The 57671-nt window shown below is 60.3% G+C and carries 53 protein-coding genes and 2 pseudogenes (1 of these 55 running past the window's edge); 38 read left to right on the top strand and 17 right to left on the bottom strand.

Annotation, left to right across the window (positions count from 1 at the left end):
• The 3 genes from gcvP to MM194_RS13135 form a co-directional block, all read left to right on the top strand.
• Positions 1-672: the 3' portion of an aminomethyl-transferring glycine dehydrogenase gene (gene gcvP, locus MM194_RS13145; protein WP_241343783.1), read on the top strand. It extends 2205 nt beyond the left edge of the window; the window shows 672 of its 2877 coding nt (coding positions 2206-2877); its start codon lies beyond the left edge, outside the window; it ends in the stop codon at positions 670-672.
• A gap of 362 nt (positions 673-1034) precedes the next feature.
• Entirely contained in the window at positions 1035-2729 is a 1695-nt protein-coding gene (locus MM194_RS13140) for a DUF3466 family protein (RefSeq protein WP_241343782.1), read from the top strand.
• Between the two features lie 36 nt (positions 2730-2765).
• The gene (locus MM194_RS13135; protein WP_238566366.1) at positions 2766-3308 is read left to right on the top strand and encodes an EF-hand domain-containing protein; all 543 of its coding nucleotides are present in this window, start codon (positions 2766-2768) and stop codon (positions 3306-3308) included.
• 166 nt (positions 3309-3474) lie between these two features.
• Here MM194_RS13135 and MM194_RS13130 read toward each other — a convergent pair whose 3' ends face one another.
• Positions 3475-3756, bottom strand: coding sequence for a VOC family protein (locus MM194_RS13130; protein ID WP_241343781.1), 282 nt, complete (start codon positions 3754-3756; stop codon positions 3475-3477).
• 84 nt (positions 3757-3840) lie between these two features.
• Positions 3841-4089: pseudogene (locus MM194_RS13125) on the bottom strand (3-methyl-2-oxobutanoate hydroxymethyltransferase).
• A gap of 65 nt (positions 4090-4154) precedes the next feature.
• Here MM194_RS13125 and MM194_RS13120 point away from each other — a divergent pair.
• On the top strand, positions 4155-4430 hold the full coding sequence (locus tag MM194_RS13120) for an Lrp/AsnC ligand binding domain-containing protein (protein WP_241343780.1): 276 nt from the start codon (positions 4155-4157) through the stop codon (positions 4428-4430).
• Between the two features lie 213 nt (positions 4431-4643).
• On the opposite strand, the gene MM194_RS13115 is transcribed toward MM194_RS13120, so the two are convergent.
• The 5 genes from MM194_RS13115 to MM194_RS13095 all read right to left on the bottom strand — a co-directional run bounded on the left by MM194_RS13115 (position 4644) and on the right by MM194_RS13095 (position 11944).
• Complete coding sequence (locus MM194_RS13115; RefSeq protein WP_241343779.1) at positions 4644-5129, bottom strand: VOC family protein; 486 nt, start codon at positions 5127-5129, stop codon at positions 4644-4646.
• Positions 5130-5192: 63 nt separating this feature from the next.
• Positions 5193-5861, bottom strand: coding sequence for a dihydrofolate reductase family protein (locus tag MM194_RS13110; protein ID WP_241343778.1), 669 nt, complete (start codon positions 5859-5861; stop codon positions 5193-5195).
• Positions 5862-5953: 92 nt separating this feature from the next.
• A complete protein-coding gene (locus tag MM194_RS13105) occupies positions 5954-6160 on the bottom strand; it encodes a hypothetical protein (protein ID WP_241343777.1) in 207 nt (68 codons plus the stop codon).
• Between the two features lie 338 nt (positions 6161-6498).
• A complete protein-coding gene (locus MM194_RS13100) occupies positions 6499-7707 on the bottom strand; it encodes an EAL domain-containing response regulator (RefSeq protein ID WP_241343776.1) in 1209 nt (402 codons plus the stop codon).
• Positions 7688-11944 (bottom strand): transporter substrate-binding domain-containing protein, encoded by a 4257-nt coding sequence (locus MM194_RS13095; RefSeq protein WP_241343775.1) that lies wholly within the window; start codon positions 11942-11944, stop codon positions 7688-7690. Before MM194_RS13095 ends, MM194_RS13100 begins: the two co-directional genes overlap by 20 nt.
• Positions 11945-12090: 146 nt before the next feature.
• Between MM194_RS13095 and MM194_RS13090 the strand changes: the two genes are divergently transcribed.
• Positions 12091-12837, top strand: coding sequence for a class I SAM-dependent methyltransferase (locus MM194_RS13090; RefSeq protein WP_241343774.1), 747 nt, complete (start codon positions 12091-12093; stop codon positions 12835-12837).
• A 100-nt stretch (positions 12838-12937) separates the two neighbouring features.
• Here the strand turns inward: MM194_RS13090 and MM194_RS13085 are convergent, their stop codons facing one another.
• From MM194_RS13085 to MM194_RS13070, 4 genes are all read right to left on the bottom strand, one after another.
• A complete protein-coding gene (locus tag MM194_RS13085) occupies positions 12938-13183 on the bottom strand; it encodes a hypothetical protein (protein ID WP_241343773.1) in 246 nt (81 codons plus the stop codon).
• A 128-nt stretch (positions 13184-13311) separates the two neighbouring features.
• Positions 13312-14898 (bottom strand): alkyl hydroperoxide reductase subunit F, encoded by a 1587-nt coding sequence (gene ahpF, locus MM194_RS13080; protein ID WP_241343772.1) that lies wholly within the window; start codon positions 14896-14898, stop codon positions 13312-13314.
• Between the two features lie 126 nt (positions 14899-15024).
• Complete coding sequence (ahpC, locus tag MM194_RS13075; protein WP_033129082.1) at positions 15025-15591, bottom strand: alkyl hydroperoxide reductase subunit C; 567 nt, start codon at positions 15589-15591, stop codon at positions 15025-15027.
• 642 nt (positions 15592-16233) lie between these two features.
• The gene (locus tag MM194_RS13070) at positions 16234-16680 is read right to left on the bottom strand and encodes a CBS domain-containing protein (protein WP_241343771.1); all 447 of its coding nucleotides are present in this window, start codon (positions 16678-16680) and stop codon (positions 16234-16236) included.
• A gap of 211 nt (positions 16681-16891) precedes the next feature.
• On the opposite strand from MM194_RS13070, the gene queA reads away from it, so the two are divergent.
• The 9 genes and pseudogenes from queA to MM194_RS13025 all read left to right on the top strand — a co-directional run bounded on the left by queA (position 16892) and on the right by MM194_RS13025 (position 26390).
• Positions 16892-17959, top strand: coding sequence for a tRNA preQ1(34) S-adenosylmethionine ribosyltransferase-isomerase QueA (gene queA / locus MM194_RS13065; RefSeq protein ID WP_241343770.1), 1068 nt, complete (start codon positions 16892-16894; stop codon positions 17957-17959).
• 117 nt (positions 17960-18076) lie between these two features.
• Positions 18077-19213 (top strand): tRNA guanosine(34) transglycosylase Tgt, encoded by a 1137-nt coding sequence (tgt, locus tag MM194_RS13060; protein ID WP_033129085.1) that lies wholly within the window; start codon positions 18077-18079, stop codon positions 19211-19213.
• Positions 19214-19269: 56 nt separating this feature from the next.
• Positions 19270-19605, top strand: a complete 336-nt coding sequence (gene yajC / locus MM194_RS13055; RefSeq protein ID WP_033129086.1) for a preprotein translocase subunit YajC — start codon at positions 19270-19272, stop codon at positions 19603-19605.
• An 18-nt stretch (positions 19606-19623) separates the two neighbouring features.
• Complete coding sequence (secD, locus tag MM194_RS13050; protein WP_033129087.1) at positions 19624-21477, top strand: protein translocase subunit SecD; 1854 nt, start codon at positions 19624-19626, stop codon at positions 21475-21477.
• Positions 21478-21486: 9 nt separating this feature from the next.
• Positions 21487-22434 (top strand): protein translocase subunit SecF, encoded by a 948-nt coding sequence (gene secF / locus MM194_RS13045; RefSeq protein ID WP_241343769.1) that lies wholly within the window; start codon positions 21487-21489, stop codon positions 22432-22434.
• A 97-nt stretch (positions 22435-22531) separates the two neighbouring features.
• The gene (locus MM194_RS13040) at positions 22532-22900 is read left to right on the top strand and encodes a rhodanese-like domain-containing protein (protein WP_241343768.1); all 369 of its coding nucleotides are present in this window, start codon (positions 22532-22534) and stop codon (positions 22898-22900) included.
• A gap of 90 nt (positions 22901-22990) precedes the next feature.
• A complete protein-coding gene (gene nlpI / locus MM194_RS13035) occupies positions 22991-23926 on the top strand; it encodes a lipoprotein NlpI (protein ID WP_310597479.1) in 936 nt (311 codons plus the stop codon).
• Between the two features lie 444 nt (positions 23927-24370).
• Positions 24371-25117: pseudogene (locus tag MM194_RS13030) on the top strand (IS3 family transposase); the annotation flags it as partial.
• Between the two features lie 184 nt (positions 25118-25301).
• Positions 25302-26390 (top strand): Wzz/FepE/Etk N-terminal domain-containing protein, encoded by a 1089-nt coding sequence (locus MM194_RS13025; RefSeq protein WP_241343767.1) that lies wholly within the window; start codon positions 25302-25304, stop codon positions 26388-26390.
• A gap of 309 nt (positions 26391-26699) precedes the next feature.
• Here the strand turns inward: MM194_RS13025 and MM194_RS13020 are convergent, their stop codons facing one another.
• Positions 26700-27497, bottom strand: coding sequence for an NPP1 family protein (locus MM194_RS13020; RefSeq protein ID WP_152598987.1), 798 nt, complete (start codon positions 27495-27497; stop codon positions 26700-26702).
• Positions 27498-28157: 660 nt separating this feature from the next.
• Here MM194_RS13020 and MM194_RS13015 point away from each other — a divergent pair.
• Together MM194_RS13015 and MM194_RS13010 are read left to right on the top strand one after the other, a co-directional pair.
• Positions 28158-28307 carry a hypothetical protein gene (locus tag MM194_RS13015; RefSeq protein WP_241343766.1) on the top strand — a complete coding sequence of 50 codons (150 nt, stop codon included), beginning with the start codon at positions 28158-28160 and terminating at the stop codon, positions 28305-28307.
• 156 nt (positions 28308-28463) lie between these two features.
• Positions 28464-28754, top strand: coding sequence for a tyrosine-type recombinase/integrase (locus MM194_RS13010; protein ID WP_238566369.1), 291 nt, complete (start codon positions 28464-28466; stop codon positions 28752-28754).
• Between the two features lie 334 nt (positions 28755-29088).
• Here MM194_RS13010 and MM194_RS13005 read toward each other — a convergent pair whose 3' ends face one another.
• Together MM194_RS13005 and MM194_RS13000 are read right to left on the bottom strand one after the other, a co-directional pair.
• Positions 29089-29961: a U32 family peptidase gene (locus MM194_RS13005; protein WP_241343765.1), complete on the bottom strand. Its 873-nt coding sequence runs from the start codon at positions 29959-29961 to the stop codon at positions 29089-29091.
• Positions 29962-30040: 79 nt separating this feature from the next.
• A complete protein-coding gene (locus tag MM194_RS13000) occupies positions 30041-31036 on the bottom strand; it encodes a peptidase U32 family protein (RefSeq protein WP_241343764.1) in 996 nt (331 codons plus the stop codon).
• 189 nt (positions 31037-31225) lie between these two features.
• Between MM194_RS13000 and MM194_RS12995 the strand changes: the two genes are divergently transcribed.
• On the top strand, positions 31226-31741 hold the full coding sequence (locus tag MM194_RS12995; protein WP_241343763.1) for an SCP2 sterol-binding domain-containing protein: 516 nt from the start codon (positions 31226-31228) through the stop codon (positions 31739-31741).
• Here the strand turns inward: MM194_RS12995 and MM194_RS12990 are convergent.
• Positions 31706-32122, bottom strand: coding sequence for a hypothetical protein (locus tag MM194_RS12990; RefSeq protein ID WP_033129175.1), 417 nt, complete (start codon positions 32120-32122; stop codon positions 31706-31708). The genes MM194_RS12995 and MM194_RS12990 overlap by 36 nt on opposite strands.
• Positions 32123-32308: 186 nt before the next feature.
• On the opposite strand from MM194_RS12990, the gene trmJ reads away from it, so the two are divergent.
• The 20 genes from trmJ to MM194_RS12890 all read left to right on the top strand — a co-directional run bounded on the left by trmJ (position 32309) and on the right by MM194_RS12890 (position 51359).
• Positions 32309-33034 carry a tRNA (cytosine(32)/uridine(32)-2'-O)-methyltransferase TrmJ gene (trmJ, locus tag MM194_RS12985; RefSeq protein ID WP_033129103.1) on the top strand — a complete coding sequence of 242 codons (726 nt, stop codon included), beginning with the start codon at positions 32309-32311 and terminating at the stop codon, positions 33032-33034.
• 92 nt (positions 33035-33126) lie between these two features.
• Positions 33127-33630 carry a Fe-S cluster assembly transcriptional regulator IscR gene (gene iscR, locus MM194_RS12980; protein WP_033129104.1) on the top strand — a complete coding sequence of 168 codons (504 nt, stop codon included), beginning with the start codon at positions 33127-33129 and terminating at the stop codon, positions 33628-33630.
• Between the two features lie 55 nt (positions 33631-33685).
• Positions 33686-34900 carry an IscS subfamily cysteine desulfurase gene (locus tag MM194_RS12975; protein ID WP_033129105.1) on the top strand — a complete coding sequence of 405 codons (1215 nt, stop codon included), beginning with the start codon at positions 33686-33688 and terminating at the stop codon, positions 34898-34900.
• Positions 34901-34953: 53 nt separating this feature from the next.
• On the top strand, positions 34954-35337 hold the full coding sequence (iscU, locus tag MM194_RS12970; protein ID WP_005299770.1) for a Fe-S cluster assembly scaffold IscU: 384 nt from the start codon (positions 34954-34956) through the stop codon (positions 35335-35337).
• A gap of 15 nt (positions 35338-35352) precedes the next feature.
• Positions 35353-35676 (top strand): iron-sulfur cluster assembly protein IscA, encoded by a 324-nt coding sequence (gene iscA / locus MM194_RS12965; RefSeq protein WP_005324290.1) that lies wholly within the window; start codon positions 35353-35355, stop codon positions 35674-35676.
• Between the two features lie 87 nt (positions 35677-35763).
• Positions 35764-36282: a co-chaperone HscB gene (hscB, locus tag MM194_RS12960; RefSeq protein ID WP_241343762.1), complete on the top strand. Its 519-nt coding sequence runs from the start codon at positions 35764-35766 to the stop codon at positions 36280-36282.
• Positions 36283-36310: 28 nt separating this feature from the next.
• Positions 36311-38158 carry a Fe-S protein assembly chaperone HscA gene (gene hscA, locus MM194_RS12955; RefSeq protein ID WP_241343761.1) on the top strand — a complete coding sequence of 616 codons (1848 nt, stop codon included), beginning with the start codon at positions 36311-36313 and terminating at the stop codon, positions 38156-38158.
• Position 38159: 1 nt separating this feature from the next.
• Positions 38160-38498, top strand: coding sequence for an ISC system 2Fe-2S type ferredoxin (fdx, locus tag MM194_RS12950; RefSeq protein ID WP_241343760.1), 339 nt, complete (start codon positions 38160-38162; stop codon positions 38496-38498).
• A 156-nt stretch (positions 38499-38654) separates the two neighbouring features.
• On the top strand, positions 38655-39959 hold the full coding sequence (pepB, locus tag MM194_RS12945) for an aminopeptidase PepB (RefSeq protein WP_241343759.1): 1305 nt from the start codon (positions 38655-38657) through the stop codon (positions 39957-39959).
• A 103-nt stretch (positions 39960-40062) separates the two neighbouring features.
• On the top strand, positions 40063-41346 hold the full coding sequence (gene pepB / locus MM194_RS12940; protein ID WP_033129110.1) for an aminopeptidase PepB: 1284 nt from the start codon (positions 40063-40065) through the stop codon (positions 41344-41346).
• A gap of 279 nt (positions 41347-41625) precedes the next feature.
• Complete coding sequence (gene ndk, locus MM194_RS12935; RefSeq protein WP_033129111.1) at positions 41626-42054, top strand: nucleoside-diphosphate kinase; 429 nt, start codon at positions 41626-41628, stop codon at positions 42052-42054.
• 169 nt (positions 42055-42223) lie between these two features.
• Positions 42224-43327 (top strand): bifunctional tRNA (adenosine(37)-C2)-methyltransferase TrmG/ribosomal RNA large subunit methyltransferase RlmN, encoded by a 1104-nt coding sequence (locus tag MM194_RS12930; RefSeq protein WP_033129112.1) that lies wholly within the window; start codon positions 42224-42226, stop codon positions 43325-43327.
• 12 nt (positions 43328-43339) lie between these two features.
• Positions 43340-44131, top strand: coding sequence for a PilW family type IVa pilus biogenesis/stability lipoprotein TapF (tapF, locus tag MM194_RS12925; RefSeq protein ID WP_152598988.1), 792 nt, complete (start codon positions 43340-43342; stop codon positions 44129-44131).
• Positions 44121-45053, top strand: a complete 933-nt coding sequence (locus tag MM194_RS12920; protein WP_033129114.1) for a RodZ domain-containing protein — start codon at positions 44121-44123, stop codon at positions 45051-45053. The genes tapF and MM194_RS12920 overlap by 11 nt, the downstream gene beginning before the upstream one ends.
• 10 nt (positions 45054-45063) lie before the next feature.
• Positions 45064-46179: a flavodoxin-dependent (E)-4-hydroxy-3-methylbut-2-enyl-diphosphate synthase gene (gene ispG, locus MM194_RS12915; protein ID WP_241343758.1), complete on the top strand. Its 1116-nt coding sequence runs from the start codon at positions 45064-45066 to the stop codon at positions 46177-46179.
• A gap of 154 nt (positions 46180-46333) precedes the next feature.
• Positions 46334-47611, top strand: coding sequence for a histidine--tRNA ligase (hisS, locus tag MM194_RS12910; protein WP_241343757.1), 1278 nt, complete (start codon positions 46334-46336; stop codon positions 47609-47611).
• Between the two features lie 3 nt (positions 47612-47614).
• On the top strand, positions 47615-48265 hold the full coding sequence (locus MM194_RS12905; RefSeq protein WP_033129117.1) for a tetratricopeptide repeat protein: 651 nt from the start codon (positions 47615-47617) through the stop codon (positions 48263-48265).
• On the top strand, positions 48258-49442 hold the full coding sequence (bamB, locus tag MM194_RS12900) for an outer membrane protein assembly factor BamB (protein WP_033129118.1): 1185 nt from the start codon (positions 48258-48260) through the stop codon (positions 49440-49442). The genes MM194_RS12905 and bamB overlap by 8 nt, the downstream gene beginning before the upstream one ends.
• Positions 49443-49516: 74 nt before the next feature.
• Positions 49517-51028 (top strand): ribosome biogenesis GTPase Der, encoded by a 1512-nt coding sequence (gene der / locus MM194_RS12895; RefSeq protein WP_033129119.1) that lies wholly within the window; start codon positions 49517-49519, stop codon positions 51026-51028.
• A 97-nt stretch (positions 51029-51125) separates the two neighbouring features.
• Positions 51126-51359: a zinc ribbon domain-containing protein gene (locus MM194_RS12890; RefSeq protein ID WP_033129120.1), complete on the top strand. Its 234-nt coding sequence runs from the start codon at positions 51126-51128 to the stop codon at positions 51357-51359.
• Positions 51360-51391: 32 nt separating this feature from the next.
• Here MM194_RS12890 and MM194_RS12885 read toward each other — a convergent pair whose 3' ends face one another.
• Positions 51392-51538 carry a hypothetical protein gene (locus MM194_RS12885; protein WP_161785787.1) on the bottom strand — a complete coding sequence of 49 codons (147 nt, stop codon included), beginning with the start codon at positions 51536-51538 and terminating at the stop codon, positions 51392-51394.
• Positions 51539-51862: 324 nt separating this feature from the next.
• Positions 51863-53353, bottom strand: a complete 1491-nt coding sequence (gene mltF / locus MM194_RS12880) for a membrane-bound lytic murein transglycosylase MltF (protein ID WP_033129121.1) — start codon at positions 53351-53353, stop codon at positions 51863-51865.
• 149 nt (positions 53354-53502) lie between these two features.
• Between mltF and purL the strand changes: the two genes are divergently transcribed.
• Positions 53503-57396 carry a phosphoribosylformylglycinamidine synthase gene (gene purL, locus MM194_RS12875; protein WP_241343756.1) on the top strand — a complete coding sequence of 1298 codons (3894 nt, stop codon included), beginning with the start codon at positions 53503-53505 and terminating at the stop codon, positions 57394-57396.
• Positions 57397-57671 lie beyond the last annotated feature (275 nt).

The following is a 57671-nucleotide window of genomic DNA, read 5'->3' as shown; positions in this document are numbered from 1 at the left end:
GTGGTGAAGACCGACAAGGAGAGCCGCAACAACGGCGCCGTCTCTGCGGCACCGTTCGGTTCGGCCAGCATACTGCCCATCAGCTGGATGTACATCGCCATGCTGGGTGACGAGGGGCTGAAAAAATCCACCCAGGTGGCCATCCTCAACGCCAACTACCTGGCCAAGAAGCTGGGGGAATCCTTCCCCGTGCTCTACACCGGTCGCAACAACCGCGTGGCCCACGAGTGCATCCTGGACATCCGTCCGCTCAAGGAAGCCTCCGGCATCAGCGAGATGGACGTGGCCAAGCGGCTGATGGACTACGGCTTCCACGCGCCGACCATGAGCTTCCCGGTGGCGGGTACCCTGATGGTAGAGCCGACCGAATCCGAATCCAAGCGCGAGCTGGATCGCTTCGTCGAGGCCATGACCCGCATCCGCGCCGAGATTGGCAAGGTGCAGGACGGCCACTGGAGTCTGACCGACAACCCGTTGGTCAACGCACCCCACACCCAGGATGATGTGATGGACGAGCAGTGGGCACGCGGTTACAGCCGTGCCGAAGCCGTCTTCCCCTCCGACGCCGTGCGGGCCAGCAAGCTGTGGCCCTCGGTCAACCGCATCGACGATGTGTACGGGGATCGCAACCTGTTCTGCTCCTGCATCCCGACCGAGGATTACGCCAAGTAATAGCGGTGGTGATTAGGGAAAAGTAAGTTGGAAACAAGAAGGCCTTGCATCAGCAAGGCCTTTTTTGTCTGCCATGGGACGATACTGTGAGAGGTGGGGCACCCCTGGGGTGTTCGCGGCGAGGGTAGCCGACGAACTCTTGCACCAAGTCGGGTCTAGGCTCAAAAAACGGTTATGTGCTGCATATTTGACGGATATTGATAGATGAGTAATTATGCCCGCTTGGTGGTAGTGCATACGAGGCAATCCACCCCGTAGCGCACCCAAGCGACGCCGGTCAGAGCGGCCGGATAGACTGACAGATGCTGTACCCAGCAAGGAGGATTGGGAACGCATTGAACAAACAGGACGTTAGGAAGTCGATGAAAAAGCCATTATCCATGCTCGCCATCCTGGTGGCTGTCAGCCCCCTCGCGCAGGCGTCACAGTCTCCTTTCTTCACCATCGTCGATGATGAGATCCAGGGTTATGCCACCGGGATCAGCGAGGATGGCAGCCAGCTCGTCGGGATCAACACCAAAAACAATCAGGCCGACTACTTCTCCACGGTGCCCTTTGCCGACTTCCTGGTCGACCGGTTCCGGTTTGATGACAAGTGCATGCTCTCCGACAACGCCTGTGACGCCTTCTGGGGGGAGACTGAGCCCGGCTTTGCACATCAATGGCGCACCGACTTTCTGGATGACATCGATCAACGCAGCAACGTGGGAGGCGAGGGCGGTAGCGAGTCCGATGGCCTGATCACCGCACTGGGCGAAACCGCATCCACGCGGGTGGGCTACCAGATCCAAGAAAAGACCTCAGGCAAGGTGACTGGCATGAAACTGCGCACCGCCTTTGCCGTCATCGACAATGGTGCCCCCGTTTTCCTCTTCGATGAGGCCAGCGATGAGAACCATGAACCGCATAGTCTGAGCGTGGCGACCGGCATCAAGCGGCTGGATGACGATGAGCTCCTGGTGTTTGGCACCTCGGCCACGGGCCGAAACAAATCGCACTCGGTGGATGACGAGCCCTATGAATTTTGTTTCGCCGGACTCGATGACAAGGAGGAGGACGAAAACGCATTCAGGGAACTCAGCGAATACCGCTATTGCCCGGGGGTCGATACCCAGGCCAGCTTCTGGTGGCTGAAAAATGACGGCAGCCTCAAGGAGCTGCTGCTGCCCGAGCAGTATGCCTCCGGCGACAACCAGAGCGAGGCGCTGCAGACGGCTTCCGTCCTGGACGTCGCCGAGGTATTCGATGGTAGAGACTGGTTTGGTGTGGGTTACAGCACAGTCGTTACAGGAAATGAGGAGCAGGTAGCCCTGCGGGGGCGTAACCTCGCGACCTACTGGCAACTGGATCTGGAGGGGACTGGCAAGGTGCACGAGACCACCGTCATTCCGTTGCCCGCCGGGGAGCCGGGGGGCGATCTGCGCCACACCTGGGCGGTCGGCATCAATGAGAATGGTTATGTGATAGGTAACCAGCGCCAGGCAACCGCGAAGGGGGAAAATCGCCCGGTGGAGATGTTTGTCTTCAACCTGGCCACCCCCGAGGTGGCAGCCGTCGTTCCCCTGCAAGACGACCCCATCGTCGGTGCCGGCTCCGAGGCGGCGGCGATCAACGACCACGACATGGTGGTGGGTTGGCGGGATGCCCGTGGCCAGGATGACAACGTCGTCGATGGCGCTGCCAATCGCCTGCAGGAGGCCTTCCTGCTCGATGCCCCGACCGGCAATAACTGGTACATCAACGACCTTATCTGCGGATTGGACGACGATGGCGAGAAGCTGTGCCAGCAGAACGGTTTCTACTATCACATCGCCAATGCCGTCGACATCAGCAGCGATGGCACCGTCGCCGCCACGGCCTATCGCTACAGCAGCGAGAGCGATCTCAACGAACGCATCAACGAGACGGTCGTCAGCGTCAGGCTGGTGCCGGTCGAGAAAGATTACGAGGGTGACACACCCGAAGATTATGAGGTCAGCGAGGACGGTGGCGGCAGCGCGTTCTGGCTGATGTTGTTGATGCTGCCCTTCGTCTGGTGGCGCCGTTACCAGCGGTAACAGTGAACCTGACAGAGGGTGGTGTGCAGTGCTGCCATGAGTGACATCGCCCCTCATTTCTGTGCCATCGTTAGGGTCGACGGCTCAACCTTCACCCGCCGTGGGTATCAATCCGGCATCGACCGGTGTTTCTACATAAAGGGAGACTTTTCCATGTTCAAGCCTTATCTACTTCCACTCTTGCTGCTCGGTGGCATGGCTGCTGCGGCGACCCCTCCGGCGTCCGACGAGCCTATGATCAAGGGCGACATCACCAAGGCCCAGTTTATGGACAGGGCAGAGAAGCGTTTCGTCAGGCGGGACACGAATGGTGATGGCATTCTGCAGGTGGCCGAGAAGGAGGCGGCCATGGCGAAGATGCATGAGATGATGAAACAGGCGGGCAAGATCCCCTCCGACAAGATGGCCAAGATGAAACCCATGAATGACACGACCAAGGCACAATTCATGGTGCGGCAGGAGAAGATATTCAGCCATCTCGACAAGAATGGTGACGGCGTCATCAGCGAAGCAGAAAGAAGTGCGATGAAGGAAAAGATGCAGCAGCACCGGCAGGATATGGACGATCCAGCCATGTGATGGCGAGGGAGCCAAGTCTTGCTTGAGTACTGCACAGCAAGCAGGCCATGGCTTCCAACATTGGGGTCGCCAAGTCAGCGACTGGCATTATCCGCCAGCCCAACAGGCTGGTTTGTTCACCGACAATCGAGTGGGAAATCGGAGGCCCTGCATCAGCAGGGCTTTTTTATTGCGATGAACGCTTCAGCCTCGCCGCCTCTATGGCCGCGATGTCGATCTTGCTCATCTTGCTCATCTTGCTCATCTGCATCATCGCCTGAATGGGTGCCTGGCGCCTGGCTGCGGCGAGATCGGGGTCGGCAATCGCTTGGGTCAGGGCGATCGGGGTGACCTGCCATGACAAGCCCCATTTGTCACTGCACCAGCCACACTCGTTCACCTGGTCGCCGTTGTCGATGATGGCGTGCCAGTCGCGACTCGTCTCGGCCTGGGAGGGTGAATAAGCCATAAGCCCTGTGTAAAAGCCTCCGTTTTTTAGAGCTCGGTTTGTATCGGGTCTCGGTGACAAGTGGTTTCCAGCCGGTTTGTTGCGTCAGAAGCTGTGTTCGGGGTCAGGGAAGGATCCCGCCTCGACATCGGTAGCGTAGTTGCACGCCGCCTGGTGCAGCAGGGGGCGCATGTCGGCGTACTGCTTGACGAATCGTGGCAGACGCCCGGTTCGCAATTCCGCCATATCTTGCCAGACCAGCACCTAGGCATCGCAGTGGACTCCGGCGCCTATGCCTACGGTGGGGATGGCGACCGCCGCCGTGATCTTCTCGGCCACCTCGACCGGTACCATCTCTATGAGCAGGGCAAAGGCACCGGCGGCTTCGAAGGCGAGGGCGCGCCCTCGAAGAGACGGGAGTGATCAGGGGCTATCGCGCGCAGCTCGATCCCGGCAACCTCGGCCTTAACTTCTCCGCCATCGTGTTTGTCACCCTGAGGGAGGGGGATCGCCAGGCCGTCACCACTTTCGAAGAAGCCCTAGTGGCGATCCCTCAGGTCATCCAGGCGCAGCGGTTGTTTGGCGATCCCGATTACTTGCTAAACGTCATTACCCGGGATCTTCCCGCCTTCCAGCGTTTGTATGATGCGCAGTTGTCGGCCCTGCCCAGTGTCTCACCTCTACTCTCGTCATGAAGTGCGTCGTGCAAGACAGGCCTCTGCCGTTATGAAGGGGAGAGGAAACGTTCCGTGATGATGCCAGTCATCTGCCGATATGCAGGTTCATGGGCGGGCAGCTGCCAGTTGTTTAGCTTCACGCCAGTAAAAAGCCCCCGTCAATGGACGGGGGCTTTGCATTTTCGCAGAGTGCGTGGTCAGTGCATGGGGCATACAACGACGATGGAGGCCTCAGCCACGCCGCGCTGCCTCTATGGTGGCGATATCGATCTTGCTCATCTGCATCATGGCCTCGAACGCGCGCTTGGCGGCGGCGAGATCGGGGTCGGCAATCGCCTGGGTCAGGGCGAGGGGCGTGATCTGCCATGACAGGCCCCATTTGTCCTGGCACCAGCCGCACTCGCTCGCCTGGCCGCCGTTGTCGATGATGGCGTGCCAGTAGCGATCCGTCTCGGCCTGGGTCTCGGTGGCTATCTGAAACGAGAACGCCCAGCTGTGCTTGACTCCTGGTCCGCCATTGAGGCCGAGGCAGGGTATGCCCATCAGGGTGAATTCGACCGTCAGCAGATCCCCCCGTTTGCCCGACGGATAGTCTGCCGGGGCGCGACACAGTGCGCCGACGGACGAGTCGGGAAAGGTGTCGGCATAAAACCGCGCCGCCTCTTCGGCATCATGGTCGTACCAGAGGCAAATTCTGTTCTTCGCTGATTGCATCATCTCAATTTCTCCGTTGATAAACCGCCTTTCGCCGCCGTCAAGGAGCGAACACTGCGCTGCAGATCACCATCTCTCATCGGCCATCTGCTGGCGCCTTGCCAGCTCCCTCTCGCTCGGCTCGTTACCCGGGAAGGTGCCGGGCTGGATGTGGCCGTCCAGCACATAGGTGCTCATCACCACGCCGGTGTTTGATACCAAAGAGCGGACGAGCTGCAGCGCCGAGGGGCTGGCGCGCTCGCCGAACAGGCGCTTGCCTCGCCCAAGCACCAGGGGGAAGGTCCACAGGTTGTATTCGTCGATCAGGGACGCGGCCTGGAGCGTCTGGATCAGCTGGCTGCTGCCAATCGTCTGAAGATCGGGGCCGGGCTGGGACTTGAGCGCGGCGATGGCCGAGACGACATCCCCCTGCAGCAGGCTCGAATTGTGCCAATGAAGGTGCGTCAGGGTACGCGAGGCGACGTGTTTCCTGGCCGCATTGAGGGTCCTGGCGATCGGGTGTTCCGCCGACTGATAAGGCCAGTAGGCCTCGAAGATCTGATAAGTCCGGCGGCCGAGCACCAGCTCGCGATCCTTGCCGTCAAAGCCCGCGGCCGAGATGTCCATGCCGGGATCTGCATAGCCGACCATCCAGCCGCCGAGACCAAAGCCACCGGTGGGATCTTCTGCTGGTCCGCCGGGGGCCTGCATGATGCCGTCGAGGGAGACGAAGGCAGAGACGATGAGTCTTCTCATCAGGATGCTCCTGTGGTGCGAGTGGGCCTGGTGCCGGGCTCAAACCGACGGCGGCTGAGCCTGTAGTACATGAGCAAGTGCCATGCTGCCCGTTACTGGGGGGGGGTCGCCGAGGCTGCCGTCTCGGTACTGTGCATGGCGGCGCTCAGCTCCAGCTTGAATTGATCCAGCTGCGCCTTGGCCTGTTGGGCCTGCTCTGCCTGGAGCTTCCCCGTGGTGGCCGCGGTGCCGGCCAGCTCGGGGCCGCAGCCGCCGAGCAGCAGGGCGATGAGGGGCAACAGGTATCTGGATATCGACATGGGTTCTCCCGTCTGTCTCGTGGTGCCATCATCTGCGCCCTGCTCTTGTGGGGTCGCCCAAGGTTTGAGTGTAGCGGCAGCCTGACGCAGGCCACCGGTTCGGCGAGGTGTTGGTAGCGATACGCCAGGCGGATCCGAAGTGCAGGGTCTTCTTTGCCGTTCTTTGAGGCAACTTATCCAAGTCGGGGAGGGGAATTGCCCCGTCCAGGTGCCGGGGCCTGATCTGACCGAGCGTCTGTTGAAGGGGTTGTCAGCGGGTTGTTCCTGTGACCAAACCCGGATGCCCGGCAATAAAAACGCCGATCACAGGATCGGCGTCTTGTTGGTCGGCGCTGGCGCTATGCCCGCGGGACAGGGCCGGTGGCCCGCCAGCGGCTGTGCCACAGGGCCAGCTGATCGCGCGGCATGGGGTGCCCCACGTAATAGCCCTGGCACTCGTCGCACCCAAGGCGAGCCAGCTGATCCCAGGTTCCCTCGTCCTCCACCCCCTCGGCGACTGACTTGAGGCCTATCTTGTGCGCCAGGATCAGGGTCGACTCTATGATGGCGAGCCGCACCGGATCCTCATGGCAGCGATCGACGAAGCTGCGATCCAGCTTGAGCTCGGTGAAGGGCAGCTGGTTGAGCTGCTGCATCGAGGAGTAGCCGGTGCCAAAGTCATCGATGGAGAGGCCAAAGCCGTGCATCCGCAGCCGGCTTAGTCGCTCGAGGGATTGGCCGAGATCCTTGACGAAGGCGCTCTCTGTTACCTCCAGGGTGATGAGCTCGGGAGCGATCCCCCTCGATTCGCACAACGCGAGCAAGCGATCGCACAGATCCCCCTCGACCAGGCTGACGCTGGAGAGATTCATCGACAGCCTGATGGTCGAGCTGGCCGCCAGCCAGCCCTCCAGATCCCTCAGGCCTTGCTCGATGAGGTGCTCGGTCAAGGGGTCGATGAGGCCACTCCCCTCGGCCAAGGGGATGAAACGAGCAGGCGCTATGATGCCAAGGGTCGGGTGCTGCCAGCGGGCCAGCGCCTCCACCCCCAGCCACTCGCCGGTGGCGAGGCTCACTTTGGGCTGATACCAGGGCACTATTTCCCCCAGCGCCAGCGCCCTGGCGAGATCGGCTGCCTCGATGAGCGGACCTGTACCCGCCTGCTGCCGGCTGTCATCCGGCGCCCAGCTGGCGAGCAGCTCGGCGAGTCGCCCCAGGCTGGCGGGTTTATCCAGCCGGCCGAGCACCCGCAGGCCGTAGGCGTCGCTCATCCGTCGCACCGCCTCGACCACGTCCTCCTCGAGGGCGCTCACCAGTATGATGCCACCGCGAAACCCGTTCAGGGAGAGGCGGCGCAGCAGTGCCATGCCATCCATACCGGGCATGCGCAGATCGCAGAGGAGGATATCTACCTGCTGCTGTTGGCACAGGGCCAGCGCTGCCTCGCCATCCGCGGCCTCCAGCGGTACCCGGTAACCCAGGGCCTGGATCTGGTGCATCAGTACCTTGCGCTGAAAGGCGTTGTCTTCCACCACCAGAAGGGAAATGTCAGAGGGGAGGTTGTTCATTGAGCCATGCTCCTATCTCGCTGCCGATCGCCTGCATCCTGCCTTGCAGTCGACGCACCAGCTCGGCCAATGGCGCCGCTTGTTGCTGCTTGCAGCAGTGCTCCACGGCCTGTGCCAGCTCGGCCAGCTCGCTCTCGCCTGTCATCTGGGCCGCCCCCATGATGCTATGGGCCGCATTGAACAAGCGGTCCCACTCCAGCTCGGGTAGCGAGCCCTGCAGGCGCGCCAGATCGATACCGTTGCTGTTCACATATTCTGCCGCCAGGGTTCGGGCCACGGTTTCGCCGCCAAACAGGGCTATCCAGCGCTCCCTCATGGCGCTGCCTGCCGGCACTCCCGGGGCAAGCTCGGGCGCCGGCATCAGATACTCTCCCAGTATCCGACCGAGATCCTCCAGAGTGTAGGGCTTGTAGAGCATCTGGGTCATGCCAGCCCGGTCGCTCTGGCGACTCACCTCCCTGGAGGCATCCGCGGTCACGCCTATGATGGGTGCCGTCACCCCCAGATCACGCAGGGCCGCCGTCAGGCGGTAGCCATCGAGGGCGGGCATGTGGCAGTCGGTGAGCAGCAGATCGAAGTGGCCCTTCTGCCAGGCATCCAGCGCCAGCCTCCCGTTTTCACACAACTCGAACTCCACGCCAAGCAGGCTGAGCTGGCGTTGCAGCAGGGCACGGTTGATGGGGTGATCTTCGGCAACCAGCACCCGGCCTCTCAACCGCTGGATGGAGGGGGTTACCAGAGACTCGCTGCCGTGTGGTGCTGTCAGTTCGAGGCAACTCTCCAGCAGCAGATCGGGGTAGAGAGGTTGGCTGCCAAGACGCAAACAGTGGCGTTGATGCAGGCTGGTGCGCAGGCTCTCCTGCTCGGACAGGAAGATGATGCGATGGCCCTGCAGCTCGGGCGTATCGAACGCCCCCTCCCTGTTCAGACTTTGTGGCGGGCAGAGCCGGTACAGATCGGCCTCGTCGAGCAGCAGCAACCCGGGGGCGAGGGATCCGCCTTGCTCGCAAAGCCGCACCTCGGCCCCGAAGCTGCGCAGCAGGGCTGCGCCATCGTACAGGGACGCCGACACCTGCCAGCGGCTGCCCGCCAGCGGCTTCTCCTCCCAGCGTGGCTCGGGCAGTGGCAGCGACAGTATGGCCCGGGTGCCCTGGCCGGGATCACTCTCGAGGCTGAGCTGGCCCCCCATCCGCTCGGCCAGATTGCGGCTGATGGCCAGCCCCAGCCCGGATCCCCCGAAGCGGCGACTGATGCTGGTCTCGCCCTGCTCGAAGGGATTGAAGAGGCGGGCCAACCGCTCGGGGGGGATGCCGATGCCGGTGTCTTCCACCCGCAACCACAGTCGCTGGTCCTGATAGGCCAGGGTGAGGGTGATGCCACCGCGTTCAGTGAACTTGATGGCATTGTGTAGCAGGTTGGAGAAGATCTGCTCCAGCCGGTTGGGATCGAGCTCGGCCCGATCCGGCAGGGCCGGATCCCACAGCAGCTGGACCTGCAACCCCTTCTGGCGGGCGGTGGCCACGTTGCTGCGCACCACGGCGCACAGCACCTCGGCCAGGCGCACCGACCTTGGGTCCAGATGCAGCTGACCAGCCTCCATCTTGGAGTAGTCGAGGATGTCGTTGACCAGATAGAGCAGGTTGTTGGCGGAGCTGACCACGTTGCGCACCAGGTAGTGCTGATCCTCGCTGAGCTGACCTAATCGCAGCAACTCCAGCATGCCGTGCATGCCGGCGATGGGGGTACGCAGCTCGTGACTCATGGTGGCGAGGAACCGATCCCGGGCCTGGGTCGCCGCCTCGGCCTTCTGGCGCGCCTCCTCGAGCGCCCGCTGCTGAGCATTCATCGCCGTGATGTCCTGCACCATGCCATACAGCACAGCATGGCCATCGAGTTGGCGCGTGACGTTGCCACGCACCTGCAGGGTACGTGCCTGGCCGTTCACCAGACGGGACGGGAAGCTGAGATCGACCCGGTTCTCTTCATTGAGCTGGCGTTCCAGCTCGGTGAGCAGCAGCGAGCGCAATTGCTCGTCAAGATGGGGGAACAGATCGTGGTACTGGTTGGTGAGCAGTTCCTCACGGGTGCGCAGATCCATCTCCTGATAGCCGGCGCTGACGTACTGGAAGTGCCCCTGACCCTCGCCCAGATACTGGAACTGGAACACGAAACCGGGAATGCTGTTGGTGAGCCGCGCCAGGCGAGCCTCGGCCTCCTTGGCGCGGGACTGGGCATGCAATTGTTCGGTCGTGTCGGTGAGGACGGTGAGTATCCCCGCCTTTTCCCCATCCGGGCCCCGAAACAGCCGCTTGTGGTAGGTGATGAGTCGTTCGCTGCCATCGGACTGCCAGGCTTCCTGAGAGTGGAGATCCTCCCCGCTTTCCCACACCCGTGCATCTTCTCCCTGGATCCGCAGTATGACCTCAAAGGGCAGTATGTCGGTGAGCAGCGCCGCATAATCTCCGTGGGTGTCTGCGCCACCGAGGTAGAACTGGCGATATGCTCGGTTGGTGATGGTGATTTCCAGGTGTTCGTTGGTGAGCACCACCATGCTGGGCAGAGTGTCGAGCAGGGTCTCCATCAGCTGCAACTGGTGCGAGAGCTGCGCCTCGGCCCGCTGGCGCTGGCGTACCTCGCGGCTCAAGGAGCGGTTCCACAGGTAGCCCAGCAACGCCACTAGCAGTATGCCGACGATCATCCCGAGCACGATCCGCAGCAACTGGGTGCGGTTGATGCCGGTCTCAATCTTCAGGTTGAACCACTTGTCCTGCAGCAGTTGCATCTCCTGCGGGCTGACAGAACCCAGGGCCTTGTTGAGGATGCTGGCCAGCATGGGGTTGTCCTTGGCCACCGCCATCGCCATGGGCACGTCCAGCTCGTTGCCGCTGTAGGCGATGTGAAGTTTCAGGTCTGACCCACGGCGCAAGAGCTGCTCGTTGATGCCCTCACTGGCGAGGATGTAGTCCACCTTGCCCGTGGCGAGGGCGGTCAGCTGTTCATCGAAGGAGAAAAAGGGCACGGGTTCGGCCTGCCAGGCGCTGATGATGGTGATGTCTGCCGAGGCGCTGCTCGCCGCCACCCTGGCACCCTTCAGCTCCTTGAGGGAACTGAGCTCCTCTCGCGTATTGTTGGAGATGAGCAGTCGTTTCAGGGTCAGATAATCGGAGGTGAAGAGCAGGTGCTGGCGCCGCGCTGGCAGGTTGACCACAGTGGGGGCCAGCGCCAGCTTGCCCTCTTCCACCATCACCAGGGAGTTTTGCCCCTGGGTGGGGTGCAGCGTGAAGCGCAGCCCGCTGCGCCGCTCGATCAGGGTCAGCAGGTCCGCCACCAGGCCGCTGAAGCGGCCGTTCTTGTCTATCTGGCCGAGACCGACCCAGGGGCCAGGGGCGAAACTCACCTCGGGGTGAGCGGCGATCCAGGCCGATTCCTCAGGGGTGAACAGGCTGGACTTTCGCGCCTTTTTCTTCGGCTTGTTATAGGCATCGGCCAGCCGGAGGAGGGCGTGTTTATCCTGGGGGGTGAGGCTGTCCACCGCCAGGCTCAGCAACTCCCCAAGACGCACATTGTTACCCGCCGTGGTCAGGGCCAGTTGGACGGGGTCTATCCAGGGGACCTCGACCAGAGAGCGGGCCTTGACGCCCTGATTGGGGAGGCTGCTCTCCAGGTAGGGGCGATCGGAGAGGTAGGCATCCGCCAGCCCGTATTTGACCATGAACAGGGCCTCGGTATTGACGTCCACCCGCGTGATCTTCTTGAAGCCGAGGTGCTCGAGCAGATCACAGCTGTCGTAGCCACGCTCGCAGACCCACTGCATCTGCGTGGCCTGTGCCAGGCTGGGGGATTTTCCGGGCTTGCCGAGCAGCACGGCGCGGGGGATCTCGATGAGCGGCGCGGTGAAATGCATCCAGGTCTGGCGTTGGGGGGTGATGGCCACCCCCGCCAGGGCATCCACCTCACCACTGCGCAAGGCGAGCTGGGCATCGTTGAAGGTGGGATAGGCGCGGTAGTGGAGACGGAGTCCGAGCCGCTGGCTGACGGTCTGCAGGTCGTCGTGCAGCAGCCCCTGATAGTGATCCTTGCCCGAGTAGTAACTGTAAGGTGCCCAGTTGGAAGCGGGCATGCCGACCACCAGGGTCTGCTTCTCGCGCAGCCACTCTTGTTGGCCGGGGTCGAGGCGCAGGGCATAGGGGGCGGGCACCTCGGCCTGAGCGCACCTAAGGGCCAGTAAAGTCAGCAAAATCAGTAGTCTTACAATCCCACGCAAGATGGATTCCCGGGTAATGTGATGGCGGTCACAGTGTAAGGGGCTGCTCCTCGCACTGTCTATTGATAAGGTTGGTATAGACAGCTCGAATTCAGCTCAAGTTCCAAAAGGAGTGAGGCATGGACAGTACCCAGCGATTCTCGGTCCGGGTTGAGGCCTATGTGAAATACCGACCCGGATACCCGACCGCCATGCTGGACTTTCTGGTCAGGGAACTCGGCATGAGGCCCCATGCCGTGGTCGCCGATATAGGGGCGGGCACCGGCATCCTGACCGCCTTGCTCGCCCCTCGGGTGAGCAAGCTGTGGGCGGTGGAGCCCAATGCCGAGATGCGCGGCGCCGCCGTGCGGTTGCTGGCGGGCGCCGACCATATCCACTGGCTGAGCGGCAGTGCGGAGCAGACCGGGGTGCCGACGGGGGCGCTGGATCTCGTCACCGTCGCCCAGGCCTTTCACTGGTTCGATCGGACTGCCTTCAAGGCGGAATGCCGGCGCCTGTTAAAACCGGGCGGACGGGTCGCCCTTATCTGGAACGACAGGTTGACCGATACCGAATTCCTCCAGGCTTATGAGGCGGGTCTGCGTGCCTATTCGGGGGACTATGAGGAGGTCAATCATCGCAATCTCGGTGAGGCCGACTTTGACGCCTTCTTCGAGGAATATCGGCTCGATCGCTTCGATAATTGCCAGCTGTTCGACCTCGACGGCGTGCTGGGACGGCTCAACTCCTCATCCTATGCGCCCGTCATCGGCACGCCGGCCTATGAACGGCTGACGGCGCTGATCCGTCGCGAGTTCGAGCGTTGTGCGGTCAACGGCCAGATAGCCTTCAATTATCAGACCCTGGTGTACAGCGGTCGGGTCTAGGTGCTGTCTCCAAAGTGAGCGCCATGGTGTCATGGCAGCAAAAAGCCCCCGCCAACTGGTGGGGGCTTTGCGTCTCAACCCGGTCACTCTCGACGGGGCGTCAGCCCTTGTCGATGCCAAGCAAGGTCATGGCCTTGGCCAGGGTGTCGACGGATTCCTGATGCTTGCCCGCCTTGTGCAGGGTTTCCCCTTCGGCCCGCAGCTGTTTCACCTCGGCCAGCTTCTCGGCGCTCAGGGCGGGGCCGGCGGCCAGGGCATCATCGATCTTCTTCATGTCCATGGGGCAGTGGAAGGCCAGTGCGCTGCCGGCGAAGAGCAGGCCGGCCAGCAAGAGTGTCGCTTTCATGTTCAGCTCCCTGTGTGGTGGATGCTTCTCAAGGATAGCGCTCGGGCAGGTGAGTGCGGCAAGCAGGGGGCAGCGCATATGAAAAAGCCGACTCCAGGGAGTCGGCTTTTTGCGGGGTCATGAGGCTATCAGGCGGTCACGGCATCGGCCTTGACGGCGACGGCTTCCGGCGCCGCATTGCGGATGAGGTAATCGAACGCCCCCAGCGCGGCGGTGGCGCCGGCACCCATGGAGATGATGATCTGCTTGAACGGCACCGTAGTGGCGTCGCCCGCGGCATAGACGCCGGGCAGGGAAGTTGCGCCCTTGGCGTCGATCTCGATCTCGCCGAAGCGGGTCAGTGCTACTTCGCTCCCCTTGAGGAACTCGGTGTTCGGCACCAGGCCGATCTGCACGAAGATACCGGCCACCGCCAGGTGCTTGATCTCACCCGTGGTGCGATCCTCGTAATCCATCCCCACCACCTTGCTGCCATCCCCGATCACTTCCGTGGTGCGGGCGCTCATGATGATGTCGATGTTGCCCATGGAGCGAGCCTTCTTCTGCAGCACGTCGTCGGCGCGCAGGGTATCGGCGAACTCCACCACAGTCACATGCTCGACGATGCCAGCCAGATCGATGGCCGCTTCGATGCCGGAGTTACCGCCACCTATCACCGCAACCCGCTTGCCCTTGAAGAAGGGACCGTCGCAGTGCGGGCAGTAGGCCACGCCCTTGGTGCGGTATTCAACTTCGCCCGGCACGTTCAGATCGCGCCAGCGGGCACCGGTGGCCAGGATCACGGCGCGGCTCTTCAAGGTGGCACCGGAGGCCAGCGCCACGTTCACGTAGCCGTCCTTGCTGATGGCGGCGGCGCGCTGCTCGGTGATCACTTCCACGCCGTACTGCTTGACGTGTTGCTCAAGGCTCGCGGCCAGCTTGGGGCCTTCGGTGTAGGGCACGGAGATGAAGTTTTCGATGCCGACGGTGTCCATCACCTGACCACCGAAGCGCTCGGCGACGATGGCGGTGCGGATCCCTTTGCGGGCGGCGTAGATGGCCGCGGCCGCGCCAGCCGGGCCACCACCGACGACCAATACGTCGTAGGGGGCTTTCTCGCTGAGCTCGGCGGCCTTGCGATCGCTTGCGCCGGTATCGAGCTTGGCCACTATCTCTTCGAGCGAGGTGCGACCCTGGCTGAACGGTTGACCGTTCATATAAACGTTTGGTACCGCCATGATCTGGCGCTCGTTCACCTCATCCTGGAACAGGGCACCGTCGATCATGGTGTGGGTGATGCCGGGGTTCAGGGTCGCCATCAGATTCAGGGCCTGCACCACATCCGGGCAGTTGTGGCAGGAGAGGGAGATATAGGTCTCGAAGTGGAACTCACCCTTCAGGTTCTTGACCTGCTCCAGCACGGCCGGATCGGCCTTGGAGGGGTGGCCGCCGCTTTGCAGCAGGGCGAGCACCAGGGAGGTGAATTCATGACCCATGGGGATGCCGGCAAAATGCACGCGCGGGGCCTGATCCTTTGGCGCGATGCTCATGGAAGGCTTGCGAGCGTTACGGCCATCGGTCATGGAAATTTTGGGGGACATCTCGCTGATTTCTGTGGCCAGGGCCAGCAGCTCCGCGGATTTGTCGCTGTCATTGCCGGACACGCTGATCTCGATGGGATTGACGATGTACTGCAGGTAACCGTTGAGTTGTTGTTTGAGGTTGGTATCTAACATGGTCGAATTCCTTCTTAATGAATGCGGGTCGGCACTTTGTAGTCAGCCTGAGAGTCGCAGGCTTGGATATCACGGGCCGGAAAGCAGACCGGCCCTGAAACGGGCCGGTCTTGGAGAGCAGGAGGCTTAGATCTTGCCTACCAGATCCAGGGACGGGGCCAGGGTGGCATCGCCTTCTTGCCACTTGGCCGGGCACACTTCACCCGGGTGAGCGGCAACGTACTGGGCAGCTTTGACCTTGCGCAGCAGTTCCAGAGCGTCACGGCCGATGCCGCCGGCGTTGATTTCAACGATCTGGATGACGCCTTGCGGGTCGATCACGAAGGTACCGCGGTCAGCCAGACCAGCTTCTTCGATCATCACGCCGAAGTTGCGGGTGATGGCACCGGTCGGGTCGCCGATCATCGGGTACTGGATCTTCTTGATGGTGTCAGAAGTGTCGTGCCAGGCCTTGTGAGTGAAGTGGGTGTCGGTAGAGACGGCGTAGATCTCGACGCCCAGCTTCTTGAAGGAGGCATAGTTGTCTGCCAGGTCGCCCAGTTCGGTCGGGCATACGAAGGTGAAGTCAGCCGGGTAGAAGAACACCACGGACCACTTGCCTTTCAGGTCAGCGTCAGACACCTGAACGAATTTGCCATTGTGGTAGGCGGTAGCGTTGAACGGCTTGATTTCAGTGTTGATATAGGTAGACATGTATTTGCTCCTTGGTGATGTACATATGCCCGTCCGGTAGTGAAGAGTCTTGCCAGACGAGGCGCTTAACTTTCGATGGGGTCATCATAGGGCCTTTCGCTAATCGGTTAAAGCCACAATTTTGAATCACTTAAATCTACTTATTAGATAGCCCATCGCAACTGTACCTAACATGAATATCTCAGGCCTTCAGAGATAACTCATTGTCGAAGTTCAATTTCTGTCCTGCAGGTCACATTTTCAAGGCCCGGATGGGATCTTGTTTTATACGGCGAGGCAGGAAGAGGGTGGCAAAGCGCCCGGGGAGGAGAGAAGAGGGCAGGGAAGCGGATAAAAAAATCCCGGCGCCATCGCACAGACAGGGCCGGGTCATCAAACAAGGAATGGCGATATAAAAATGCTTTACAGCAAAGACTCACTACGGGGTGTGCAAACTTGCAGACATATGAAGAGAAGACATCGGGTGCACAATCCCTCATCTCCCCTTCGGCAAACATTGCATGGTGGGCATCATAGTGTGACGACGATCACAAATCAAGTGTGTGGTGTAATTTTTCAATCAAAATGAAAGACTTTCAGATTAATGGCCGATTTTTTCGGCTGAAAACGCTTTTATTGTAATTTAATTACAGTTTTTGGCGATCAGAATTCTGAGGGGGGCTCCTGCTCTTCCATCAATTCCAGCAGATTGATGGCCACCGCGATGAAATCCGACTCCGTGACTATGCCCACCAGTTTGTGGCCCCGGATGACCGGCAGGCAGCCGTATTTGTGGCGCTGCAGGTAGAGGGCGGCCTCCTTGATGCCCGCATGGGGATCCACGCTCGCCACCTGGCGGGTCATGATCTCGTCGAGCTGGACGCTGTCGGTGAACTCCGCTTCCCGCTCCGGGTTGATGAGCAGCAGCTTGGACTCGCGGGTGGCCAGGATGTCGGTGAGGGTGACCAGACCCAGCAGGTGATGGTGGTCGTCGACGATGGGAATGTGGCGGATCCGCTCCTGCTGCATCAGGTCCATCGCCTGCTTGACGCTGTTCTGCGGACCCAAAGTGAAGGGATGTTCGGTCATGATTTCAGACAGGATCATCATGGTGGGCCTCCTTGTGTCTCTCTCTTCACCCTAGCCCAGCCTCAGGTGCCAGAACATGATCAGGGTCAATACAGACCGTTAAAGAATCATTAACCGGATGAGTGTCTCAATATTGCTCGCTATCCCTTGCCTGCCTTGGGTTTTTGGTCTTTTGGGTTGCCTTGCAAGGAGGGGATAACTAGACTAGCCGCCGATTCCCCCGAGGTGAAAGATGCAAGTATCCGATTTTCATTTTGATCTGCCAGACGAGCTGATTGCCCGCTATCCCATGACGGAACGTACCGCCAGTCGTCTGTTGCAGCTCGATGGTCAAAGCGGCGCCCTGCGCCACGGTCAATTTGTGGATGTGCTGGACCAGCTCAATCCCGGCGATCTGCTGGTGTTCAACAACACTCGCGTCATTCCGGCGCGCATGTTTGGCCAGAAGGCCAGCGGTGGCAAGCTGGAGGTGCTGGTGGAGCGCATCCTGGACGAGCACAGCGTGCTGGCCCATGTGCGCTCTTCCAAGTCGCCCAAGCCGGGCACCCGTCTCATTCTGGATGGTGGGCCCGACGGTGAGAAAGTCGAAGCCGAGATGCGCGCGCGCCACGACGCCCTGTTCGAGATCCACTTCCTCGACCCCCGTCCCGTGCTGGAGATCCTGGAGGCCATCGGCCACATGCCGCTGCCCCCCTATATCGACCGCCCCGACGAGGATGCCGACAAGGAGCGCTATCAGACCGTCTACAACCAGAAGCCGGGCGCGGTGGCGGCACCGACCGCCGGCCTGCACTTCGATGAGCCGCTGCTCGAGCGGATCAAGGCCAAGGGCGTGGAGCTGGCCTTCGTTACCCTGCATGTGGGGGCGGGGACCTTCCAGCCGGTGCGGGTGGACAAGATTGAAGATCACCACATGCACTCGGAGTATGCCGAGGTGCCGCAGGAGGTGGTGGATGCCATCGCCGCGACCCGCGCCCGGGGTGGCCGCGTTATCGCCGTGGGTACTACCTCGGTGCGTTCCCTCGAGAGCGCCGCCAAGGTGACCCTGGCCCAGGGCAAACCGCTGGCGCCCTTTTTCAGCGACACCGACATCTTCATCTTCCCGGGCTACGAGTTCCAGGTCGTCGATGCCATGGTCACCAACTTTCACCTGCCGGAATCGACCCTGATCATGCTGATCAGCGCCTTCGCCGGTTACGATAACGTGATGGCGGCCTATCAGGCGGCGGTGGCCGAGCAGTACCGTTTCTTCAGCTACGGGGATGCCATGTTCATCACCCGTCGCCGGGCAGAGGCTTGAGGCCTCGCTCTTCAGAACTTGTTCACGATCGTCGAGTAAGATCGCGCGCAGCTTCTTATATGGGCCCTCGCGGGCCCGCTGTTGTCAGACTGTTTCTCTGACTGAATCGAGGTAGCAATGAAATTTGAACTGAAAACCACCGACGGCCGCGCCCGTCGCGGTCAGCTGGTATTCGAACGCGGCGTGGTGCAGACCCCGGCCTTCATGCCGGTCGGCACCTACGGTACCGTCAAGGGGATGACTCCGGAAGAGGTGCGCGAGACCGGCGCCCAGATCCTGCTCGGCAACACCTTCCACCTCTGGCTGCGGCCGGGGCAGGCGGTGATGCGCGCCCACGGCGATCTGCACGACTTCATGAACTGGCAGGGCCCGATCCTGACCGACTCAGGTGGTTTCCAGGTGTTCAGCCTGGGTCACATTCGCAAGATCACCGAGGCGGGTGTGCATTTCCGTCACCCCATCAACGGCGAGAAGATCTTCCTCGACCCCGAGAAATCCATGGAGATCCAGTACGATCTGGGCTCCGACATAGTCATGATCTTCGATGAGTGCACCCCGTACCCCGCCACTTATGAAGAGGCGCGCAAGTCCATGGAGATGTCCCTGCGCTGGGGCAAGCGTTCCCGCGACAAGTTCGATGCGCTGGGCAACAAGAATGCCCTGTTCGGCATCATCCAGGGATCCGTGTATGAAGAGTTGCGGGATGTGTCGCTGAACGGCCTGCTGGACATCGGCTTCGACGGCTATGCGGTCGGTGGCCTCGCCGTGGGTGAGCCCAAGGAAGACATGCATCGGATCCTCGAGCACGTCTGCCCGAAGATCCCGGCCGACAAGCCCCGCTACCTGATGGGCGTGGGTAAGCCGGAGGATCTGGTGGAAGGGGTGCGCCGCGGCGTCGACATGTTCGACTGCGTGATGCCGACCCGCAACGCCCGCAACGGCCATCTGTTCACCACCGATGGGGTGGTCAAGATCCGCAATGCCAAGTATCGCGAAGACACCAGCACCCTGGATGCGGACTGCGATTGCTACACCTGCAAGAACTACACCCGCAGTTATCTGTACCATCTGGACAAGTGCAACGAGATCCTCGGCGCCCGTCTGAATACCATTCATAACCTGCGTTATTACCAGCGTGTCATGCAGGGTTTGCGGGACGCGATCGAGCAGGGTAAATTAGACGACTTTGTAACTGAGTTTTACCGTCGGCAAGGGAAGCCTGTGCCTCCATTAGCTGAAAACGACGCGCAATAACCGCCGCGTATCAGCTCGTTATCTTTGTGAATCTACATCAATCAAGAGGTTGTTAAATGAGCATTATCTCCAAGGCATATGCAGAAGGCGCGGTTCCGGGTGCACAGGGTGGTGGTATGGAAATGATCATCATGCTGGCCGTGTTCGGCCTTATCTTCTATTTCATGATCTATCGTCCCCAGGCCAAGCGTGCCAAGACTCACCGTGACCTGATGAGCTCTCTGGCCAAGGGTGACGAAGTGCTCACCTCCGGCGGTCTGGTCGGCAAGATCGCCAAGGTTTCCGCCGATAGCGAATACCTGGTGCTGGCCCTGAACGATCAGACTCAAGTCACCATCAAACGTGATTTCGTCTCTGCCGTTCTGCCCAAGGGTTCTATCCAGTCCCTTTAATCTCCCGAGGAGCACAGCGTGTTAAATCGCTATCCGCTGTGGAAATACCTGATGGTGGTCTTCGTGATCGCCATCGGTTTTCTATATGCAGCCCCCAATCTTTACGGCGAAGACCCGGCCCTGCAGGTATCTGCCAGCCGCGGCGCCGAAGTCAAACTAGAGACGCTGGATCTGGTGAAGGAGACGCTCGAGGCGGCTCAGATCCCGGTCAAGCATGCGGCGTTCGAACACGGCTTCATCCTGGTCCGTTTTAACAACACCGAAGATCAGCTCAAGGCGCGCGATGTCGTCGCCGGCAAGCTGGGCGACAACTTTATCACGGCCCTGAACCTGGCTCCGTCCACGCCTGCCTGGCTCGAAGCCATAGGTGCGGCGCCGCTCAAGCTGGGTCTGGACCTGCGCGGTGGCGTGCACTTCCTGATGGAAGTGGACATGGCCGAGGCGCTGACCAAGCAGCAAGAGCAGATGGTGCAGGATTTCCGCACCGAGCTGCGTACCCAGAAGATCCGTTACTCCGGCGTGCGCCGGGTGGGCGATCAGGTGCAGGTGGTGTTCCGCGAGGAAGAAGATCAGGTCAAGGCCGCCTCTTTCCTGCGCCGCCAGAATCCGGATCTCACCTTCACCACCGAGCAGAAGGGTGACGACTTCATCCTGCTGGCCGGCTTGAGTGACGCCAAGATCAAGGAAGTGAAGAAGTACGCCCTCGAGCAGAACATCACCATCATCCGTAACCGGGTGAATGAGCTGGGTGTGGCCGAGCCGCTGGTGCAGCAACAGGGTGCCGAGCGCATCGTGGTTGAGCTGCCCGGTATTCAGGACACCGCCCGTGCCAAGGAGATCCTGGGCGCAACCGCGACCCTGGAATTCCACATGGTCGATGAGAGCGCCGACATCCAGGCTGCCGCCGATGGTCGTGTACCGCCGAGCTCCAAGGTCTACAACGATCGCAACGGCCGTCCCGTGGTGCTGCAAAAGCGCATCATCCTGACCGGTGACCACATAGTGGGTGCCCAGTCCGGTTTCGACGAATACAGCCGTCCCCAGGTCAACATCAAGCTCGATGGCCAGGGTGGCAACAAGATGGCCAACTTTACCAAGGACAACGTTGGTAAGGGCATGGCGACCGTGTTCATCGAGTACAAGCCGGTGGGTCAGCCTGGTCCGGATGGCAAGCGCAAGTTCCGCAAGCAGGAAGAGGTGATCAACGTCGCGACCATACAGTCACGACTGGGTAGCCAGTTCCGCATCACCGGGATCGACAACGCCAACGAAGCCCACAACCTGGCGCTGCTGCTGCGTGCCGGTGCCCTGATCGCGCCCATCCAGATCGTGGAAGAGCGTACTATAGGCCCGAGCCTGGGTCAGCAGAACATCGACAGCGGGATGGAAGCCATCGGCTGGGCCATGCTGGTGATCGTGCTGTTCATGGGGATCTACTACCGTGCCTTCGGTTGGGTCGCCAACCTGGCGCTGACCATGAACCTGGTGCTGATCGTCGGTATCATGTCGATGATCCCGGGGGCCACCATGACCCTGCCGGGCATCGCCGGTATCGTCCTGACGCTGGGCATGGCGGTGGATGCGAACGTGCTGATCTACGAGCGTATTCGTGAAGAGATCCGCAACGGGCGCGGGGTGCAGCAAGCCATTCACATGGGCTTCGACCGTGCCTTCTCGACCATCGCCGACTCCAACGTTACCTCGCTCATCACCTGTGTGATCCTGTTCGGTATCGGCACCGGCGCCATCAAGGGCTTCGCCCTGACGCTGGGCATAGGTCTGACCGCCTCCATGTTTACGGCCATCACGGTATCCCGCGCCATTATCAATCTGGCCTGGGGTGGACGGCGCATCGACAAGCTGCCGATCTAAGGAAGAGACATGTTTCAGATTCTACATTTTGAAAAGCCGATCCCCTTCATGCGCTTCGCCAAGTCGGGAATGGTGTTCTCTGCCTTGCTGACGATGTTCGCCCTGTTCTGCCTGTTCGATCGCGGTCTGAACTGGGGGCTGGACTTCACCGGCGGCACCACCATAGAGGTGGGGTTCCAGCAGTCGGTGAGCCTGGACAAGATGCACGAGGCGCTGGATGAGCAGAAGATTGAAGGGGCGACCCTGCAATTCTTCGGCTCCAGCCGCGACGTGCTGGTGCGCATGACCCCGAAAGAGGGGGTCAAGGTGGAACAGCAGGGCAACGAGGTACTGGCGGCCGCCAAGCTGATCGATGAAGGTGCCGTGCTCAAACGCGTCGAGTTCGTCGGTCCTTCGGTGGGGGACGAGCTGGCGACAGACGGTGCCCTGGCCATGCTGGCCTCCATCCTCTGTATCCTGGCCTACGTGGCGGTGCGGTTCGAATGGCGTCTGGCCATGGGGGGCATCCTCTCCCTGGCGCACGACGTCATCATCACCCTCGGCATCTTCGCCTACTTCCAGTACGAGTTCGACTTGACCGTGCTGGCGGCGCTGATGACGCTGGTGGGCTACTCCCTGAACGACACCATAGTGGTGTTCGACCGCCTGCGGGAGAACTTCCGCAAGGTGCGCAAGGGGGATACCAGCGAAATCATGGATCTCTCCATGACCGAGACCCTGAGCCGGACCATCATCACCTCGGGGTTGACCTTCGTGGTGGTGGTGGCGCTGCTGCTCAAGGGCGGTCCGCTGATCCACGGTTTTGCCATCGCCATGGTGATCGGGGTGGCCTTCGGGACCTACTCCTCCATCTATGTGGCGAGCGCCTCTGCCATGTTCTTCGGGGTCAAGCGGGAGCACATGCTGCCGACCCAGGTGGAAAAAGAGGGCGCGGATCAGCAAGAGATCCTGCCGTAATCGACAAGGGCGCCACAAGGCGCCCTTTCTCTTATGGTCCAGCTGAGTCATTATGCTCATCATGGTGGGCAACATGCGCGAGAACAAGGAGCAAGTCATGCAACACAATCCCCGTTTTCTGGCCCTGGTAGAGGCCGTTCGCCCCCAGGTGCAGGAGACAGACGTACACCAGATAAAGCACTGGCAGGATGAGGGCCGCGCCTTTCATCTCATCGACGTGCGCGAAGAAAGCGAGTGGGCCAGGGGCCATCTGCCCGGGGCCGAATACCTGGGCCGTGGCGTGATAGAGCGGGACATCGAGACCCGTTACTCGGACCCAGCCACCGAGCTCTACCTCTATTGTGGTGGGGGCTTTCGCTCCATCCTGGTGGCGGCCAACCTGCAGAAGATGGGTTATAGCCGGGTTGTCAGCGTCGATGGAGGCTTTCGGGGTTGGCGTGACGCCGGATACCCTGTCGAATCCTGATTTATTTGAGGGATAGGGGTTGCGCCACATGACAAACTCTCGGTTGACCTTTACCATATGCCGGGTCAAGCGTAAGCGTCGGAGTGTTCATTGAACGTCAGGATAGGGATTGGGTACCTCACGGGTATCCTGTTGTTGCTCCCCATGTGGGGATGCAGCAGTAGCAGTCAGGTTGAAGCGCCTCAAGTTCCCAAGCCACAACCCGCTTCACTGGTATTGGCGACCCCTCTGCAGGTCTCTTACCAGAGCGAGTTGGCGCTGGCGCGACTCGGGCAGATGCTCAGTGAAATGGAATTGACGACGGAACAACGGGCCGAGCTGTTTTATGAGCGTGCCGTGGTATTTGACCGGGTCGGGTTGCGTTCCCTTGCCAGATTGGATTTCAACCGCGCCCTGCGGGAGAAACCCGATTTTGCCGAGGCCTACAACTTCATCGGCGTCTATCTGGTTCAGCAACAGAACTATGACGAAGCCTATGAGGCATTCGACTCCGCCCTCGAACTCGCCCCGGATTACGACTACGCCTACCTCAACCGTGGCATAGCGCTCTATTACGGCAACCGTCCAGAACTGGCGGTGGCCGACATGAAGCGCTTCTACGAGGCGCAGCCGGAAGATCCCTACCGGGTGCTCTGGCTCTATCTGGCCGAGCAGAAGCTCAATGCCCCTGCCGCCATGAGCCGGATGCGCGAGCGGTTAAACAAGTACGACGACGACGCCTGGAACTGGGATCTGGTTCGCCTCTACACCGGCGAGATCAACGCCACCCAGCTGATGGGCAACGTGGTGAAAGGGGTAAAGGATAACCGGGAGCTGGCCGAGCGCCTGTGTGAAACCTACTTCTACCTCGGCAAGTTTGAGCTGGCCAAGGGCAACCGCAAGGAAGCCATCAGCTACTTCAAACTGGCGCTCGCCAACAACGTCTATGACTTCATCGAGCACCGCTATGCCCTGCTCGAGCTGGAGCTGATGGCGCGTAAACCCCTGCCACCGGGTGCACAGGGCAAGAGTAGCAAAGCCTCCTGACAGACTTGTGCTGCCGGATGTAAAAAAGGCCTCCTGATGAAGCCTGCGTATGTCATGTAAGATAATGAAATAAAAGAATTTATTTTAGTCAATGTCCATATGTTGACCACATCGAGAAAAAACCAAAGCCCCGCGTCGTCGGGGCTTTGTCTTAATTGCAGTTGAGCCTGTAGTGTGATCGGACCCATTTTATAAAAAGCCAATCTTCTCTCAAATGTGCAGGCCAATACATATCGGCGGCAGCGGTATTTGTGGGACGGAAATCCAGTCTTATCCTAAGCGCCGCCTATTAACATAATCACATTATGTGCGGTCAGGGTTTATAGGGGTAAGAGTAAGGAGCCGGAGGCCCCTTGATGCTCATACAGGACTCTTGAGGCCTTGCAGCTCCGCTCCTATGCCTTTACGCTCTGTATCTCTACCAACATTTCGTCACAGCTCGTCATCTTGCGCAGCGAGGTGCGTCGGGCTCATGGACTCAGGCGTGACTCCTCAGAGGCCCGGACGATAGCTGACATAGTGACCCAGTACGGTATTACTGAGCCGTTATCGCGCAGGTAAACTGATGAAAACGCTGGTGTTCGTCAGTAGCCAGCTCCCCGTGCACAAGTACCAACGCGCGCAGCAGGAGCATGTCAGCATCCCCAACCGGTTAGCGCGCCAGTTTGCGGTGACCAGACCGGATCAGGTGTGGTGTGGCGATATGATCTACATCTGGAGCGGCCAGCGTTGGGGCTATCTGGCGGTGGTGATGGAGTTTGCCAGAAAACCGGCGGGTTGGGCTTTTAGTCTGTCGCCGGACAGCGAACTGACAGCCAAGGTCTGACCATGGCCTTCGAGGCGCGTGGGCGGCCGACGGGAGTCATGTTTCACTCGGATCAAGGTAGCCATTACAGCAGTCGTCGGTACCGCCAGCAGCTGTGGTGATATCGGATAGAGCAGAGCATGAGTCGGCGGGGAAATTGTTGGGACAATGCGCCGATGGAGCGGCTGTTTCGCCGTTTGAAAAGTGAATGGGTACCAGCGACGGGATACAGGAATATGGCGGATGCCCAACAGTCGATAACCGAGTAGTTGATGGAGTATTACAGCGATATCAGACCCCATCAATACAAGGGGGGGGGGTTAACCCCCAACGAATCTGAGCGCCTTTACAGGAATGCTGATAAAACCGTAGCCAGTTTTGCTTGACTACTACAGATGCAGGGCTGCTTGATGGCGTCATGTATGCGGCGCCCTTCCCTGGCAATGCCAAGTGATCCTGCCCCCTATCTATCAGCCGCCGACTCAGATACCAAACAGCGCCTCCAACTCTCTGCACAAGCAATGAAAACAGGATTACAGTCTTATCTGAATTCAAGGAGAGTACTTGCCAATGCTGAAAGAGGAATCGAATGTGCAGAACAATCAAATTCAGCCCCCTGGCTGGTACCCCGGTTCGTACAGTGATGAGATCGACCTGAGCGAATTGATCATCGTGTTATGGCGCAAGAAGTTATTGATCTTGTTGATCACAGGTTTGTTTACTGCTGCAGGTATTGCTTATGCGTTGTTGGCACCACAAGTCTGGTCGGCCAAGGCCGTGATCAAGGCTCCTCTGCAGCAAGATCTGCTGCCTATGACGCGGATTGCCAACCAGGCCATGTTGTTGGGGCTCACCGGATTTCCTAGCAGCAAGGTGATTCATGATGATTTCATCCGTGAATTCAACTCCTATGATAATCAACGGGAGTATTTGCAAGAGAGCGAGCTCTTCAAGCGCCATATTGCAACAGCTAAGCCAGATGAACAGGGGAAAAGACGCTGGCTCCGTGACTGGTCCAAGTTTATCTCTGCCGAACCGGTCGATGAAAAAGGAAATAAGCCGGGTGTGAGGCTGACGACCAGTGCCGATACCTCCGAGCATGCCTTGAAGATGTTGGAGGACTACATCGACTTCATTATCGTCAAACAAAACCAGAGCCTGGTAAATGAGCTGACTGATCAGAAATCACTCAGGCTGGATACGCTGACAATGAGTTTGAAACTCACAAGTGAAGATGCTAGGCAAGCGCTGAAGCGTGACATCATTAATACCGAGTTGGCGGTTAAGGTGGCAAAAGCGGCTGGCGTGACTCAGCCCCTAGAGAACTACAACAGCAGTGAGCGCTTCCCCATTAACCTGGGTACCCAAGGGTTGGAAGAAAAGCTGAAGCTATTGAAAATAATCGACTTAAACATCTACCAGCCCAAACTAGCCGAGTTGCAAATACAGATCGAACGTTTGAAACAGGTCCGTGTTGAAGCGATTCGTTTCAAACCTTTTTCCTATCTTGATGCTCCTGAAGTGCAGCTGAGTCGCGATAAACCCAAGCGTCCCCTGATCGTGGTGCTTGCCACCCTGCTAGGTGGCATGTTGAGTGCCAGCATTGTGCTGATTCGTCGCGCTTTCATAAGTAAAAAACAGCATCATGATGACCAATAACGGACTGTCACCGGTAGAGTTTGAAAAGCAGCTCAATATTCAGCAGCAGAGTGTCTAGAAAACTCGGGGCGATTCAGAGTATAGCCGCCTTGTTATTTCGTCATAGCTTAAGCTTTTCTTCTCGAATGGCCTGCCAAGTGATATTGAATCTGGTTACCATAGATGAAAAATGGTATAGCAAGACTGATAGCGTAATAGCGTAATAGCGTAATAGCGCAATTGATATGCTCGAATGATGAAGTAATTTAATTTTTTCACAGTAACAGCCCCAGGAAAGTTCATCACCTGAGGCTGTTTTTTAGCAACTAATTATGGATTGGGATTTGACGCTTCGACACTACTTTGAGTGAATGTCGGATAGCCAGACGGTTTCCATGAATTTATGGAACTTAAGAAAGAACTATCTTTCACCTTAATCGACGCATCTCCATAGTCAAAGCTGTTAAGTCTGTTCCGCATATCTTGATTACTTATTCCATCCCCTCTTAGTTCATACCAAGTAGTGACAGCTGGTGTGACCCAGTACTGATAATGATTTTCAGGTGGTTCAGTGCTTGATGCGAATCTAAACGCATGTGTTGATGAACCACTTTTATGGTACACGATCTTTGCATGGTTTCCTTCTTTAGCAATTTCACCAAATGGTTTAACATCCATTTTCCCATGAGCACTAGCGCCTACATGAGTAATAGCGCCGTTCAATGTCCATACTGTTACCGTTTCCCAGTCATGTCTATGGCCCAATCCTACAGGGCCATTCTGAGCCTGATCTTTTTCGAAATACATGTCATAGACCTGAGCGCAATAAGTGCCACCGGAGCCTGGGATGCATGCGTATCTATGTAATGTGTTTGATATTTCTAGGAAGCCGGCGTCACGGCAACTACCGTTCAGGGCTCCCGATGTCTTCAGCCCTGGGTTTTTCACTCCGCTTCGACTGATGCCTGCGGCCGGATAACAGCCATCGGTATCGAAGTCAAAAACAGGTTCGAAACCACGAATATTAATATTGCTGGGATACGCCTCATCAAGCTTGGGGAATTCTTCTGCTATGGAGGATGTGGACGCAAGCACCAGCGTCATAAAAATATATTTTTTGTTTTTCATGATTTATCCCTGTTTTTTAAAAATAAGATCCATGGGATTTTTTATATTTATAAATCCTATGTCTATTGCTTTCAGTTCACCTCCTTATGGCTTGAGCAATTTATTAAACATAAGGGAAGTGGTTGATTAAATAAAGGGGTCAGAATCACGAAAACAGGACTCATTAGGGTTATTTAAAGTGTGTTCAGCTCCAGTGCAGGTTTCTGGGCTTTATGAACTAAATGAAACTTAAACTATTTATTTTTATTGTTGTAAAAATCGAACAATATTTTTTGATGTAATGAACTGTTGTACTAATGCGTGATGGATTCTGAATTACGCCTTAGAAAATTTGATATGAGACTATTTGGTAATCTCAATCCCCCGGCCCGCTCATAAATTGCCTCTCGGTTCTGTAACCATGATGCATTGTTTCATCGTCCATAAGCTGCAAGGGCTGGCCGCACACTGGCAGAACTCATCGAGATCTGGTGGGCTCACAAAGGGCAGTATCAAAAATGGGGTGTGCATTTCCATCGCACCTTGAAGCGGGCCTATCGTTATTGGGGGGGCAGGGTTAGCCAGCTCGATAACCATGCGCTGACCCTGTTATGTTCGTGCATGTTGACCGCAGGCATCCTCCCCAATTGCGTCAACCGCTTGGTGGTGGAGTGAGGGGGCATGTTTAACGTCCTCATAGAGGGTGGCTTTTTCAGGGATGAGAACCCGATTCGGGAGCTGAAGGCATTGAAGGTTGCCCCCAGAGAGATGAGCTATCTCTCTCCACTTGAGGTCGAGCAATTCTGGGCTGGCTGGGTTGGCAGGGGATGATCGAGGTATCGCTGTGTTGTGCCTGAGCACGGTGGCACGGTGAAGTGAGGCCGCCAATCTAATGGCCGAGCATGTGGTGAACCGTCGGGTTACCTTCGTGACCACCAAGAACGGCAAGAAACGCACGGTGCCGATCAGTTAGGAGGTCGAGCACGAGTGGGTGGCGAACCGGCGCGGGCTGTTGTTCCTGTCGCAAACTATCCGCAAGTGCGGGAGATGCTCAAAGCGGTGAAGCCAGATTTGCCAAAGGGGCAAGCGGTGCATGTGCTGCGACACACTTTCGCCACCCACTTTATGGCCAATGGCGGCAATATCCTGGTGCTACAGCGAATCCTGGGCCATGCAACCATCCAGCAGACAATGCCCTATGCCCACTTTGCTCCAGATTTTTTACAGGATGCTGTGTGCTTCAACCCACTCAAAGGTGCAGCGGGGCAGTGTGAATAATTCGCCTGTCAGGTAGAGGGCTGCTGCCTTGGATTGTCCACATCGTTGACCATACCAATGCAGGAAAGGGGGTGACTGACAGCTCACCAGAGTAGGCCACTCTCCAGCCGCGAATGTTGAGGCAAGTCAAATGCAGTGAGGATTTGCGGTAATGACCTGATATTTAAGAGGAGAGTTGGAAAAGAGTCATTAAATGAAAAAGGGCCTCTTGATGAGGCCTTTTTGCTGTCTGTGATCCGGCAATGTTGGTTTTTTCCCCACTCGTCGCATGCCGGAGAATCGTGGGCATCGGCAGCCGTGGCAGCCGCTTTGCCGAGTCCCCTTCGCGGCTGGGTTATTCCACCAGGCTCATGCCGGGGATCTGCCGCCAGTAGCCGTTGCAGTCCCGCTCCTGCTGCAGGGGCAGGGGAGCCTGACCCTGCGCATTGGCTCTGAAGCGGGCGAGCATCTCCAGCGTCTCCATCCCTTCGGGGGAGAGGCGCACCACGTCCACCAGATCCGCCATGCTGGCCAGCTCGTTGCCGAGGTTGTAGCAGTAGCCTGATTGGGTCTGGATACCGTTGAGATTGAACACCTTCTGCCCCTCCCGGCTGCTGGCGAGGCGCCCTGTGGGGTAGTGGATGCAGGCGAGCTCGCAGCTGTCTTTGGGCTTGTTGAGGGAGCGGGCGGTGAAGCAGCGCGCCGAGTAGGCGAGCGGCAGGTGACCGTAGGCGAACACCTCCACCTCGAACTGGCGGCGGGCCGGGCCCAGATCCTGCTCGAGCTGTACCAGCCAGTCGCGGGAGAGCTCCACCGGCATCACCCAGCGTTGCATCCCCTGTTTGAGCAGCATGCGCAGCACGTCGGCGTTGTAGGCATTGATGGCCGGGCCGCACACGAACGGCAGACCGGCTTCCCAGGCGAGCTGGGCTGTGCCCAGATCGTTGGTTTCGATCAGCAGCTCGCCATTGTCCACCAGCCGTTTGACCTCTTTGAGCTCGGAGGGGGCCGAGATCAGCGCCAGGGTGGAGAGCACGGCCTGCTTGCCGGAGGCGGCCACCTGGCGAGCCAGGGCAATCCAGTCATCCACCTTGAGTTCACGGCGCTTGCTGCACACCGTCTCCCCCAGATAGATGATGTCGGCCTGGCTGTGCGTCGCGGCCTCATAGAAGGCCTGGGTGTCGGCCTTGGGCCAGTAGAAGAGAATGGGCCCGAGAGAAAATTGCATTAATTGTGCTCCTTGCCGTGATGCTGGCAGTGGAAGATGTTGCCGTCTTGTCTGAGAAAGCGGGACATGGGGCCTCTCCTTATTGCCACTGGCGGTGGTAGGCACCCAGGGTGGTCTGGCTCCCCTCGGAGACGCGGGCGAGCTGGGCATCCCATTCGGCCTTGACGCTATAAGCCTCCGGGTTGGCCTGGTAGCTGTCGATGGCGGCGCGCCAGACCCGGGTCACCTGCTCCACATAGGCGGGGCTGCGCTGGCGGCCCTCGATCTTGACCGACTGGATCCCGGTCTGGAACAGTTCGGGCAAGAGGCCCAGGGTGTTGAGGCTGGTGGGTTCCTCCAGGGCGTGATAGATCTGGCCATCCACCTCGAAGCGTCCCTTGCACAGGGTCGGGTAGCCGGCGTTCTCACCCGGGCCGTAGCGGTCGATCAGCACCTCGTTCAAGCGGGATTCGAGGCCGCCCGGGGTCTCCTCCCAGCGCACGAACTTGGCTGGCGAGCAGGCACCGACTGTGTTGGGGCTCTCCCCAGTCATGTAGGAGGAGAGGTAGCAGCGCCCCTCCGCCATGATGCAGAGGCTGCCGAAGGCAAAGACCTCGAGGCCGACGTCGGTCTCGCGAGCCAGTTGCCGGACCTGGTGCATGGAGAGCACCCGTGGAAGTACCACCCGGGCGACGTTGAAGTGCTGCTGGTAGAAGCGAATGGCGGCGGCATTGGTGGCACTGGCCTGCACCGATACGTGCAGCTCCATGTCCGGATACTGGCGGCTGGCGTAATCGAGCACGGCGAGATCGGCGATGATCAGCGCATCGGCGCCGAGCGCCACCCCTCTGTCCACCGCCTGCTTCCATCTGGCGTCGGAGCCCGGATGGGCAAAGGTGTTGATGGCGATGTGCAGCTTGCGGCCGTGCTGGTGCACGTAATCCACCGCCTTGGCCAGCTTGCTGTCGGTGAAGTTGAGGCCGGCAAAATGGCGGGCATTGGTGTCATCCTTGAAACCGATATAGACCGCATCGGCGCCGTTATCCACGGCCGTTTTCAGTGCCGGCAGGCTGCCTGCCGGGCAGAGTAATTCCATCGGGTACGCTCCGAGAGGGCAAAAATGCAAAAGTGGCCCGATTGTATGCACCGGCGCGCTCCCACTTTTTGACCTGAGGCAGCTTTGTGTGGCTTTACCCTTCTTGAGGTAAGTGGCCACAATTTTGATTTTCAACAGGATCCTGACAATTGCACTGTGTTTGAATGCGCAAAAAACTGGGAGTTTATCGTGTTTCAACAACTGCAACGTCGCCTGGTCGAACAGGCACCTCGTCTCTTGCGTCATCCCCTCAAGCTGGTGCCCTTCTCCCTTCAGCAAAATCTGATGGAGGGGCTGCTGGCCCAGGTGTTCAAGGAGGCCATCCAGGACGGCGACTTCGCGTTCCTGGCGGGCAAGTGGCTGAAAGTCGAGGTGACGGATCTCGAACTCTGCTGGTTTATCAGCGATCGGGAGGGGAAGCTGGTGGTGGCTCGTGACTGTGAACACGCAGACGTCTGCTTCAGTGGCAACAGCCAGGATCTTATCCTGATCGCCGCCCGCCGGGAGGATCCGGACTCACTCTTCTTCCAGCGGAAGCTGAAGATAGAGGGGGACACTGAGCTCGGACTGGAAGTGAAGAACCTGATGGACAGCCTGGATCTCGACGGCCTGCCCAGGCTGATGAAGTACCCGCTGATGGACTTGGCGACCCTGGTCGAGCGGGCCCGCTCAGCGCAGGATCCGGTGCCCGCGCCGACGGCCTGAACTGCGCCTCAGGTGCAGCGCCAGGCCTGGGGCATGATGGCGATGGCGCCGCCGGGCCCACAGACAGCGGCAACCCCACAGACCGGGTAGCAGGGCCAGCAGCGCCGTGTTACCCGGCAGGCGCAGCAACAGCAGCGCCAGTGCCAGCCACACAAACGGCAGCGCCTCGTAGTACCACTCGGGTTGGAACCAGCGTTTGGCCGGGAAGATGATCAGATCGGTGCGTCGGTAGTTGGATCGCATCATCCAGAGGATGGCGCCCACCCCGAACAACAAGGCCGCCGCGAGCCAGAGCAGCGGGGAGTGGACGAAGAGCACCAGCCCTGCCGACAACAGCAGGTAAAGGCCGGGCAACTGCTCGTAGAGCCAGGAGGGAAGCATGGGTGGCGACTCCGGATCGTGCATCTTGAACTCTTTTAAGGTTAGCCCGCCCCTTCTCTTGCCCTCATGCTGCTTGGTTATACGCCTGCCCATTTTTGTTCTGAAATGCGGGGTCAGAAGCGATGCCAAAATAGCGATTGGTTATGTTACAATTGCGCGCCATTTTTGACGGAAGATTGACAGGGCATGCTGGACCAGATTCGTATCGTGTTGGTAAATACCTCCCACCCCGGCAACATGGGGTCCGCGGCGCGGGCCATGAAGACCATGGGGCTGACCCAGCTGGTATTGGTCGATCCACAAGCGCTGCCCGATGACAACGCCATGGCCCTGGCGGCAGGGGCCAGCGATGTTCTGGCCAATGCCCGCATCGTCCCGACCCTGGATGACGCCATCGCCGACTGCACCCTGGTCATCGGCACCAGTGCCCGCTCCCGTACCCTGAGCTGGCCCATGCTGGATCCCCGCGAAGCCGCCGAGAAGCTGGTGACCGAGGGGGTGACGCATCCGGTCGCTCTGGTGTTTGGCCGTGAACGTACTGGTCTCACCAACGATGAGCTGCAAAAGTGCCACTACCACGTGGCCATTTCGGCCAACCCCGAGTACAGCTCCCTCAATCTGGCCATGGCGGTGCAGACCCTCTGTTACGAGGTGCGCATGCGCTGGTTGCAGGAGCAGGCGCCCGAGCCACAAGAAGAGCCGATGGACTATCCCAGTGCCGAGCAACTGGAAGGTTTTTATCAGCATCTTGAGCAGACGCTGCAGAAGACGGGGTTCATCACCGAAGAACATCCCGGTCACGTGATGAGCAAGCTGCGCCGCCTGTTCAACCGGGCTCGGCCGGAAGTGGTTGAACTGAACATTTTGCGCGGTATTCTCACCTCGGTGCAGAAACCCCGTCCGCAGGACTAATCCCGACTGAATTGCTCAACCATATACTTGACTGAAATAGTCGGGTATGTGACCATGTGCCCATATTGATTTGTTCGCAAACGGTAAGGCATATGAGACTGACCTCAAAAGGACGTTACGCAGTGACAGCCATGCTCGACGTGGCGTTGCATGCAGAGCAGGGGCCCGTGCCCCTGGCTGATATTTCAGAGCGCCAGGGCATCTCATTGTCCTATCTGGAGCAGTTGTTTGCCCGCCTGCGCAAGCATGGCCTGGTGAGCAGCGTGCGGGGCCCGGGTGGCGGTTACCGCCTCGGACTGGCCCCTGGCGAGATCTCGGTCGGTCAGGTGATCACCGCGGTCGATGAGTCGGTCGATGCGACCAAGTGTCTGGGCAAGGGTGGCTGCCACGGTGGTACCCAGTGTCTGACCCACTCCCTGTGGCGTGACCTCAGCGAGCGCATTTCCAGCTTCCTGGGGAACATTACCCTGGCCGAGCTGGTGGGTCAGGCCGATGTGCGCCGCATCGCCGGCAAGCAAGATGAACAAATGAAGACCGTGTTGTCCCTGGTTGAACGGGCGGAACGCGGTGATGTGAGCTTAAAAGTCCAACTATAAACAAACGTGCTTTCCACGACGACTCGCTGTGTGATTCGTCGTAACGGAGAAAAACATGAAACTGCCTATTTACCTTGATTATTCGGCAACCTGCCCGGTAGACCCGCGGGTCGCAGAAAAAATGATGCAGTGCCTCACCATGGACGGCCTGTTTGGCAACCCTGCCTCCCGCTCTCACCGTTTCGGCTGGCAGGCCGAAGAGGCGGTGGATCTGGCCCGTAATCAAGTGGCAGAGCTGATTGGCGCGGACCCTCGCGAAATCGTCTTCACCTCAGGTGCGACTGAATCCAACAACCTGGCCATCAAGGGCGTTGCCCATTTCTACGCTGGCAAGGGCAAGCACATCATCACCTCCAAGACCGAGCACAAGGCAGTTCTCGATACCTGCCGTCAGCTGGAGCGTGAAGGCTATGAGGTGACCTACCTCGAGCCGATGCCAAATGGCCTGTTCACCATCGAGCAGATCGAAGGCGCCCTGCGCGATGACACCATCCTGGTGAGCATCATGCACGTCAACAACGAGATCGGTGTGGTGCAAGACATCGCCGCCATCGGCGAGCTGTGCCGCTCCCGCAAGATCCTGCTGCACGTGGATGCTGTCCAGAGCGTGGGCAAGATCCCGGTCGACGTGGAAGCGCTCAAGGTTGACCTGCTCTCCATGTCCGCCCACAAGGTATACGGCCCGAAAGGGATCGGTGCCCTGTTCGTGCGCCGCAAGCCGCGGGTACGTCTGGAAGCCCAGATGCACGGCGGTGGTCATGAGCGCGGCATGCGCTCCGGCACCCTGCCGACTCACCAGATCGTCGGCATGGGCGAAGCCTTCCGCATCGCCAAGGAAGAGATGGCGAGCGAGAGCCAGCACATCATGGCCCTGCGCCAGCGTCTGTGGAACGGCATCAAGAACATCGAAGAAGTCTATATCAACGGCGATCTGGACCACCGTGTCCCGGGTAACCTGAACGTCAGCTTCGCCTATGTGGAAGGGGAATCCCTCATCATGGCACTGAAGGATCTGGCGGTCTCTTCCGGCTCGGCCTGTACCTCTGCCAGCCTGGAACCTTCCTATGTGCTGCGCGCCCTTGGCCTGAACGACGAGCTGGCACACAGCTCCATCCGTTTCAGCATCGGTCGCTTCACCACCGAGGAAGAAATCGACTACGCAATCAAGCTCATCTGCGACTCCATCGGCCGCCTGCGCGAGATGTCTCCCCTGTGGGAGATGTTCAAGGACGGCGTCGATCTGAACACGGTCGAATGGGCTCATCACTGATCACGGCCAAGAGGCAAGTGTTTGGTGAACAACGGAATTAGCAGGAGTTAGATATGGCTTACAGTGAAAAAGTAATAGACCACTACGAGAACCCCCGTAACGTCGGTGGTTTTGACAAGAACGATCCGAGCATCGCGACCGGCATGGTCGGCGCCCCGGCTTGTGGCGACGTGATGAAACTGCAACTGAAGATCAGCGACGACGGCATCATCGAAGATGCCAAGTTCAAGACCTACGGTTGCGGCTCCGCCATCGCCTCCAGCTCCCTGGTGACCGAATGGGTCAAGGGCAAGACCCTGGACGAAGCGGCCGGGATCAAGAACACCGACATCGCCGAAGAGCTGGCACTGCCACCGGTGAAGATCCACTGCTCCATTCTGGCGGAGGATGCCATCAAGGCCGCCATCGCCGATTACAAGCAGAAGAAAGGTCTCTAAGGTCCGGAGAGCAGTATGGCCATTACCATGACAGATGCCGCAGCGGCGCGGGTTTCCTCTTTTATAACCAACCGGGGCAAGGGCATCGGCCTGCGCCTCGGCGTCAAGACCACAGGTTGTTCGGGCCTTGCCTATGTGCTCGAGTTCGTGGATGAGCTGGCCGCTGAGGATCAGGTGTTCGAGCAAAACGGTGTCAAGATCATCGTCGACGCCAAGAGCCTGATCCATCTGGATGGCACCGAGCTGGACTTCGTCAAGGAGGGCCTCAACGAGGGTTTCCAGTTCAACAATCCCAACGCCAAGGGCGAGTGTGGTTGTGGCGAAAGCTTCAGTGTATGAGCGATTGAACCGGCAGCTTGCTGCCGGTTCAGCCGTTTCAAGGTGGATGGCGAGCCAGGTGCAAGCCTTCGAGTCTAAGGACCCATGATGAATCATTTCGAGCTGTTCGGGCTGGCAGAGGGCTTCGAGCTCGATACCCGCCAGCTGGCCGAGACCTACCGCCGGTTGCAAACCCAGTTCCATCCCGATCGTTTCGCCACCGCCCCCGAGCGGGAGCAGTTGGCTGCGGTGCAGCGTGCCGCCCAGATCAACGACGCCTTCACCACCCTCAAGGCACCCCTGCGCCGGGCCGAGTACCTGCTCTCCCTGCGCGGCACCGACATCCGTGGTGAACAACAGACCCTGCAAGATACCGGCTTCCTGATGCAGCAGCTGGAATGGCGCGAGCGTCTGGCTGACCTGAAAGGGAATGCGAGTCCTGAGGGGGCCATCGAAGATTTTCGCCGCGAAATCAGGCATGATCACCAGTCGCTGATGCAACGGCTCACCGCCAGTCTCACCGCGGGTGATGATCTTGCCGCCGCCGATTGCGTGCGCAAACTCAAGTTTGTCGACAAGCTCCTCGAGGAGCTGGAACGATTCGAAGACTCGCTGTTCGAGTCTTGATCCTCTAACGCTGGAAGTTTGATTATCCATGGCATTATTGCAAATCGCCGAGCCCGGCCAGAGCGCCGCCCCTCATCAGCATAAACGCGCCGTTGGCATCGATCTCGGTACTACCAACTCGCTGGTCGCCGCCGTGCGCAGCGGCCGGGCCGATACCCTGGGTGACGAGCAGGGGCGCTCCTTGCTGCCTTCTGTGGTCCACTATCAGGCCGACGCCATCCGGGTCGGTTTCGACGCCAAGCGTGAAGCCGCCCTCGATCCCCACAACACCATAGTCTCGGTCAAACGGATGATGGGCAAAGCGCTGGCCGACATCGACACCCGCCAGCAGCCCTATGAATTCGTTGCCAGCGACAGCGGCATGCCCCAGTTGCAGACCCGTCAGGGACTGGTCAACCCGGTGCAGGTCTCGGCCGAGATCCTGAAAGCCCTGGCTGCCCGCGGCGCCGCCTCCCTCGGTGGTGATCTCGACGGCGTGGTCATCACGGTGCCCGCCTATTTCGATGACGCCCAGCGTCAGGGCACCAAGGATGCGGCCCGTCTGGCCGGTCTGCATGTGCTGCGTCTGCTGAACGAGCCCACTGCCGCCGCCATCGCCTACGGCCTCGACTCCGGTCAGGAAGGGGTGATCGCCGTGTACGACCTCGGCGGCGGCACCTTCGACATCTCCATCCTGCGCCTGCATCGCGGTGTGTTCGAGGTGATGGCCACCGGCGGCGACTCGGCGCTGGGGGGCGATGACTTCGATCACCTGCTGGCGGACTGGATCAAGGCGCAAGCCGGCCTGAGCGGCCAGCTCGATGCCCGCACCCAGCGCGAGCTGCTGGACGTGGCGGCGGCGGTCAAGCATGGCCTGACCGATGAAGATAGCGTGGCTTGCGCCTTCGCCAACTGGCAGGGGGAGGTGACCCGTACCCAGTTCGATGCGCTCATCACACCCTTGGTCAAGCGCACCCTGCTGGCCTGTCGCCGCGCCCTGCGCGATGCAGGGCTGGAGCAGGTGGAGGTGCTGGAAGTGGTGATGGTCGGGGGCTCGACCCGGGTGCCGCTGGTGCGCGAGTTGGTGGGAGACTTCTTCCAGCGCACGCCGCTGACCAGCATAGATCCGGACAAGGTGGTGGCCATCGGTGCCGCCATCCAGGCCGACATCCTGGTGGGCAACAAGCCCGATGCCGAGATGCTGCTGCTGGACGTCATCCCGCTCTCCCTGGGGCTCGAGACCATGGGTGGCCTCGCCGAGAAGGTGATCCCGCGCAACACCACCATACCGGTGGCCCGTGCCCAGGAGTTCACTACCTTCAAGGATGGCCAGACCGCGATGGCGATCCACGTGGTGCAGGGGGAACGTGAGCTGGTGGCGGATTGCCGCTCCCTGGCCCGCTTCACCCTGACCGGCATTCCGCCCATGGCGGCGGGCGCCGCCCACATCCGGGTCACCTTCCAGGTGGATGCGGATGGTCTGCTCTCGGTCAGCGCCATGGAGAAATCCTCCGGTGTGCAGGCAGAAATCCAGATAAAACCCTCTTATGGGCTGGCGGAAGAGGATATTCTCAGCATGCTGAGTGCCTCCATCGCCAATGCCCAGCAAGACATGGATGCCCGCATGCTGGCGGAGCAGCAGGTTGAGGCCGATCGCGTGGTCGAGAGTCTCAATGCCGCCCTGGCCGCCGATGGCGAGGCATTGCTCAGTGCCGCCGAGCGCGCCGAGATCGATGCCGCCATCGCTCATCTGCTGGCCATGCGCGGCTCGGGCACGACCAATCAAATCAAAGATGCCATCGAGGCGGCGGATGCCGTCAGTGGCGAGTTTGCGGCCCGTCGCATGGATGCTTCCATTCGCAAGGTGCTGACCGGCCAAAACGTCAACAAGGTGTAATATGCCAAAACTGATCATTCTGCCTCACCCCGAACTCTGTCCGGACGGCGCCGCCCTCGAGGGGCAAAGCGGTGAGACCATTCTGGACATCGCGCTGCGCAACGGCATCGAGGTCGAGCATGCCTGCGAGAAGTCCTGCGCCTGCACCACCTGCCACTGCATAGTGCGCGAAGGCTTCGACTCCCTCGAGCCGAGCGACGAGCTGGAAGATGACATGCTGGACAAGGCATGGGGACTTGAGCCTGAATCCCGCTTGAGCTGCCAGGCCCGTCTGGCGGACGAGGATCTGGTGGTGGAGCTGCCCAAGTACACCATCAACCTCGCCTCCGAACGGCATTGATGGCGCGTTAATTACACATGAGTGAATTGCACGTGCAGCATCCGGCGGTGCAGTAGTGATATGGTGAAGGCCGACCCCTCGGGGGACGGCCTTTTTTGTATTCGTCATTCCCGTATTTGTTCATGAAAAGAGCCCATAAAAAGGAAGCAAGAGAAGATGGCTGAGATGATGAAGGTATTGTTATCCACCCAGGCAGCCGCCGCCCACTGGGGTGAAGGGGCCCTGCTCAGTTTCAGTGGTGAGCATGCGCTGATCCACCTGGGCCTTGTCCGCCAGGAGCTGGACGCCCTGCGCGCCATCCAGCGTGCCGCCCGCAGGCTCGAATCCAGCGGCATCAAGCGAGTCAAGCTGGAGGGGGAGGGCTGGGATCTGGAGCGTCGCTACGCCTTCGCCCAGGGTTTCTATGCCGCCAAGGGTGAGCGCGAGCTGGATGTCGGTGAGCAGAGCGCCGCCGATGCCTGCGAGCTGGATGCATTGCAAAAAGCGACCCGCTGGGTGCGCGAAATAACCAACGGTTGCCCGGAAGCCATCTACCCCATGAGCCTGGCAGAATCAGCCCTGCTGCTCATTCGCGGTCTGGCGGGGGACAAGGTCACCGCCCGTATCACCGCCGGCGAGGCCCTGCGCGAGGCCGGTCACATCGGGATCTGGTCGGTGGGCCGGGGCAGCGAGCGGGAGCCCGTGCTGCTGGAGCTCGACTACAACCCGACCGGGAATGCCAATGCCCCGGTGACCGCGGCCCTGGTGGGCAAGGGTATTACCTTCGATTCCGGTGGCTATTCCATGAAGTCCTCCGACAACATGCTGCCGATGAAGTCCGACATGGGGGGCGCCGCCATGGTGACGGGGGCGCTGGCATTGGCCATCAGCCGCGGTCTGAACAAACGGGTGAAGCTCATCCTCTGCTGCGCCGAGAATCTGGTGTCGGGCAACGCCTTCAAGCTCGGCGACATTCTTACCTACAAGAACGGCATCTCGGTGGAGATCCAGAACACCGATGCGGAAGGCCGCCTGGTGCTGGCCGATGGCCTGCTGGCGGCCTCCGACAGCGGCGCCGTCCACATTCTCGATGCCGCCACCCTGACCGGCGCCGCCAAGACAGCGTTGGGGCGTGACTACAACGCCGTGTTTGCCCTGGATGAAACCGAGCAAGCCCGTGCCCTGGCCGCCGCGAAAGCGGAAAATGAGAAGGCCTGGCCGCTGCCGCTCGAGCCCTGGCATGCGGGCCAGCTCACCTCGGCCTTCGCCGAGCTGGGCAACGTCGCCTCCGCCGAAGGCACCGCCGGTGCCACCACGGCGGCAGCCTTCCTGTCGCGCTTCGTGCGCGATGAGGGCAAAGGCTGGGTACACCTGGACTTGGCCGCCTCCTATCAAAAATCCGGCAACGAGCTGTGGGCGACCGGTGCCAAGGGCCACGGTCTGCGTACCATTGCCCGTTGGTTGCAGGAGGTGAGTGAATGAGTGTCTGGCTGAATCAAGAATTGGGTGATGGTTTGGGACAGCCGGCGCAAGGGGCCACGGCCTGCGTACTATCGGTAGCCCGCTGGTTGCAAGAGGTGACTGAATGAACGTCTGGCTGAGTCGTGAATTTGCCGCCGCCGAGTGGGGCGAGGGAGCGCTGCTCTCACACCGCGCCGATGGCATGGTGATCCATCTGGTGACCGCCAGCCCCTTGCTGGACATCCAGCAGGCGGCCCGCCGCCTCTGTGGTCAGGGGATCCAGACGGTCGCCCTGTGCGGTCACTGGGAGCGGGAGCAGCAATGGGCCTTCGCCCAAGGGCTGCAGACCCCCAAGGCCGAGGTTGAGCTGCAGTGGGCCACCTCGTCCGAGGAGGACAGGGAGGAGCTGGAGGCGCGCTGGTTGTGCGGCCGCTGGGTGCGCGAGATGACCAATGCCACCCCGGAGCAGCTGGGGCCGCTGGATCTGGCGGTGGAGGCGGCCGCCTTCATCACCGAGCTGGCACCGGATCGCATCAGTCACCGCATCCTCAAGGGGGAGGCGTTGCAGCAGGCAGGTTGGGTCGGTCTCTATCAGGTCGGCCGTGGCAGCGATCGGGAGCCGGTGATGCTGGAGCTGGACTTCAACCCGAGCCGGGATCCCAGGGCGCCGGTGGCTGCCGCCCTGGTGGGCAAGGGCATCACCTTCGACTCCGGTGGCTACTCCATGAAGACTTCCCAGGGCATGCTCACCATGAAGCATGACATGGGGGGCGCGGCCATCGTCACCGGCGCGCTGGCGCTGGCCATCTTGCGCGGTCTGGACAAGCGGGTGAAGCTCATCCTCTGCTGCGCCGAGAACCTGGTCTCCGGCCATGCCTACAAGCTGGGTGACATCCTCACCTACAAGAACGGCACCACGGTGGAAATAGTCAACACCGACGCCGAGGGGCGGTTGGTGCTGGCAGACGGCCTGCAGCTCGCCGGTGAGTCCGGGGCGCCCCTGGTCATCGACGCCGCCACCCTCACCGGGGCGGCCGTGATGGCGCTGGGGGGGCGTTACAACGCGCTCTTTGGCCTGGACAAGGGGTTGGTGAGCCGGGCCATGGCTTATGCGGATGCCGAGCAGGAAGCTGCCTGGCCGCTGCCGCTGGAGCCTTGGCATCGCCAGCAGTGCCCGTCCCACTACGCCGACACGGCCAACAGCCGGCCGGTGCCGGGCGGTGGTCCGGGGGGCGCCTCCAACGCGGCGGGTTTCCTCTCCCGCTTTGTTGCCAACGAGGGGCAGGGCTGGTTGCACGTCGATCTTGCCGCCTGTTTCAGCGAGAACGGCGACAATCTGTGGGCGCCGGGGGCCAACACCCTGGGCATGCGTACCATAGCCCATACCCTGCTGGCGGAGACGCGCTGACTCGCGGTATGACGGATGAGGGCACCCATGGGTGCCCTTTTTCATGGCGTTTGAAAAATGAGCAACAGATGCAGTTTTAAGGGGTTAAGGACGCTATCGTGCACAAGCACACATTTTTTCCTGCCGCCATGGGACAAGATGAGTCACCATGTTGTTTCAAGGGTGCTTTTGTTTAATAAAAAGTTGCTATTTTGTGTGTTATTTCGGTTTTTGTTTACGTATAATCGCCGCCGAACATGGATTCCTACAATAAAACTCTGTAGTTAAGGAAAGAACTCAATGGCTATCGAACGTACCTTCTCTATCGTCAAGCCGGATGCCGTCAGCAAGAACCTGATCGGTGCCATCTACGGTCGCTTCGAGAGCGCCGGCCTGAAAGTGGTCGCCGCCAAGATGCTGCACCTGAGCAGCGAACAGGCCGCCGGCTTCTACGCCGAGCACCAGGGCAAGCCTTTCTATGACGGTCTGGTCGCCTTCATGACCTCAGGCCCTGTCATGGTACAGGTGCTGGAAGGGGAAGAGGCCATTCGCCGTCATCGCGAGATCATGGGCGCCACCAACCCGAAAGAAGCCCTGGCCGGTACCCTGCGTTCCTGCTACGCCGAGAGCATCGATCGCAACGCCGTGCACGGCTCCGACGCCCCGGCCTCTGCCGCCCGCGAAATTGCCTACTTCTTCTCCGACGACGAGATCTGCCCGCGCGGCTGATTTTCACCCGGTGATCACCAAGGGAGCCTCGGCTCCCTTTTGTTTTTTGGTCTTTTGGCCTATCTCCCCTTATTCTCCAGGTGGAAAGGCAGACCCATTATTTGTACAATGCCGCCCCCTGACGTAGGTCAGCCAATAAATTTATGAAGTGTGTGAGCCGAGGCCCCTGATGAGCGAAACAAAAACCAACCTGCTGGATCTCGATCGGGATGCCATGCGTGCCTTCTTCGTCGAATTGGGCGAGAAGCCGTTCCGGGCAGATCAGATAATGAAGTGGATCTACCACAACGGTTGTGATGACTTCGATCAGATGAGCAACGTCAACAAGGCGTTGCGTGAGCGCCTCAAGGAGATCGCCGAGATCCGTGCCCCGGAGATCAGCCGCGAGCAGCGTTCCTCCGATGGCACCATCAAGTGGGCCCTGCAGGTGGGCGATCAGGAAGTGGAGACCGTCTACATCCCGGAGGCGGACCGTGCGACCCTGTGCGTCTCCTCCCAGGTGGGCTGTGCCCTGGCCTGTACCTTCTGCTCTACGGCGCAGCAAGGCTTCAACCGTAACCTGAAAGTCTCCGAGATCATCGGCCAGGTCTGGCGCGCCGCCAAGGTCGTCGGTGGCAAGCGCCCCATCACCAACGTGGTGATGATGGGCATGGGCGAGCCGCTGCTCAACCTGGCCAACGTGGTGCCGGCCATGAGCCTGATGATGGATGACTTCGGCTTCAGCATCTCCAAGCGTCGCGTCACCCTCTCCACCTCGGGTGTGGTCCCTGCGCTGGACATGCTGGGTGATCAGATCGACGTGGCCCTGGCCATCTCCCTGCACGCGCCGAACGACGAGTTGCGCTCCCAGATCATGCCGATCAACGACAAGTACAACATCGAGGCCTTCCTCGCCGGTGTGCGTCGTTATCTCGCCAAGTCCAACGCCAACGGTGGCCGTGTGACAGTGGAGTATGTGCTGCTCGATCATATCAATGACGATATGCAGCAGGCCCACGAACTGGCCAAGGTGCTCAAAGACACCCCCTGCAAGATCAATCTGATCCCGTTCAACCCCTTCCCGGGCAATCCGTTTGGCAAGCCGAGCAACAGTCGCATCGACCGTTTCTCCAAGGTGCTGATGGAGTACGGCTTCACCGTCATCGTCCGCAAGACCCGCGGTGAAGACATCGATGCGGCCTGTGGTCAGCTGGTGGGGGAGGTGATCGACCGCACCAAGCGCACCATGAAAAATCGGATGCAACAGAGCGGGATTTCCGTCAAAATGGTTTAACGTGCTAAGCCATTGTATAGTCAGGGAATGAATACACATACATTGATCATGGTAGCGGCGCTTTGCGCACTGCCCGGCTGTGTTACCGAAACCACTTACGCGGGTCAGAATTCGACCCAGCGTGAAGTGGGACCCGATCTCAAGGCGGCGGCCCAAACCCGCCTCGATCTGGGTCTTCAATATCTGCGTCAGGGCAATGCCGAGCAGGCCAAGTTCAATCTTGACCGTGCCCTGAAGTACGATCCGAGCAATTCCCAAGTCTACATTGGCTTTGCCTATTTCTATCAGCACGTAGGGGATTTCAAGGCATCCGAAGCGAACTACAAGAAAGCGCTGGAGATAGACCCGACCAATGCTGACGCAATGAACAACTACGGTGCCTTCCTCTGCAACCGGGGCCGCTTCGATGAAGCGGACAAGGCGTTCCTGCAGGCCGTCAGCCAGCCCAATTACGTCAAGATCGCCGATACCTACGAGAATGCGGCGCTCTGCGCCCTGCAAAATCACAGAAATGAGCAGGCGAGCGAGTACTATCGTCTGGCCTTGGGGTATAATCCCCGCAATCCGGGGTTATTGCTGGACATGGCCGAGCTTTCCATGAAAGATGGCAAGCTGCCTGATGTGCAGTCCTACCTCGTTCGTTATGCCGAGGTGGCAGACGAAAACGAAGATAGCCTCTGGTTGAGGCTACGGCTGGCGCAAGCCATGGACAAGCCGGCACTATTACACCAATTCGGGACAGAGCTGGTAAGGCAATATCCCACTTCGCAACAAGCCAAGCGTTACTTAGCCAATGACTACTGAACAGCCACACGATTTCCAAGACGACTCCCAGGCAGTGGGCCCAGGCCAACTGCTGCGTAACGCCCGTGAGCAGCTCGGCTGGACACGTGAGCAGGTTGCGTCCCGCATTCACCTTCGTCTGACCCTGATCGCCGCCATCGAGGCGGATACCTACGACAAGAATACGTCTCACACCTTCATTCGCGGCTATCTGCGCGCCTATGCCAAGCTGGTCGGTATTCCGGAAGAGACCATTCTCGCCGCTTACGACAAGCTGGGATTGACGCCGCCCGACAACATCGACATGCAGAGCTTCTCCCGCCGCTCCCGCCAGCAAGCCAACGACAGTCGGCTCAAGGTGGTGACCTGGTTGGTGATCCTGGTGCTGATCGCGCTCTCCATCGCCTGGTGGTGGCAGAGCACGGCCCGTCGCTCCGCCGGTGAGGAGGCCCTGGCGGCGACCGAGATGGGGGCGACCGACAGCCTCTCCGTTGCCAATGCCGCGCCAGCCGTGGATGTCGTCGATCCGGCGCTGCCTGCTGTCTCCGATGCCGCGCCCACCGTGCTCGAACCCGTGGTGAGCGAGTCTGCTGCGACCGCACAACCGCTGCCCGCCGTCAGTGGCGCCGTGGCGAACGATGCCTCTGCATCCGTCGCGACTGCGCCAACCGAGGCTGCCGCCACCGACGAGCCAGCCATGGTGCCCCAGCTCAAGTTGAGCTTCACTGCCGACTGCTGGCTGGATGTCAAGGATGCCAACGGCAAGACCCTGTTCAGCGGTCTGAAGAAGGCGAACGACGTACTTGTGCTGGAAGGACCCGAGCCACTCAAATTCACCGTTGGCGCGCCCATGGCGGTCAACCTCGAATACAAGGGCAAGTCCTTTGACATGAGCCGTTACAACAACGGCCGGACTGCTCGCTTCTCACTGCCGCAGGAGTAATCTGTCCGCCATGTCCGCTCACGAATCCCCCATTATTCGTCGCAAATCCAGGCAGATCATGGTCGGCAATGTACCGGTTGGGGGCGATGCTCCCATCACGGTACAGACCATGACCAACACCAAGACCACGGACGTGACCGCCACCGTCGAGCAGATCCAGCGGATCGAGCGGGTGGGGGCGGACATAGTCCGGGTCTCGGTGCCGACCATGGAGGCGGCCGAAGCCTTCAAGCTCATCAAGCAACAGACGCGCATCCCCATCGTCGCCGACATCCACTTCGATTACCGCATCGCCCTGAAAGTGGCCGAGTACGGGGCTGACTGCCTGCGCATCAACCCGGGCAACATCGGCAACGAAGAGCGGGTGCGTGCCGTGGTCGACTGTGCGCGCCATTACAACATTCCTATCCGCATCGGCGTCAACGGCGGCTCCCTGGAGCGGGACATCCAGGAAAAATATGGTGAGCCGACCCCCGAGGCCTTGCTCGAATCAGCCATGCGCCACGTGGATTACCTGGATCGCCTCAACTTCGACAACTTCAAGGTGAGCGTCAAGGCGTCCGACGTCTTCCTGGCCGTGGGTGCCTATCGCCTGCTGGCCAAGCAGATCGATCAGCCCCTGCACCTCGGTATCACCGAGGCGGGTGGATTCCGTGCCGGCGCGGTGAAATCAGCGATTGGCCTTGGCATGCTGCTGGTCGATGGCATCGGTGACACCATCCGCATCTCGCTGGCCGCCGACCCGGTGGAAGAGGTGAAGGTGGGCTTTGACATCCTGAAGTCCCTGCGTATTCGCTCCCGTGGTATCAACTTCATCGCCTGCCCCTCCTGTTCCCGCCAGGAATTCGACGTGATAAGTACGGTGAACGCCCTGGAAGAGCGGCTGGAAGACATCATCACCCCGATGGATGTCTCTATTATCGGCTGTGTGGTCAATGGCCCGGGCGAGGCCCTGGTCTCGGATCTGGGACTGGCCGGGGCGGCCAACAAGAGCGCCTTCTACGAAGGGGGCCAGCGGGTCGACCGGCTCGACAACAAGGATCTCATCCCGATCCTGGAGCGCCGCATTCGCGCCCGGGCAGCCATGCTGGATCCGGCCAACCAGATCGCCCTGGACAAGGGTTGAGCCGCGAAACATTGAACAACAGCGGGGCCACCGAGGGTGGCCCCGGCTTTAGGTAGTTGATTTTACATCCCGCATCCGGCCACCCTGATTTTACCTTGGGGCCGAAAATCCCTATAATGCGGCCAAATTTCACGTCTTTTTCTCGAGTATCAACGTGGCAAAACAGATCCAAGCGATTCGCGGTATGAATGATTGCCTGCCGGAGCAGAGCCCGGTATGGCAGAAAGTGGAACAGGTCCTGCGCCAGGTCGTGGCCAACTATGGCTACAGCGAAGTGCGCATGCCCATCGTCGAGCAGACTCATCTGTTCAAACGGGCCATCGGTGAAGTGACCGACGTGGTCGAAAAAGAGATGTACAGCTTCGATGATCGCAACGGCGACAGCCTGAGCCTGCGCCCTGAAGGGACCGCCAGCTGCGTGCGTGCCGGCATCGAGCACGGCTTGCTCTACAACCAGGAACGCCGGATGTGGTACATGGGTCCCATGTTCCGTCACGAGCGTCCCCAGAAGGGCCGTTATCGCCAGTTCCACCAGTTCGGGGTCGAGCTGTTTGGCATCAACGGGCCGGACATCGACGCCGAGCTCATCATGCTGACCCACCGTCTGTGGCGCCTGTTCGGCATCAGCGATCACGTCACCCTGCAGCTCAACACCCTGGGCCAGACTGAGGAGCGTGCCGCCTACCGCGATGCGCTGGTGGCTTATCTGGAGCAGTACAAGGATCAGCTGGACGAAGAGAGCCAGCGCCGCATGTACAGCAATCCGCTGCGGGTGCTCGACTCCAAAGACGAGAAGGTGCAGGCCATTCTGGTCAATGCGCCGCGTCTGTTCGATCACCTCGGGGAAGAGAGCCTGGCGCACTTCGAGGGACTCAAGGCTCTGCTGACCTCCGCTGGCATCCAGTTCGAGGTGAACGAGCGGCTGGTGCGCGGTCTCGATTACTACAACCTCACCGTGTTCGAGTGGGTCACCAACAGCCTGGGTGCCCAGGGCACGGTCCTGGCCGGTGGTCGTTACGATGGCTTGGTGGAGCAGCTCGGCGGTCAACCGACCCCCGCAGTGGGCTTCGCCATGGGCATGGAGCGACTGGTGCTGATGCTGGAAACCCTAGAGCTCAATGCCGACATCCGCCCGGCGGTGGATGTCTACCTGTGCATGGTGGGCGAGGGGACCGAGCAAGCCGGCTTCCAGCTGGCCGAACGGCTGCGTGATGCGCTGCCGGACATGCGCCTGATGAGCCACTGCGGTGGTGGCAACTTCAAGAAACAACTCAAGCGTGCCGACAAGAGCGGCGCGGCCATTGCCCTGATCCTCGGTGAGACCGAGGTGCAAAACGGGGAGATCACCCTCAAATATTTGCGTGGCCAGGCCGAGCAACAGACCATCTCGGTCGATGCCGCCATCGCCCTGCTGGCAGCTAAAGGAGAATAAGCTGTGGAAGTTTATACCACCGAAGAACAACAGGTTGAGGTCATCAAGAGCTGGTGGAAAGAGAACGGGACCTCGGTGCTTGCAGGGACTGTGATCGGTCTGGTCGGCCTCTTTGGCTGGCGTTATTACAACGAGCAGCAGCAGGTTGGCCAGGAGACCGCCTCCGCGGCTTACAACGAGGTGACCGCGCAGCTGGCCAAGGGTGATGACGCCGCGCTGGAGCAGGCCAAGAGCTTCATCAGCGCTCACCAGGGTGACTCCTACGCCGAACTGGCCGCCTTGCAGCTGGCCGCGGCCGCGGTCAAGGCCAACAAGCTGGATCTGGCTGCCGAGCAGCTGACCCAGGTTGCCACCAATGGGGATGAGAGCATTCGCCCCATCGCCGCTTTGCGTCTGGCCCGCGTGCTCAACGATCAGGGCAAGGCCGACGAGGCCCTGGCCCAGCTTGCCAAGATCAACAACGAGGCCTTCAAGGCTCAGGTCGCGGAAGCCCGTGGCGACGTGCTGCTCAAGCAGGGCAAGCCGGAAGAGGCGCGCGATGCCTATCAGGCGGCGGCCGATGCCGGCGGTCTGCAGGCGAGCAGCGAACTCAAGCTGAAGATGGACGATCTGGCGCTGCCAGCCGTGACTGCAAATGAGGCACCAGATGCGTAACAGCTACAAGCGAATGGCGCTGGGCGCCGCCGTCGCCCTGGCTTTGCAGGGGTGCTCCCTGTTCAGCTCGGAAGAAGACCTGACCCCGATGGCAGCGCTGCCGGTGGTCACCTCCAGCTTCAGCGCAGAGACCCGCTGGTCTTCCTCCGTTGGCGATGGCATAGGTGACTTCTACTCCCAGCTGCAGCCGGTGGTGGAAGAGGATCACGTTTATGCCGCCGCGCGGGATGGGGATGTGACCGCCTTCGATCGTGCCAGCGGCAAGGTGCTGTGGAGCGTGGACCTGGCAGACCTGCCGGTCAACGCCGACAAGCGCAGCGCCCGCCTCTCCGGTGGCCTGGTGTCCCGTTACGGCAAGCTGTTCCTCGGTTCCGAGAACGGGGTGGTCTACGCCCTGAATGAGGCAAACGGGGAAGTGCTGTGGCAGACCAATGTGCCGGGTGAAGTGGTCGCCAGCCCCGCCGTCGAGGATGGCCGGGTGGTGGTATTGACCACCTCGGGCCGGCTGATCGCCCTCGATACCGATGAAGGCAAGCAACAGTGGTCCCTCAGCGAAGAGCAGCCGCCGCTGACCCTGCGCAGTGCCGGCGCCCCCGTTATCACCAACGGCGCCGTGATCTACGGCCGTGCCGATGGCAAGGTGGGTATCGCCCTGCTGAGCAACGGTCAGCCGGTGCGTCAGTCCAAGGTGGCGGATCCGCGCGGTGCGACCGAGCTGGATCGCATGGTGGACGTGGATGCAGCCCCGCTCATCGCTGGCGATGAGCTCTATGCCATTGCCTACAATGGGCAGTTGATGGCGCGCAAGCTGATGACCGGTGACGAGGTGTGGAAGCGCAAGTATTCCGGCTACCGCGACATGGCGGTGACCGGCAACGCCATCGTGCTGACCGACAGCCGTGGTCACCTGTTCGCGGTGGATCGTCGTAACGGTCTGGAGCTGTGGTCCAACACCCAGCTGGAAAACCGGTCGGTGACCGCCCCTGTCGTCCTTGGCGACTACGTGGTGGTCGGCGATGTGGAAGGTTACCTGTATTGGCTGGATCGTACCGACGGTACCATCAAGTCCATGCAGCAGCTCGATAGCAGTGGTCTCTACGCCGCCCCTCTGGTGGACGGTGACACCCTGTATGTGCAGAGCCGTGGTGGCAAGTTGTACGCGCTCGCGCGTCCCTGATCACCCATCAATCTGAATATCCGGCTCCTGGTCTTCGGACCCGGAGCCTTTGTCGTCTTGAGAATGAGGCTTTTATGACTCCTGTAGTAGCCCTGGTGGGCCGCCCCAATGTGGGGAAATCCACCCTGTTTAACCGCCTGACCCGTACCCGGGATGCCCTGGTCGCCGATTTCCCCGGCCTGACCCGGGATCGCAAATATGGCCAGGCGAAGTTGGGCGAGCTGGAATTTATCGTGGTCGATACCGGCGGTATCGATGGCAGTGAAGAGGGGATCGAGCTGAAGATGGCCGAGCAATCCCTGCTGGCCATTGAAGAAGCCGATGTGGTGCTGTTCATGGTGGATGCGCGCGCGGGCTTGACTGCCGCGGATCAGGCCATCGCCGAGCACCTGCGCAAGACCCACAAGAAAGTATTCCTGGTTGCCAACAAGACCGACGGCATCGATGGCGACTCCGCCGTGTCCGAGTTCTATGCGCTGGCACTGGGCGAGGTCTACCAGATCGCGGCGGCCCACGGCCGTGGCGTGCTGAGCCTGCTGGAGCTGGCCCTGGCTCCCCACCTGGAAGAGCTGGTCGAAGCGGCGGCGGGTGACGAAGAGGATGCGCAACACGAACTGGATGAGGACTTCGACGAAGAAGCCTTGCTGCGCATGGTGGCCGCCGGTGAGCTCGACACCCGGGAAGATACCAAGGAGACGCCGTTCGCCGACTTGCCCATCAAGTTCGCCATCGTCGGTCGTCCCAACGTCGGCAAATCGACCCTGACCAACCGCATGCTGGGTGAAGACCGCGTCATCGTTTATGACATGCCGGGCACTACCCGCGACTCCGTCTACATTCCCATGGAGCGCGACGAGCAGAAGTACGTGATCATCGATACCGCCGGTGTGCGTCGTCGCGGCAAAGTCCATGAGACGGTGGAGAAGTTCTCCGTCATCAAGACCCTCAAGGCCATCGAAGATGCCAACGTCTGCCTGCTGGTGATCGACGCTCGCGAGACCATCACGGATCAGGACCTGAGCATCCTGGGCTTCGTGCTCAACTCCGGCCGCTCCGTGGTGCTGGTGGTGAACAAGTGGGACGGTCTGGATCAGAAGATCAAAGAGGATGTCAAGAACGAGCTGGACCGCCGTCTGGGCTTCATCGACTTCGCCCGGGTGCACTTCATCTCCGCCCTGCACGGCAGCGGCGTTGGCCACCTGTTCGAATCCATCCAGGAGGCGTACCAGTCCGCGACTCGTCGGACCAGTACCGCCATGCTGACCCGCATCATGCAGATGGCGCAGGAAGACCACCAGCCGCCCATGGTGAACGGTCGCCGGGTCAAGCTGAAGTATGCTCACGCCGGTGGCTACAACCCGCCGCGCATCGTGATCCACGGCAACCAGTTGAACGATCTGCCGGATTCCTACAAGCGCTATCTCATGAACTACTTCCGCAAGTCGCTGAAGATCATGGGTACCCCGATCCGGGTCGAATTCCAGGAGTCGGCCAACCCGTTCGAGGGCAGGAAGAATACCCTGACCCTGAGCCAGGAGCGGCAACGGGATCGCCTGCTCAAGGCGCGAAACAAGACCAAGAAATAAGCGAATACGGCTGCCTGTGGCAGCCGTTTTTTCTGGTAAACGGGATGGAGAAAGGAGGTTATGCTGCCTTGATCTGCCCCAATGAGAGGAGTCCAGTATGAACCCCTTGATTTGCCCGGCCTGCAGCGCCGCGCTCGATAGCCGCAGCCGCGAGACGAGCTGCCCGCAGTGTCAGGCTCGCTACCGGATCCGGGCCCTGTGCCCGACCTGTGAGCAGGAGCTTGAGCGGCTCAAGGCCTGCGGCGCCGTGGATTACTTCTGCAACCACTGCAACAGCCTGGTCTCCAAGCGTGCGGTCGCGTTCGAGGTGACGGCGCAGGCGGCGCAATAATGAGGCATTAAAAAACCCGGCCTTGGCCGGGTTTATTCTGTGTGCTCTGCAATCAACAGGGTGTAGGAGCGATTCCTGCGCCATATCTTGCGTTTCATGTCGTTGAGCTTGAGCTTGCGTCTGGGGCTCCAGGCACACTTGCTCTTCCTGGTCAGCGTGGCTCTTCTGCGTGTTCTCATCTTGTTTCCTCCCTGGTCATCCTGGCGCTGTCGAGGGTGCGTCGGTGCATTCTGCTTTCGGCATCGCAAGTGGGTGAAAATATTGCGATACGCACGTCCCGGACAGTCACAGGTCTGGGAGGATGGTAACAGATCCTCCCCTCTGAAAACAAACCCGGGTCGGCCTCAGAACCTGTTCATGATCTTACTGCGAGGCCGTGATCAAGGCTCCTGTGCTGCTCGCTTATGTGGGGTAAAGAGTGCTCATGTATCCATATACACTCCGGTTCCTGCGCTGCTCTTTACCTTGCTTCCGACCTCTCGTCACAGATCGTGAACAGGTTCTCAGGGAATGATCTGCTTGACCACCTCGGCAATGATGGTGGGGCGTTCATCCGTGGCGCTCGGCTCGCTGTTGTCATCCTCGTCCAGCTCTTCCCGGCGATGGGCCTTGCGCTGCTCGTTGTCGAGCCAGAGCAGGCTCTGGTAATACTGGCGAACGTTGTTGACGTAGTTGCGCGCCTCGCCGCCCCGGGCGTAGCCGTAGCGCACCTTGCGATGCCAACGAGACTGTTGCAGCAACGGCAGCACTTCCTTCACGTCGCTCCAGGCATCGGGATTCTTGCCCAGATCCTTGGTCAGGCGGCGGGCATCCATCATGTGGCCATAACCGATGTTGTAGGCGGTGAGGGCGAACCACACCTTCTCGTCATCCGGCACCGAGTCCGGCACCTTCTCCATCATCTCCTGCAGATAACGGGCGCCGCCCTTGATGCTCTCCTCCGGGTGGGTTCTGTCACTGACCCCCATCGCCTTGGCGGTGGGCTCGGTCAGCATCATCATGCCGCGCACCCCGGTGTAGGATTTTGCCTGTGGGTCCCAGTGGGACTCCTGATAGCTGATGGCGGCCAGCAGGCGCCAGTCGATCTCCTTGGCGTGGGTCTGGAACAGCTCCTGATACTTGGGCAGCAGGCTCTTGGCCCGCTGCAGAAAGGTGCGGGTATCGACAAAATCGAAGTTCTGCACATGGCCGAAGTACTTCTCGTCCAGCTTGGCGATGGAGCCATCCATGAAACGCTGACCGAAGAAGTCGATGATGCTGGCGTAGAGGCTGTCATCGGGCAGCTTGGTCATGGCCCAGGCCACGGCTTGCTTCTTGGCCAGCGTCAGCCCCTCGGTGAGCTCGGGATAGTAGCGCTGGGTGCGGGCCAGCACGGTGTCCTGCACCACCGTGTAGTCCACCTTGCCGTCGACGACTTGCTTGAGCAGCTCCTCCACGTCCGCGTTTCGGTTGACGCTCCAGTTCAGCTTGGGGTTTTGCTTGCTGAGCTCCTTCATCAGATCCTCGCCGGTGGAGCCGGCGGGTACCACTATGGTGCCCTTGAGATCGCCGAGATCCTTAGGTCTGGGGGAGCCGTTGCGATAGACCAGCTTGGGGGAGACCTGGTAGAAGCCAGGACCGAAGCGAAACAGCTTGCGCCGCTCCGGTGTCACCACGATGGCGGCGGCCGCGATATCCAGTTTCTTCTTCTCAAGCAACTCCACCAGCTCGGCAGTGCTGTAGGTGGGGACTATGGTCAGCTTGACCCCCAACCAGTCGGCATAGTCTTTCGCCAGCTCGTAATCGAAGCCCTGGGCGACGTCGTCACGCTGGTAATAAGAGGTCGGCCCATAGAGGGTGCCAACCCGGATCTCGCCACGCTGGCGGATCTGCTCCAGCTGGCTGGAGGGGGAGTAGAAGTCACAACCGGCGAGGGCCAGCGTCAACAGCATCCCGATACACAGTCGAAAAATGCAGCGCAAGTAGGTGAGTACCCTTGTTGAAAAAATCGGCATTTGTCAAAAAAGAGGCTCCTTTATACCAGAGAGTGTGGGGCGAGTCACATCGCGCTAGATGAGAAAAACGTTTGTCCGTTATCGGCCTGATCCCTATAATACGCGCGTCTCAAATCCCCCCACACTCTAAAACTTGGTGAGAAAGGTATATGGAAATCTTGCGTGGTGCCCCTGCACTGTCTGAGTTTCGTGTCCACAAGCTGCTGCAAAGCTGTGCGCAGAGAGGAGTCGAGATAGAGAGCGTCTATGCCGAATATGTGCACTTCGCCGAGCTTTCAAGCCCCTTGTCGCCACCGGAGCGAGCGACCTTGGGCCAGCTCTTGCGCTACGGCCCGACCATCCCAGAACACACCCCCAGCGGTCAGCTGTTTCTCGTTACCCCCCGTCCCGGCACTATCTCCCCCTGGTCTTCCAAAGCAACCGACATTGCCCACAACTGCGGCCTGAACCAGGTCAAGCGGCTGGAGCGCGGCATCGCCTATTACCTGCAGCCCAAGGCTGACTTGACCGAAGGCCAGCGGGCCGAGGTGATGGCGCTGCTGCACGATCGCATGATGGAGGTGGTGTTTGGCGAGATGAGCCAGGCGAGTGCCCTGTTCTCGCACCAGACGCCACGCCCCTTCACTCAGGTCGATGTGCTGGGGGGAGGGCGCGCCGCCCTGGCCTCTGCCAACATCAGTCTGGGTCTGGCCCTGGCCGAAGACGAAATCGACTATCTGGTCGAGAACTTCACCCGACTTGGCCGCAATCCGAACGACATCGAGCTCTACATGTTTGCCCAGGCGAACTCCGAGCACTGCCGTCACAAGATCTTCAACGCCGACTGGACCATAGACGGTGAGCAGCAACCCAAGTCGCTGTTCAAGATGATCAAGAACACCTTCGAGCAGACGCCAGACCATGTCCTGTCTGCCTATAAAGACAACGCCGCCGTGATGGAAGGCAGCGAAGGTGGCCGCTTCTTCCCGAGCCCCGCCAGCGGTGAGTATCAGTACCACCAGGAGCGGGTCGACATCCTGATGAAGGTGGAGACCCACAACCACCCGACCGCCATCTCTCCCTTCCCGGGGGCGGCTACCGGCTCCGGTGGTGAGATCCGTGACGAAGGCGCGACCGGCCGTGGCGCCAAGCCCAAGGCGGGTCTGGTGGGCTTCTCCGTATCCAACCTGCGCATCCCCGGCTTCGAGCAGCCCTGGGAGCAGGATTTCGGCAAACCCAGCCGCATCGTCAGCGCCTTTGACATCATGCAGGAGGGGCCGCTCGGTGGCGCCGCCTTCAACAACGAATTCGGCCGTCCGGCCATTCTCGGTTACTTCCGTACCTTCGAAGAGCAGGTACCTAGCCACAACGGCGTCGAGGTGCGTGGCTATCACAAGCCCATCATGCTGGCGGGCGGTATCGGCAACATCCGCACCGAGCACGTCCAGAAGGGGGAGATCCCGGTGGGAGCCGCCCTCATAGTTCTGGGTGGCCCGGCCATGAACATCGGCCTTGGTGGCGGTGCCGCCTCCTCCATGGCCTCCGGCCAGTCCGCCGAGGATCTGGACTTCGCCTCGGTGCAGCGGGACAACCCCGAGATGGAGCGCCGCTGTCAGGAAGTGATCGACAGATGCTGGCAGCTGGGCGATGACAACCCCATCGTCTTCATCCACGACGTGGGCGCCGGCGGCCTCTCCAACGCCATGCCTGAGCTGGTCAACGACGGCGAGCGCGGTGGCAAGTTCGACTTGCGCGCCATCCAGTGCGACGAGCCGGGCATGAGCCCCCTCGAGATCTGGTGCAACGAATCCCAGGAGCGTTACGTGCTGGCGGTGGCCCAGGACAAGCTGCCCCAGTTCAAGGCGCTGTGCGAGCGAGAACGGGCGCCTTATGCCGTCATCGGCACCGCCACCGAAGAGAAGCATCTGACCCTCAGCGATGCGCATTTTGACAATCAGCCCATCGATCTGCCGCTGGACGTGCTGCTCGGCAAGGCGCCCAAGATGCACCGCGACGTCGCCAGCCTGCCGGCCCAGGGCAAGGCGCTGCAGCTGGACGGCATCACCCTGAGCGAGGCGGCCGAGCGGGTGCTGCGCCTGCCGACCGTGGCGGAGAAATCCTTCCTCATCACCATCGGCGATCGCAGCGTGACCGGCCTGGTCAACCGCGATCAGATGGTCGGTCCCTGGCAGATCCCGGTGGCCGATTGCGCGGTCACCGCCGCCACCTACGACAGCTATCACGGCGAAGCCATGTCCATGGGCGAGCGCACCCCGGTGGCGCTGCTCTCCCACGCCGCCTCCGCCCGCATGGCGGTGGCCGAGGCGCTGACCAACCTGGCGCCGGCCCACATCGGTTCCCTCAAGCGGGTCAAGCTCTCCGCCAACTGGATGGCCGCCGCCGGTCACCCGGGGGAAGACGCCGGCCTCTATGAGGCGGTCAAGGCGGTGGGCGAGGAGCTCTGCCCGGCCCTTGGCATCACCATCCCGGTCGGCAAGGACTCCATGTCCATGAAGACCCGCTGGCAACAAGAGGGTGAGGAGCGTAGCGTCACCTCGCCGCTCTCCCTGCTGATCACCGCCTTCGCCCGAGTGGAGGATGTGCGCAACACCGTCACCCCGCAGTTGCGTACCGATCTCGGTGAGACCGACCTTATCCTCATTGACCTTGGCAATGGCAAGCAGCGTCTCGGCGCCTCGGCCCTGGCCCAGGTCTATCGTCAGCTCGGCGACAGCGCGCCGGATCTCGACAATCCGGTCCAGCTCAAGGGCTTCTTCAACGCCATCCAGGCGCTGGTGGCGGACCGCAAACTCATCGCCTACCACGACAGATCCGACGGCGGTCTCTTCGTCACCCTGACCGAGATGGCCTTCGCCGGTCACTGCGGTCTCGACATCCAGCTCGATCGCATCGGCGGCGAGCTGCTGCCGGCGCTGTTCAACGAGGAGCTGGGTGCCGTCATTCAGGTGCGCCGCGACGATAAAGAAGCCGTGCTGACCCTGCTGGCCGGCCATGGCTTGGCCGCCTGCTCCCACGTGCTGGGGACTGTGCGCGAGGGGGATCTCATCACCCTGCAGCGCGCAGGTACAGAGGTCTATCGCGCCAGCCGCACCGCCCTGCGTAGCCTCTGGGGCGAGACCAGCTGGCAGATGCAGCGCCTGCGGGACAACCCCGAGTGCGCGGATCAGGAACACGCCGCTCGTCAGGATGCGACCGACCCGGGTCTGCACGCCAGCTTGAGCTTCAACCCGAGTGAAGACGTGGCTGCCCCCTACATCGCCCGCGGGGTCTCCCCACGGCTGGCGGTGCTGCGCGAGCAGGGAGTCAACTCCCACGTGGAGATGGCGGCGGCGTTCGATCGCGCCGGCTTCACCGCCGTCGACGTGCATATGAGCGATATCCTCAGCGGCCGCATCAAGCTGGATCAGTTCCAGACCCTGGTGGCCTGTGGTGGCTTCTCCTACGGCGACGTGCTGGGGGCTGGCGAGGGCTGGGCCAAGTCCATCCTGTTCAACGACGGTGCTCGCGAGCAGTTCCAGCGCTTCTTCGAGCGCGGTGATACGCTCTCCCTTGGCGTCTGCAACGGTTGCCAGATGATGTCCAACCTGCGTGACCTCATCCCGGGTGCCACGCTCTGGCCGCGCTTCGTGCGCAACCGCTCCGAGCGCTTCGAGGCGCGCTTCAGCCTGGTGCAGGTACAGGACTCCCCGTCCGCCTTCTTCGCGGGCATGGCCGGCTCTGTCATGCCCATCGCCGTCTCCCACGGGGAAGGGCGAGTGGAGGTGCGCGATGCCGCCCATCTGGCCGCCTTGCAAGGGAGCAACCTGGTGGGTCTGCGCTTCGTGGACAACCGTGGTCAGGTTACCGAACAGTACCCGGCCAACCCGAACGGCGCACCGGACGGCATCACCGCGGTCACCACCGTTGACGGTCGTGCCACCATCATGATGCCGCACCCGGAGCGGGTGTTCCGCACAGTGGCCAACTCCTGGCACCCGGACAACTGGGGCGAGGACGGTGCCTGGATGCGGATGTTCAGAAACGCGCGCGTGCGTCTGGGGTAATCCCGCCGCGTACACAGCAACAATGAAAAACCGGCCAACAGGCCGGTTTTTTTATGGGCGCAGCATAAGCGTTGTGTGAATGATTCTGAGTGAGGACTTAGGACTTAGGACTTAGGACTTAGGACTTAGGACTCAGGACTCAGCATATTGTAGTGGTCAACTAAATCCGGACACTTGGTTAGGCCGATCCTCGGCTTTTGCTGGCGCGATCCCGTCATTGTGTTGATGGGGACGCCGCCAGTTGTAGTAATCCATCAGGTAGTAACTGATATCCC

This window comes from Aeromonas sp. MR16, assembly GCF_022549315.1.
GTDB classification, from domain to species: Bacteria; Pseudomonadota; Gammaproteobacteria; order Enterobacterales; family Aeromonadaceae; genus Aeromonas; species Aeromonas aquatica.
This window is presented reverse-complemented; position numbering and strand designations above follow the sequence as displayed.

What these genes read in the sequence shown, in the direction of transcription:
- pepB (WP_241343759.1), top strand. Translation starts at nt 38,655, where the DNA reads ATGGCTGAGATGATGAAGGTATTGTTATCCACCCAGGCAGCCGCCGCC.
- bamB (WP_033129118.1), top strand. Translation starts at nt 48,258, where the DNA reads ATGCGTAACAGCTACAAGCGAATGGCGCTGGGCGCCGCCGTCGCCCTG.
- hscB (WP_241343762.1), top strand. Translation starts at nt 35,764, where the DNA reads ATGAATCATTTCGAGCTGTTCGGGCTGGCAGAGGGCTTCGAGCTCGAT.
- MM194_RS12975 (WP_033129105.1), top strand. Translation starts at nt 33,686, where the DNA reads ATGAAACTGCCTATTTACCTTGATTATTCGGCAACCTGCCCGGTAGAC.
- mltF (WP_033129121.1), bottom strand. Translation starts at nt 53,353, where the DNA reads ATGCCGATTTTTTCAACAAGGGTACTCACCTACTTGCGCTGCATTTTT.
- MM194_RS12920 (WP_033129114.1), top strand. Translation starts at nt 44,121, where the DNA reads ATGACTACTGAACAGCCACACGATTTCCAAGACGACTCCCAGGCAGTG.
- fdx (WP_241343760.1), top strand. Translation starts at nt 38,160, where the DNA reads ATGCCAAAACTGATCATTCTGCCTCACCCCGAACTCTGTCCGGACGGC.
- iscR (WP_033129104.1), top strand. Translation starts at nt 33,127, where the DNA reads ATGAGACTGACCTCAAAAGGACGTTACGCAGTGACAGCCATGCTCGAC.
- MM194_RS13105 (WP_241343777.1), bottom strand. Translation starts at nt 6,160, where the DNA reads ATGTCGATATCCAGATACCTGTTGCCCCTCATCGCCCTGCTGCTCGGC.
- ahpF (WP_241343772.1), bottom strand. Translation starts at nt 14,898, where the DNA reads ATGTTAGATACCAACCTCAAACAACAACTCAACGGTTACCTGCAGTAC.
- purL (WP_241343756.1), top strand. Translation starts at nt 53,503, where the DNA reads ATGGAAATCTTGCGTGGTGCCCCTGCACTGTCTGAGTTTCGTGTCCAC.
- MM194_RS13020 (WP_152598987.1), bottom strand. Translation starts at nt 27,497, where the DNA reads ATGAAAAACAAAAAATATATTTTTATGACGCTGGTGCTTGCGTCCACA.
- pepB (WP_033129110.1), top strand. Translation starts at nt 40,063, where the DNA reads ATGAACGTCTGGCTGAGTCGTGAATTTGCCGCCGCCGAGTGGGGCGAG.
- iscU (WP_005299770.1), top strand. Translation starts at nt 34,954, where the DNA reads ATGGCTTACAGTGAAAAAGTAATAGACCACTACGAGAACCCCCGTAAC.
- trmJ (WP_033129103.1), top strand. Translation starts at nt 32,309, where the DNA reads ATGCTGGACCAGATTCGTATCGTGTTGGTAAATACCTCCCACCCCGGC.
- ispG (WP_241343758.1), top strand. Translation starts at nt 45,064, where the DNA reads ATGTCCGCTCACGAATCCCCCATTATTCGTCGCAAATCCAGGCAGATC.
- MM194_RS12930 (WP_033129112.1), top strand. Translation starts at nt 42,224, where the DNA reads ATGAGCGAAACAAAAACCAACCTGCTGGATCTCGATCGGGATGCCATG.
- MM194_RS13070 (WP_241343771.1), bottom strand. Translation starts at nt 16,680, where the DNA reads ATGATGATCCTGTCTGAAATCATGACCGAACATCCCTTCACTTTGGGT.
- MM194_RS13140 (WP_241343782.1), top strand. Translation starts at nt 1,035, where the DNA reads ATGAAAAAGCCATTATCCATGCTCGCCATCCTGGTGGCTGTCAGCCCC.
- MM194_RS13130 (WP_241343781.1), bottom strand. Translation starts at nt 3,756, where the DNA reads ATGGCTTATTCACCCTCCCAGGCCGAGACGAGTCGCGACTGGCACGCC.
- MM194_RS13085 (WP_241343773.1), bottom strand. Translation starts at nt 13,183, where the DNA reads ATGAAAGCGACACTCTTGCTGGCCGGCCTGCTCTTCGCCGGCAGCGCA.
- MM194_RS13090 (WP_241343774.1), top strand. Translation starts at nt 12,091, where the DNA reads ATGGACAGTACCCAGCGATTCTCGGTCCGGGTTGAGGCCTATGTGAAA.
- der (WP_033129119.1), top strand. Translation starts at nt 49,517, where the DNA reads ATGACTCCTGTAGTAGCCCTGGTGGGCCGCCCCAATGTGGGGAAATCC.
- queA (WP_241343770.1), top strand. Translation starts at nt 16,892, where the DNA reads ATGCAAGTATCCGATTTTCATTTTGATCTGCCAGACGAGCTGATTGCC.
- MM194_RS13100 (WP_241343776.1), bottom strand. Translation starts at nt 7,707, where the DNA reads ATGAACAACCTCCCCTCTGACATTTCCCTTCTGGTGGTGGAAGACAAC.
- MM194_RS12890 (WP_033129120.1), top strand. Translation starts at nt 51,126, where the DNA reads ATGAACCCCTTGATTTGCCCGGCCTGCAGCGCCGCGCTCGATAGCCGC.
- MM194_RS13015 (WP_241343766.1), top strand. Translation starts at nt 28,158, where the DNA reads ATGTTTAACGTCCTCATAGAGGGTGGCTTTTTCAGGGATGAGAACCCG.
- ahpC (WP_033129082.1), bottom strand. Translation starts at nt 15,591, where the DNA reads ATGTCTACCTATATCAACACTGAAATCAAGCCGTTCAACGCTACCGCC.
- MM194_RS12990 (WP_033129175.1), bottom strand. Translation starts at nt 32,122, where the DNA reads ATGCTTCCCTCCTGGCTCTACGAGCAGTTGCCCGGCCTTTACCTGCTG.
- yajC (WP_033129086.1), top strand. Translation starts at nt 19,270, where the DNA reads ATGAGCATTATCTCCAAGGCATATGCAGAAGGCGCGGTTCCGGGTGCA.
- MM194_RS13135 (WP_238566366.1), top strand. Translation starts at nt 2,766, where the DNA reads ATGAGTGACATCGCCCCTCATTTCTGTGCCATCGTTAGGGTCGACGGC.
- MM194_RS13025 (WP_241343767.1), top strand. Translation starts at nt 25,302, where the DNA reads ATGCTGAAAGAGGAATCGAATGTGCAGAACAATCAAATTCAGCCCCCT.
- hscA (WP_241343761.1), top strand. Translation starts at nt 36,311, where the DNA reads ATGGCATTATTGCAAATCGCCGAGCCCGGCCAGAGCGCCGCCCCTCAT.
- secF (WP_241343769.1), top strand. Translation starts at nt 21,487, where the DNA reads ATGTTTCAGATTCTACATTTTGAAAAGCCGATCCCCTTCATGCGCTTC.
- iscA (WP_005324290.1), top strand. Translation starts at nt 35,353, where the DNA reads ATGGCCATTACCATGACAGATGCCGCAGCGGCGCGGGTTTCCTCTTTT.
- MM194_RS13110 (WP_241343778.1), bottom strand. Translation starts at nt 5,861, where the DNA reads ATGAGAAGACTCATCGTCTCTGCCTTCGTCTCCCTCGACGGCATCATG.
- MM194_RS13115 (WP_241343779.1), bottom strand. Translation starts at nt 5,129, where the DNA reads ATGATGCAATCAGCGAAGAACAGAATTTGCCTCTGGTACGACCATGAT.
- MM194_RS13005 (WP_241343765.1), bottom strand. Translation starts at nt 29,961, where the DNA reads ATGCAATTTTCTCTCGGGCCCATTCTCTTCTACTGGCCCAAGGCCGAC.
- tgt (WP_033129085.1), top strand. Translation starts at nt 18,077, where the DNA reads ATGAAATTTGAACTGAAAACCACCGACGGCCGCGCCCGTCGCGGTCAG.
- MM194_RS13000 (WP_241343764.1), bottom strand. Translation starts at nt 31,036, where the DNA reads ATGGAATTACTCTGCCCGGCAGGCAGCCTGCCGGCACTGAAAACGGCC.
- ndk (WP_033129111.1), top strand. Translation starts at nt 41,626, where the DNA reads ATGGCTATCGAACGTACCTTCTCTATCGTCAAGCCGGATGCCGTCAGC.
- MM194_RS13040 (WP_241343768.1), top strand. Translation starts at nt 22,532, where the DNA reads ATGCAACACAATCCCCGTTTTCTGGCCCTGGTAGAGGCCGTTCGCCCC.
- MM194_RS12885 (WP_161785787.1), bottom strand. Translation starts at nt 51,538, where the DNA reads ATGAGAACACGCAGAAGAGCCACGCTGACCAGGAAGAGCAAGTGTGCC.